The organism is Paenibacillus sp. Root444D2, assembly GCF_001426375.1.
GTDB lineage: Bacteria > Bacillota > Bacilli > Paenibacillales > NBRC-103111 > Paenibacillus_E.
Genome location: NZ_LMEO01000045.1, coordinates 57,672 through 115,342 on the forward strand (window position 1 = coordinate 57,672; position 57,671 = coordinate 115,342).

Annotated in this window: 46 protein-coding genes (1 of these 46 only partly in view); 13 read left to right on the plus strand and 33 right to left on the minus strand. The window is 44.6% G+C overall.

The window, feature by feature from the left end:
* Window positions 1–95 precede the first annotated feature (95 nt).
* The 3 genes from ASD40_RS22070 to ASD40_RS22080 form a co-directional block, all read right to left on the minus strand.
* Window positions 96–1,685 carry a response regulator gene (locus ASD40_RS22070; protein WP_057305320.1) on the minus strand — a complete coding sequence of 530 codons (1,590 nt, stop codon included), beginning with the start codon at window positions 1,683–1,685 and terminating at the stop codon, window positions 96–98.
* Between the two features lie 3 nt (window positions 1,686–1,688).
* Window positions 1,689–3,491, minus strand: coding sequence for a sensor histidine kinase (locus ASD40_RS22075; protein WP_057305321.1), 1,803 nt, complete (start codon window positions 3,489–3,491; stop codon window positions 1,689–1,691).
* Window positions 3,492–3,701: 210 nt separating this feature from the next.
* Window positions 3,702–4,034 carry a hypothetical protein gene (locus ASD40_RS22080; RefSeq protein ID WP_057305322.1) on the minus strand — a complete coding sequence of 111 codons (333 nt, stop codon included), beginning with the start codon at window positions 4,032–4,034 and terminating at the stop codon, window positions 3,702–3,704.
* A gap of 67 nt (window positions 4,035–4,101) precedes the next feature.
* Between ASD40_RS22080 and ASD40_RS22085 the strand changes: the two genes are divergently transcribed.
* Window positions 4,102–4,701, plus strand: a complete 600-nt coding sequence (locus ASD40_RS22085; RefSeq protein ID WP_156390149.1) for a GNAT family N-acetyltransferase — start codon at window positions 4,102–4,104, stop codon at window positions 4,699–4,701.
* Window positions 4,702–4,792: 91 nt separating this feature from the next.
* On the opposite strand, the gene ASD40_RS22090 is transcribed toward ASD40_RS22085, so the two are convergent.
* The 9 genes from ASD40_RS22090 to ASD40_RS37395 all read right to left on the minus strand — a co-directional run bounded on the left by ASD40_RS22090 (window position 4,793) and on the right by ASD40_RS37395 (window position 17,531).
* The gene (locus ASD40_RS22090) at window positions 4,793–5,806 is read right to left on the minus strand and encodes a LacI family DNA-binding transcriptional regulator (protein ID WP_057305324.1); all 1,014 of its coding nucleotides are present in this window, start codon (window positions 5,804–5,806) and stop codon (window positions 4,793–4,795) included.
* Window positions 5,807–5,880: 74 nt separating this feature from the next.
* On the minus strand, window positions 5,881–7,488 hold the full coding sequence (locus ASD40_RS22095; RefSeq protein WP_057305325.1) for a DUF3502 domain-containing protein: 1,608 nt from the start codon (window positions 7,486–7,488) through the stop codon (window positions 5,881–5,883).
* Window positions 7,489–7,530: 42 nt separating this feature from the next.
* Window positions 7,531–8,439, minus strand: a complete 909-nt coding sequence (locus tag ASD40_RS22100) for a carbohydrate ABC transporter permease (protein WP_057305326.1) — start codon at window positions 8,437–8,439, stop codon at window positions 7,531–7,533.
* A 48-nt stretch (window positions 8,440–8,487) separates the two neighbouring features.
* Window positions 8,488–9,357, minus strand: coding sequence for an ABC transporter permease (locus ASD40_RS22105; RefSeq protein ID WP_414858671.1), 870 nt, complete (start codon window positions 9,355–9,357; stop codon window positions 8,488–8,490).
* Window positions 9,358–9,480: 123 nt separating this feature from the next.
* Window positions 9,481–12,273, minus strand: a complete 2,793-nt coding sequence (locus ASD40_RS22110) for a beta-galactosidase (RefSeq protein ID WP_057305328.1) — start codon at window positions 12,271–12,273, stop codon at window positions 9,481–9,483.
* Window positions 12,274–12,548: 275 nt separating this feature from the next.
* Entirely contained in the window at window positions 12,549–14,087 is a 1,539-nt protein-coding gene (locus ASD40_RS22115) for a response regulator (protein ID WP_057305329.1), read from the minus strand.
* On the minus strand, window positions 14,065–15,900 hold the full coding sequence (locus ASD40_RS22120; protein WP_057305330.1) for a sensor histidine kinase: 1,836 nt from the start codon (window positions 15,898–15,900) through the stop codon (window positions 14,065–14,067). Before ASD40_RS22120 ends, ASD40_RS22115 begins: the two co-directional genes overlap by 23 nt.
* Window positions 15,901–15,918: 18 nt before the next feature.
* Window positions 15,919–17,214 carry an ABC transporter substrate-binding protein gene (locus ASD40_RS22125; protein ID WP_057305331.1) on the minus strand — a complete coding sequence of 432 codons (1,296 nt, stop codon included), beginning with the start codon at window positions 17,212–17,214 and terminating at the stop codon, window positions 15,919–15,921.
* Between the two features lie 146 nt (window positions 17,215–17,360).
* Window positions 17,361–17,531 (minus strand): hypothetical protein, encoded by a 171-nt coding sequence (locus tag ASD40_RS37395; protein ID WP_156390150.1) that lies wholly within the window; start codon window positions 17,529–17,531, stop codon window positions 17,361–17,363.
* 281 nt (window positions 17,532–17,812) lie between these two features.
* Here ASD40_RS37395 and ASD40_RS22130 point away from each other — a divergent pair, with 281 nt between their 5' ends.
* On the plus strand, window positions 17,813–18,463 hold the full coding sequence (locus ASD40_RS22130; protein ID WP_057305332.1) for a response regulator transcription factor: 651 nt from the start codon (window positions 17,813–17,815) through the stop codon (window positions 18,461–18,463).
* Between the two features lie 72 nt (window positions 18,464–18,535).
* On the opposite strand, the gene ASD40_RS22135 is transcribed toward ASD40_RS22130, so the two are convergent.
* Together ASD40_RS22135 and ASD40_RS22140 are read right to left on the minus strand one after the other, a co-directional pair.
* Complete coding sequence (locus ASD40_RS22135; RefSeq protein WP_057305333.1) at window positions 18,536–18,817, minus strand: late competence development ComFB family protein; 282 nt, start codon at window positions 18,815–18,817, stop codon at window positions 18,536–18,538.
* Window positions 18,818–19,193: 376 nt separating this feature from the next.
* Entirely contained in the window at window positions 19,194–21,869 is a 2,676-nt protein-coding gene (locus ASD40_RS22140) for a family 78 glycoside hydrolase catalytic domain (protein WP_057305334.1), read from the minus strand.
* 230 nt (window positions 21,870–22,099) lie between these two features.
* Here ASD40_RS22140 and ASD40_RS22145 point away from each other — a divergent pair, with 230 nt between their 5' ends.
* A complete protein-coding gene (locus ASD40_RS22145; protein WP_057305335.1) occupies window positions 22,100–22,624 on the plus strand; it encodes a metal-dependent hydrolase in 525 nt (174 codons plus the stop codon).
* On the opposite strand, the gene ASD40_RS22150 is transcribed toward ASD40_RS22145, so the two are convergent.
* Together ASD40_RS22150 and ASD40_RS22160 are read right to left on the minus strand one after the other, a co-directional pair.
* A complete protein-coding gene (locus ASD40_RS22150) occupies window positions 22,621–23,106 on the minus strand; it encodes a hypothetical protein (protein ID WP_057305336.1) in 486 nt (161 codons plus the stop codon). The genes ASD40_RS22145 and ASD40_RS22150 overlap by 4 nt on opposite strands.
* Window positions 23,107–23,729: 623 nt before the next feature.
* Window positions 23,730–25,475: a sensor histidine kinase gene (locus ASD40_RS22160; protein WP_057305338.1), complete on the minus strand. Its 1,746-nt coding sequence runs from the start codon at window positions 25,473–25,475 to the stop codon at window positions 23,730–23,732.
* A gap of 205 nt (window positions 25,476–25,680) precedes the next feature.
* Between ASD40_RS22160 and ASD40_RS22165 the strand changes: the two genes are divergently transcribed.
* Together ASD40_RS22165 and ASD40_RS22170 are read left to right on the plus strand one after the other, a co-directional pair.
* Window positions 25,681–26,457, plus strand: a complete 777-nt coding sequence (locus ASD40_RS22165; RefSeq protein WP_057305339.1) for an SDR family NAD(P)-dependent oxidoreductase — start codon at window positions 25,681–25,683, stop codon at window positions 26,455–26,457.
* Window positions 26,458–26,602: 145 nt separating this feature from the next.
* Window positions 26,603–29,860 (plus strand): DEAD/DEAH box helicase, encoded by a 3,258-nt coding sequence (locus ASD40_RS22170; RefSeq protein WP_057305340.1) that lies wholly within the window; start codon window positions 26,603–26,605, stop codon window positions 29,858–29,860.
* A gap of 87 nt (window positions 29,861–29,947) precedes the next feature.
* Here the strand turns inward: ASD40_RS22170 and ASD40_RS22175 are convergent, their stop codons facing one another.
* Complete coding sequence (locus tag ASD40_RS22175) at window positions 29,948–31,936, minus strand: hypothetical protein (RefSeq protein ID WP_156390151.1); 1,989 nt, start codon at window positions 31,934–31,936, stop codon at window positions 29,948–29,950.
* A gap of 205 nt (window positions 31,937–32,141) precedes the next feature.
* On the opposite strand from ASD40_RS22175, the gene greA reads away from it, so the two are divergent.
* Entirely contained in the window at window positions 32,142–32,612 is a 471-nt protein-coding gene (greA, locus tag ASD40_RS22180; protein ID WP_057305342.1) for a transcription elongation factor GreA, read from the plus strand.
* A 183-nt stretch (window positions 32,613–32,795) separates the two neighbouring features.
* Here the strand turns inward: greA and murI are convergent, their stop codons facing one another.
* The 8 genes from murI to ASD40_RS22220 all read right to left on the minus strand — a co-directional run bounded on the left by murI (window position 32,796) and on the right by ASD40_RS22220 (window position 41,603).
* Complete coding sequence (murI, locus tag ASD40_RS22185) at window positions 32,796–33,572, minus strand: glutamate racemase (RefSeq protein ID WP_057305343.1); 777 nt, start codon at window positions 33,570–33,572, stop codon at window positions 32,796–32,798.
* 30 nt (window positions 33,573–33,602) lie between these two features.
* A complete protein-coding gene (locus ASD40_RS22190; protein WP_082562473.1) occupies window positions 33,603–34,382 on the minus strand; it encodes a Cof-type HAD-IIB family hydrolase in 780 nt (259 codons plus the stop codon).
* A 117-nt stretch (window positions 34,383–34,499) separates the two neighbouring features.
* Window positions 34,500–35,030 (minus strand): ATP-dependent Clp protease proteolytic subunit, encoded by a 531-nt coding sequence (locus tag ASD40_RS22195; RefSeq protein ID WP_057305345.1) that lies wholly within the window; start codon window positions 35,028–35,030, stop codon window positions 34,500–34,502.
* A 172-nt stretch (window positions 35,031–35,202) separates the two neighbouring features.
* Window positions 35,203–37,230, minus strand: coding sequence for a methyl-accepting chemotaxis protein (locus ASD40_RS22200; protein WP_057305346.1), 2,028 nt, complete (start codon window positions 37,228–37,230; stop codon window positions 35,203–35,205).
* Between the two features lie 169 nt (window positions 37,231–37,399).
* The gene (locus tag ASD40_RS22205) at window positions 37,400–39,445 is read right to left on the minus strand and encodes an ATP-binding protein (RefSeq protein ID WP_057305347.1); all 2,046 of its coding nucleotides are present in this window, start codon (window positions 39,443–39,445) and stop codon (window positions 37,400–37,402) included.
* Between the two features lie 73 nt (window positions 39,446–39,518).
* Window positions 39,519–39,836, minus strand: a complete 318-nt coding sequence (locus tag ASD40_RS22210) for an MGMT family protein (protein ID WP_057305348.1) — start codon at window positions 39,834–39,836, stop codon at window positions 39,519–39,521.
* Window positions 39,833–40,912, minus strand: a complete 1,080-nt coding sequence (locus tag ASD40_RS22215; protein WP_235549346.1) for a lactonase family protein — start codon at window positions 40,910–40,912, stop codon at window positions 39,833–39,835. The genes ASD40_RS22210 and ASD40_RS22215 overlap by 4 nt, the downstream gene beginning before the upstream one ends.
* 79 nt (window positions 40,913–40,991) lie before the next feature.
* Window positions 40,992–41,603 (minus strand): TetR/AcrR family transcriptional regulator, encoded by a 612-nt coding sequence (locus tag ASD40_RS22220; RefSeq protein WP_057305349.1) that lies wholly within the window; start codon window positions 41,601–41,603, stop codon window positions 40,992–40,994.
* Between the two features lie 147 nt (window positions 41,604–41,750).
* Between ASD40_RS22220 and ASD40_RS22225 the strand changes: the two genes are divergently transcribed.
* The 3 genes from ASD40_RS22225 to ASD40_RS22235 all read left to right on the plus strand — a co-directional run bounded on the left by ASD40_RS22225 (window position 41,751) and on the right by ASD40_RS22235 (window position 44,290).
* Window positions 41,751–42,641, plus strand: coding sequence for an ABC transporter ATP-binding protein (locus tag ASD40_RS22225; protein ID WP_057305350.1), 891 nt, complete (start codon window positions 41,751–41,753; stop codon window positions 42,639–42,641).
* A complete protein-coding gene (locus ASD40_RS22230) occupies window positions 42,638–43,450 on the plus strand; it encodes an ABC transporter permease subunit (RefSeq protein ID WP_057305351.1) in 813 nt (270 codons plus the stop codon). The genes ASD40_RS22225 and ASD40_RS22230 overlap by 4 nt, the downstream gene beginning before the upstream one ends.
* A gap of 195 nt (window positions 43,451–43,645) precedes the next feature.
* On the plus strand, window positions 43,646–44,290 hold the full coding sequence (locus ASD40_RS22235) for a hypothetical protein (RefSeq protein WP_057305352.1): 645 nt from the start codon (window positions 43,646–43,648) through the stop codon (window positions 44,288–44,290).
* Window positions 44,291–44,716: 426 nt separating this feature from the next.
* Here ASD40_RS22235 and pruA read toward each other — a convergent pair whose 3' ends face one another.
* A complete protein-coding gene (gene pruA / locus ASD40_RS22240; protein WP_057305353.1) occupies window positions 44,717–46,285 on the minus strand; it encodes an L-glutamate gamma-semialdehyde dehydrogenase in 1,569 nt (522 codons plus the stop codon).
* 34 nt (window positions 46,286–46,319) lie between these two features.
* Window positions 46,320–47,234 (minus strand): proline dehydrogenase family protein, encoded by a 915-nt coding sequence (locus ASD40_RS22245; protein ID WP_057305354.1) that lies wholly within the window; start codon window positions 47,232–47,234, stop codon window positions 46,320–46,322.
* A gap of 228 nt (window positions 47,235–47,462) precedes the next feature.
* Between ASD40_RS22245 and ASD40_RS22250 the strand changes: the two genes are divergently transcribed.
* Both ASD40_RS22250 and chrA read left to right on the plus strand, forming a co-directional pair.
* Window positions 47,463–49,184, plus strand: a complete 1,722-nt coding sequence (locus ASD40_RS22250) for a sigma-54 interaction domain-containing protein (RefSeq protein WP_057305355.1) — start codon at window positions 47,463–47,465, stop codon at window positions 49,182–49,184.
* 173 nt (window positions 49,185–49,357) lie between these two features.
* Window positions 49,358–50,590 carry a chromate efflux transporter gene (chrA, locus tag ASD40_RS22255; RefSeq protein WP_057305356.1) on the plus strand — a complete coding sequence of 411 codons (1,233 nt, stop codon included), beginning with the start codon at window positions 49,358–49,360 and terminating at the stop codon, window positions 50,588–50,590.
* Window positions 50,591–50,599: 9 nt separating this feature from the next.
* Here chrA and ASD40_RS22260 read toward each other — a convergent pair whose 3' ends face one another.
* A complete protein-coding gene (locus ASD40_RS22260) occupies window positions 50,600–51,406 on the minus strand; it encodes an MBL fold metallo-hydrolase (protein WP_057305357.1) in 807 nt (268 codons plus the stop codon).
* Window positions 51,407–51,411: 5 nt separating this feature from the next.
* A complete protein-coding gene (locus tag ASD40_RS22265) occupies window positions 51,412–52,314 on the minus strand; it encodes an SMP-30/gluconolactonase/LRE family protein (RefSeq protein ID WP_057305358.1) in 903 nt (300 codons plus the stop codon).
* A gap of 170 nt (window positions 52,315–52,484) precedes the next feature.
* Here ASD40_RS22265 and ASD40_RS22270 point away from each other — a divergent pair, with 170 nt between their 5' ends.
* Both ASD40_RS22270 and ASD40_RS22275 read left to right on the plus strand, forming a co-directional pair.
* On the plus strand, window positions 52,485–53,636 hold the full coding sequence (locus ASD40_RS22270) for an MFS transporter (protein ID WP_057305359.1): 1,152 nt from the start codon (window positions 52,485–52,487) through the stop codon (window positions 53,634–53,636).
* Between the two features lie 48 nt (window positions 53,637–53,684).
* The gene (locus tag ASD40_RS22275) at window positions 53,685–54,464 is read left to right on the plus strand and encodes a 3'-5' exonuclease (protein ID WP_057305360.1); all 780 of its coding nucleotides are present in this window, start codon (window positions 53,685–53,687) and stop codon (window positions 54,462–54,464) included.
* 84 nt (window positions 54,465–54,548) lie between these two features.
* On the opposite strand, the gene ASD40_RS22280 is transcribed toward ASD40_RS22275, so the two are convergent.
* The 4 genes from ASD40_RS22280 to ASD40_RS22295 all read right to left on the minus strand — a co-directional run.
* Entirely contained in the window at window positions 54,549–54,920 is a 372-nt protein-coding gene (locus ASD40_RS22280) for an IDEAL domain-containing protein (RefSeq protein ID WP_063860124.1), read from the minus strand.
* Between the two features lie 453 nt (window positions 54,921–55,373).
* On the minus strand, window positions 55,374–55,571 hold the full coding sequence (locus tag ASD40_RS22285) for a hypothetical protein (RefSeq protein WP_057305361.1): 198 nt from the start codon (window positions 55,569–55,571) through the stop codon (window positions 55,374–55,376).
* A gap of 42 nt (window positions 55,572–55,613) precedes the next feature.
* Window positions 55,614–56,399 (minus strand): SDR family oxidoreductase, encoded by a 786-nt coding sequence (locus tag ASD40_RS22290; RefSeq protein WP_057306258.1) that lies wholly within the window; start codon window positions 56,397–56,399, stop codon window positions 55,614–55,616.
* 589 nt (window positions 56,400–56,988) lie between these two features.
* A protein-coding gene (locus tag ASD40_RS22295; protein WP_057305362.1) for an immunoglobulin-like domain-containing protein crosses the window boundary here: on the minus strand, window positions 56,989–57,671 show its final stretch. Its footprint extends 967 nt past the window's final position; 683 of the gene's 1,650 nt are visible here — the last part of the coding sequence; its start codon lies off the right edge, out of view; the stop codon is at window positions 56,989–56,991.

The following is a 57,671-nucleotide window of genomic DNA, read 5'->3' on the forward strand; positions in this document are numbered from 1 at the left end:
CTTTCTCTTCTTTACAACCTGAGTATAAAAGGAAAAACCCCTTATGATAATGGAATAATCGAGGGGTTCTTGTAAAATCCGCACATTCAGGAAATTCATAAGCGGTTATTCTCATACTCACTAGGGGAATATCCAAAAAATTTCTTAAAGCTTTTACTGAAGTAGCTAGGATCGTTAAAGCCGATTTTTTCGGCAATATCCGCAAGGCGTATGTTCCCTTTACCGAGTAAATCCTTCGCTTTATGCATACGAACATGCGTGACATAATCTGTGACCGTCATGCCGATTTCTTTCTTAAAAACAGCCCGGAGATAGCTGGGATTGATGTACACCTGCTGGGCAATTTGATCCAATTGCAGCTCGGGATCTCCGTGATGAAGCTCGATATATTCTTTGGCGGATTGAGCAATTTTCGACGATCGGGTCTTTCGGTGCTTCCCCGTATAAAGAATAGCTTGATTAAACAATTCCTTGATCCATACAGATGTGGCGTCAATGGATTCCAACCGTTTAATTTCACTATAGGGAAAAAAGGCTTCTCCGAAGCAATCTTCAATCGGATGTCCAGTTTCTGTAACATAAGACAAACAAACAGAAATAAGTCCCATGCTAATGACATAGGTGTAGTCTAAGGATAGCCGCTGATCACGAATCGTTTGGAAAATTTCTTCCAACTTAGCATCTACCTTATCCCCATTTTGCATGCGTAATTGTACGAGCAGCTCTTCATTCACTTCCGTGGGATAAAAGGCTTGAGTTCCTGACTCCAAAGCTTCTGATCCGTATGCGATAACACGATCATTCCCCAATACAAACTTATTTTGCAAGGCTTCAAGCGCCTCCAAATAAGAAGAACGAATCCCCTGATAGCCGGATTGACTCCGACCTACACCGACTGTGATCGTAAATTTCAAATATTTCTTGATCAGGAAACATAATTTCTCGTAACCGCCTAACGCAGGAGTTTCCAGCTCACCATTCCCTTGGTGCTCCACCAAGCAAATAATGCGCCCCTCAGGTCCATTGAAAATCAAGTGATTCTCCGTTTCCTCGAGCGCCTCGTTCAGAATGTTCGTCACCGCATATTTCCAAAGTAAACGTTCACTCACTTTGTTCCACTTGAGATCCATGTTATCAATCTCAATACACGCGACCACAAAACATAGGGACTCGAAGGATTCTCCGAACTGTTGAAGTCTTAAACTGGTCTCCTCATCGGAATGGTTGTAATCACCGCTTAACAAATGATTAAGAAAGCTCTCCTTCATCAACTGCTGATTTTCCTTCAGTGTGGACTTCTCTTCTTGAGCCCTCTGATGCTCCTTCTGAAGCTTAAGCAATGTCAGCACCAATTCATCCTTCGAAAACGGCTTAAGAATGTAATCTTCAACCCCAAGCTTAAGCGCCTTTCGAGCATAATCAAATTCGTTATGGCCCGTAATCAGCACCACGCTTGTAGCTGGATATCGCTCCTTCAATTGCTCCGTCAGCGTGAGTCCATCCATAAACGGCATGGTAATATCCACAAGGGCAATATCAGGACGATGCACGTCAACTTGTTCTAACGCCTCGACCCCATTTTTGGCTTCTGCGCATATTTCAAATCCATAAGCTTCCCAATCTAATGCCGTTCGCAAGTATTCCCGGAAAATGGATTCGTCATCCACAATTAGTATTTTCTGCATATTTTAACCTTCCTCACTTTGAAAAGGGAGCCATAATGTAACTTCTGTGCCCTGCCCTAGTTGACTTTCAATTTGTAGGCCATAATCATCGCCAAAATAAAGCTGTATACGGTCATTCACGTTCCTTAACCCATAGCCAACTGCTTGCTCTGGAGATTCCGGTTTCTTCACAAGAGCCTCAAGCCGCTCCGGCAGCATGCCAACCCCGTCATCGCTGACGATAATCTTGATTTTACCCTCCACAATTTCACCTGTTACCCTTAGAAGCCCCAGGCTGCCCTTCGTTTTAAGACCATGATAGATCGCATTCTCTACGAGCGGCTGAATGGTTAATTTCGGGATAAGACCACCGAGCACTTCACCCCGGATATCAAATTCAAAGGTAAACACATCGGAATAACGGATACGCTGGATGGATAAATAATCCTTCACATTGCGGACTTCCTCCTCGATCGTTATCGTCTCTCTTCCTTTACTCAGAGCAACGCGATAGAAATCGGCCAACGCTTTGGTTGTTCGCTGTACATCCCGTGCTCGTCCCATTTCTGACAAGGTGTAAATAACATCTAACGTGTTATACAGAAAATGCGGTTTAATTTGCGCCTGAATAAGCGCCAGCTCATATTCACGCTTCTTCTTTTGCTCAAAATTAATGTTCGTCAGCAGCTCTTGAACTCGCCTGATCATGGCATTGAAGCCCGAAGCCAATAAACCAATCTCATCCTCTGAATTCACCTGGAATTCAATGTTCAGACTGCCTTCTTTGACCTTCTTCATATGTTTGGTTAGCCCCATGATCGGTTTGGCAATCAATTGCGAAAGCATACCCGCACCAAGTAAAGCAAAAAATAAACAGATCAACCCAATACATACAATAAGGACAGTGATTTTACGCGTATCTGCGGTTAGAGATTCAAGCGGAGCCATCGAGATGAGCTTCCACCCAAAGCTAGGAACATCGGAGCTTACGACAAGCGTTTTCTCATGTTGAAAAGAGGTTAGATCCGACGTATCCTTACTGGAAGTAATCCAGTTTTTCATCGTTGGATCGGCAACTTCTTGAAGTAAATCCTCAGGGTGCTGTGATGAAATAACGACGCCTTCCTCATTCACGATAAAATAGCTGCCATCCTGGATGGAGCCGATTTTTTGATAAATCGCAGATAAGGTGCTTTCTTTGATATTCAGTACGAGCATACCGAGCTGTTGTCCCGTATAAATATTTACAATCCGCTTACCTAGCGTCATGACAATTTCTTGCGAATCAGGGGTCAAGTAATTACGCTGCTGCATGGGAAACCAAATATTTTTATTGCCAATGGAGGCGTCAACCTGTTTAAGCATTTCACTGCTCGCGATCAACTCCCGATTCCGTTCCATAAGGAGATTAGATCCAAAAACTCGACCATTCGCATCTATAAACGCAGCCGATTGGACATCGGGAAATACAAGCAGGGCAAAGCTCAACTGATTCGTAATCTGCGTGTACATCTGTAAGCTCGTTTCCGCTGTCCCCTGAGATTGCGGGTCTTCTACGATTAATTTGTTGAGATTGATCGTCAGCATATTGGCGCAGCTTTCTACATTCGTTAACATGCCTGTGATGCGCGTAATAATGAGGGACGAGTTATCCGAAACATTTTTAATCGTCTTTTTGACAATCGCATTCGTGTACACCTGATTCGAAACAAAACCTAGTACAAATAAAGGCACGAAGATTAGAGGAAAATAAATCATGATAATTTTATAGCGAATACGTTGATTACGAAACCAAGGCATGGTTATATATTTTTGTAGAAACTGCATGGTTTGCCCCCTACTTATCAAAAACTAAAAAAACCTATACAATCCACCGTCAGGCAATACCTGTCGGTTATATTGTATAGGATTCGTCTACTCATTGAAACTAGCCAAATCTATATTCATATTTACACATTAATTCGTTGAATAGATAATCGCATTTCATCCGTTAATCCGCTCAAAGCCGTTGCTGAGTCAGCTATTTCTTGGGCAATCTTAAGTTGATCCTGTGTCAGCTTGTGAATGTTCTGCGTTCCGTCGGATGAAGCTTTTGCAATATTCGCTATATCTACAACAGATGCTTTGCGTACGGTATTGGTCTAGTTCCTGCCTGATATTCCAATACAGCTCGTTCTCCTTCGGATCTTTTAAAAATTGTTCCCATCTACTTGCATCGATCCCTTGCACATAGCTCTCTGCCAATCGAATGCCATAGCTGGATATGGCTTCCATACTCGCTTTCTTGGCATTTCTGATTTCAATGAAAATATTACCTGCAGACAATGCCAAAATGACTATCATCACGGCCGCAATGATACGCACGAACATTGAACTTATTTCTTTTTAAGGTATTCTTCAGATTACTATGTTAGGTTACTAGTTAAGGTTGAACAATTTGAAGCAAAGACAGGTGACAAGATTGACAACGACCGGTTTATTCGACTCCTTCCCTCTACTTACAACAAACCGTTTATGTTTGCGTCAAATGAACACTGAGGATGCTGAGGATCTTTATCTCTTCTATTCCGACTCCAAGGTCACCCAATATCTAGACTGGAATGGCCCTGCCTCTATCCAAGATTCCATAGACTTAATTCACTCATGGAATCAATATTTTCAAGATAAACGGCTATTCCCTTGGGGGATATCTTTGAAGACCGATCCCACCTTAATTGGCACCGTCATGTTCATGCCGATTCGAGATACGTTTGAAAAGAAGCCTCTTCTTCCTCTCAACGTTGGTTTCGAATTAAACCGTCATTATTGGAATAAGGGCATCATGTCCGAAGCACTTGAAGCTGTTCTTGCCTTTAGTCGGGAACATATTGGCGCACATCGTATTCAAGCAGAAGTATTTCCTGAAAATAAAGCTTCTTTGAAGGTATTGGAGAAGCTGGGCTTTAAGCAAGAAGGACTGATGCATCAATATCTGATGCATGAAGTCACGCGGACATTTCTGGATGTGATCATGCTTGCTTTTATTAATAATACATAAAGTCCGAGGAGTCGTAACCGCTCGGACTTCTCTTCTATCCTATTGTTTAACCAACTGCCACTTCTTGCTGAGTCAGCACACTTCTTTCTCATTATGTACTCTGTCTAACAATGAGCTTAGGCTCCAGAACCGTCAGTTTCTTCACTTTTTCCTTCTGAATCAATCTCGATAATAATGCCATCGCTTGACTCCCAAGCTCTTCACTATGCTGCGAAACAGTTGTCAGTTCGGGATTCATCGCAGAAGCTAATTGGGTGTCATCAAACCCTGCAATCGCGATGTCTTCGGGAATCCGCAACCCGCGTGAAATAGCCGCTTTCATAGCACCAATGGCTACGTAATCGTTAATACAAAGAAAGGCCGTTGGACAATTTGGCAGCGTAAGGAACTGATCCATCAACTTGCGGCCGCATTCCATAGAGAAGTCTCCCAAGCGTACGATTTGTTTGCGAAAAGGGAGATCATTCGCTCCCAGCGTACTTTTGTAGGCTTGCAGCTTTTCCATCGTTGTTGTCGTTTCAGCGCTTCCCCCTAAGAAGCCGATGCTTCGATGCCCGCGATCAATAAGGTGCTGCATAATGAGCTGGGTCCCCGCATACTCGTCCGTTTTCACCCGATGACAGGGATGCCCCGGAAGACTGCCATTAATTAAGACAATTGGAATTCTCTTCTGGATATCCACGACTTCCTGTACGAGCAGTTCGGGGCATAGGCGTGAATTAATTCGTCCCCCCATGAAAATGAGTCCTTCCACCTGTCTTTCACAAAGCAGATTTAAATATTCAGATTCTCTGCTGAAGTTGCTAAATGTATTACATAGAAAGAGTGTGAATCCCAGCTTCATCGCAGCTCGCTCTGCCCCTCCGAACACCTCAGGGAAAAACATGTTACTGCTATCTGGGAATAATACGCCAATCATGCCCGTTTTCTTATTCACCAGACTGCGTGCCAACGCATTGGGCTGAAACTTATGCTTTTCAATAATCGCCATAATCCTCTGCCTAGTCGAGGTTCGAACGGGTGCGGTATCATTGAGAACACGGGAAACTGTCGCGACGGAGACGTTCGCTTCTCGGGCAATATCATAGACGGTTATAGATTCCAAGAATACACTCTCCGTTACGTCAAAATGTAAAGATCGAAGGCCTGTTCAGAGACAGACCTTCGATATCTTTATCCTTATTTGCTGCTTTCTACAGTGGTTTTGAAGGCATCCAATTGTTTTTGGACTTCAGCCATCAGCTTATCAAAACCTGCTGTTTTCAGCTTCGCGCGGAAATCATCAACTGCTTTGACTGGGTCTCCCGCTTTGCCATAAAGAATCGCAGGTCCCATTTGTCCAACAACTTGAGTAACCGCAGTCAGCTCGTTTGACACAGGTCCCTTATCGAAAACGAATCGGCCATATGGGAATGGCTTTTTGATTTTGTCATAGGATGCATAAATCGCGCCTTTTCCTGAATACTCATTGCCATCTGGAATTTCATTCTTATCGATACGTCCACCCCAGAAGTTGGAATAGAATTCGTCTCTTTGTACATCATAACCATCTGGACGGAAACGTTTGCCATCTTTGACGACGTACTGCACGCCTTCCAAGCCGTAATTCATCAAACGATACACTTCCGGGTCTTGACGAATCAGCTCGTAGACCATCAGAGCGCGCTCCGGATGCTTGCTTTTCGCACCAATGGAAGTCCCTCCGTGCGTGATCGACATGGATACGAGATTGTTGCGTGTAGCCGAGAATGGAAAGAACTGGAGATCCGATCCTGGCTGCAGCTTATCCATTTTGATACGTTCACCAAGGAAGGTTTGCGTATGATGCTGATCAACGCTTGTCTTACCAGCCTCAAGCTCTGAACGGTTATCGCCTTTATAGTTCAGCACGTCATCTCGCCAGAAGCCTTTGTCGCCCCAATCCTTCATGAGTTTGGCAAAATTCACGAAGGTATCATCAAGAATAGGACTGTAGGCTTTATACTTCTCATCATAGGATTTGCCGTAGATTAGACCGAAGAGACCTGTACTAACCGGAAGTTCAATCGCATCTGTGTAGGAATTGATGTAGCCACCAATATTACCTGCGGCGGTACCATTCGCATCCCAAGGAACAACGCCTGGCTTCTTATCCTTCACACCTTGGAAATAGGTCTCCAGCTGCTTCCAATCTGTAATCGGCGTCGTGATCCCAAACTCTTTGGCCCAATCGCCCCGATACAAGAAACCGTGATTAACCCACTGCGTATAATGATCTTCAGGAATCAGCATGATCTGATTCTTGTACTTCGTTTCAGCCCAGTTCTCTGGCGGTACTTCCTTCCAAGTTAACGGCGCATACACAGGAAGCAGCTTATCCAGCGGCTGGAAAGCACCTTTTTGGGCATTCTGCCACGTATCCAACCAATCTGTTGCAACCGTAATCAAATCAACTGGTTCTCCTGAAGCAAGCAAAAGATTATATTTGGTTTGCCAATCGGCCCATTCAACCCATTTAATTTCCAGTTTTGCATTTGCTTTTTGTTTCAAAATGGCGTTGACCTTCTCCATCACCTTTTCAAATTGACCATTCTTCGGTTTATCCCCCAACATCACGTAGGAAATCGTTTGGAACTCGGAGGTGTCAATTTTGCCGGATGGTGCTGCTGTCCCTGTTGCCGTAGCAGTCGCTGTCCCTTTATCCGTGGAGCTAGTTCCTGTACTGCTAGGTGTGGTGCACGCCGTCAAGCTTACAGCAAGCGTCGCTGCCAGAGCTACACTAAGCGCTTTCTTTTTTCTCTTGAACATACGGATTTGCCTCCCCATAATCATTTTGGTATATGCTTTGCGTTAGCCTTTAACAGCACCAACGGTAATACCTTGGATAAAATATTTCTGCACCATCGGATAAAAGAGAATGACCGGTCCCGTTGCAACTACGGCGGTAGCCATTTTCATGGACTCTAGCGGCATATCCCTTGGCTGTACATTGGAGGAAACCGATGAGTTTTTGATAAAATCGGCACTTGTTACGACGTTGTACAGGAACAATTGAAGCGGCCTATACTTCAAATCGGGCGATAGGAACAGCATCGCATTGTACCATTCATTCCAATAACCCAAAGCAATAAACAATCCAATTGTCGCCAGTGCCGGTGTTGTCATAGGCAGGATGAGCTTGGTGAAAATCTTGAAATCACCCGCCCCGTCCATTTTGGCCGATTCTGTAATCGCATGCGGAATGGATCTAACGAAGCTTTTCATCATAATAATGAGAAAAGGGCTCATCAGTCCGGGCAGCAGGACAGCCAAATAGTTATCCTTCAGATGCAGCCACTGCGTCATAATTAAGTAAAAGGGGACAACCCCGCCTTGAAACAACGTTGTAAAGTAAATGAAGAAGGAGATCCGATTGCGATAAGGAAAATCAGGACGCTGCAAGGAATAACCCGTCATGGCTACGATAAATAGTCCAATGGTTGTTCCAATCAGCGTAATGCCGAGCGTGACCCCATAAGAGCCGATGATGACGCCAGGGTTCTCGAAGACAATTTTATAAGCAAACGTACTAAACTCTCTAGGCCACAAATTATAGCCGTGTAACGTGATTGATTTCTCTGCTGTGAACGACGTCCCAAGGACGAGAAGAAAAGGTGCTAAACAGAAGATTGCAAATAGACCAATAAAGAAGTAGCCGAATAGCCGAATGGCCACCGATGAGAAATCAGTTCCCCTTTGACGTGCGATGACTTGTTCCACGTATGTCCCTCCTAACCAATCTAAATTGATGAACACTTACATGTTGAATTAGAACAGCGTGTTTTCAGGCGAAACTTTCTTAACCAGCCAGTTGGCTGTGATGACAATAAAGAAGCCAAACACGGACTGATAAAGACTGACAGCGCTTCCTAGAGAAAAGTTAAAGTTGTTCATCAAAGAGCGGAACACGAACGTTTCAATAATATCTGTCGCATCAAAAAGGGCTGTATTGTTGGCACCGACCAAGTTATAGAACAATCCAAAGTTACCACGGAGAATACCGCCTAATGAAAAAAGCAACAAAATAATGAACGTCGGCTTTAGCCAAGGAAGCACGATATAACGAATTCGCTGCAGGGCATTCGCCCCATCAATTTCTGCGGCTTCTACGATCTCTGAGTCCAATCCCATTATCGCAGCGAAATAGACGATGGAGCCGTACCCTGTCGACTGCCAAAGAAACGTAATGACGATGATAAAAGGCCAAATCGTTGGATTCGAGTAGGTCTTAAGCGGCTCCCAACCGATCGATTTGAGAATCCCATTGAGCAGTCCAAAGTCATAACTGAGAATGTTATAAGCAATAAGGCCCACAAGGACAAAGGATATGAAAAATGGCAGGAACATCAGTGATTGTGAAAGCTTTTTAAACCACTTTTTACGAAGCTCGTTCAGCAAAATGGCAATACCAATCTGCAATATATTTCCAAAAACAATAAAAGCTAAATTGTAAGCAATCGTATTAAACGTTAATTTCCAAAGTGCCCCAGAGGTCACTAGAAATTTGAAATTGTCAAACCCAACGAACTGACTGCCGAAGATTCCCGCAGAATAGTTATAATTAATGAATGCGAGATAAAGCCCTGGCATTGGAAGGTACGACATGACTAAGAAAAATAAAATCGCAGGAACACACATGAGGACTAATGTTCGATACGACCAAAATCTGCGCAGTGGGGTTATACGCTTTTTGACAGAAATAGGCGCCGCTTCTAATGAGCTTGCTGATATGGCAGTTTTCATGCGTACTCTCCTTTCAATTTAAACTGCGGCTACGGGTACGAAGCGAAGAGGCTCTAGCAAGGCATCTTCAGAGGCCGATACCGCCTCCAGTAAGATGGCTATTTCATTTCCAGATTCGCCACCCTTAAACCACGGTCCCGGTAAATAAAAGGATTCATCGCTGCCGCCACGGAATATAGGTCTGTTGGCACCGCCTTGCGTCCACAAACGGCCAACTAGGTGTCCGTTGAAGAATACGGTCAGCTTCATATTGCTGCCATTGACATAAACCCTCCAGCCTAATCCTTGGTTATCATCACGAAGGTCACCGTACAGCCATGACAGGGTACCCGGTATCAAGGAGATAGCTCCTTCTACGGGGAGAGCCTTAAGCGCCGACGCTTTGGCATGCTGCAGTAAGCCATTCTCCTGACAGGAGGATAATGTCCACTGTTTAGCAGCTGTTCCTTCGTAGAGACTTATATTTCCGCTAAGAGAACCATACGTTTTATCCAGAAATAGCGTTAATGTTGCCGTATCTCCCGCCCTTACATAAGGCGTAACATCAAGATAAGGATTGAGCGGATTCAATTGACCGAGTGCGTGCCCGTTCACGTAAGCATAGGCGTGCGAGAAATTACCAGGCGTGTGGAGAATCCACGTATCCGCTTCTTTCGACAGCTTTACTTGTTTGCGGTAGCATTGATGGGCGGGCTGTTCTGCGGAGAGCCACCCTCCAACACTCACAATCGGCCATTGTCGATCGTCATAGTCTGATGCTGCGTAATCGTCCTTGTGCTCTCCGAATTGCATAAGCTTGAATCGCCAGTTTTGGTTTATTTCCCTAACCGACGTTACTCCAGCTATGCCCGTTAGCCCTTTCAGAGCATTTAAGTGCAGACCCGGCAAATTCGTATCATGGAAATTGGTATGTCCCCATATCTCGACACGAGCAACCAGATCTGGCTCTACGCGAGAGCCGGTAGGAATCGGAAGGAACTGACTTCCTCCACCCGGTGTTGCAGTACCAAGGTACGTTTCACCGGAATAGACAGAAACGACATCACTTGCCTGCTGAACGATAATGCCTAAACAGCTTTTCTCAAGCGATAGTGATAATTGACAGGTGTACCAGGCGAAACCTCGATAAACACCATGCTTCTCCAGATAATCGGCAGTGTCACCGATCGATAAGCTTTCATCCGCAAGGGTATTCAAGGGATTCACTAAGCTTTGAGACCAGCTAAGTTCAACATCGCGGCTTTCGGAGACTCGTTCTACCCATTTGCCAACATGCAGCTCGCCTTCATCTTCCATATTTTCTAACATCAAAGCACGTGAACGACTCATCCCTATCAATTCGATAACGTGACCGCTTACTAAGTGAATCCGAGCAAATCTCTCTTGCTCGCCCGATTGAAAGGATACCGTTACCTGATCTCCTGTCGCAGCTTCGTGTAACGTCATCGTGCCAGCCTCTGTCTGCACATCCGTATTAAAGCAGAGACGAATTTCGCCTTCGCCCTCCGTATGAAATACGAACAACGTGCGCTGCTCAAGCTGCTTCACCAGCAGCAGTTCTGCAGTTGCGTAGGCCAGTGTCCCTTCAGCGATTCCCCAAGTCAGCAAAGGCACCTGCACGGGAAGGATCGGACAGCGGCTAGCTTTTGCGACGAGTGTGGTATAACGGGGTATGGCATCTTCTCCCACATGAAAGTAAGCGGTTTCATCTTGCTCATTGACTTGGCATAGGAAGAGCAGCTCGCCGCCTTGCTTTAACGCTAACCGATAAGGGGCTGAGTCACTGCTTGTGAGCTCAGGCTTAGCCTCTGCCAAGGAAGCGCCATACGTTTGAATCACACGATGCAGCATTCTTCCTTCATAAGCTTCCTCTCGTATGTGTCCTTCGGGCGTTATCATCCCATGGAAATCATAATCCGAGGTAAGAAAAGAAAGAGGATTCCCCCAATTATTGGCTGCATTGGTAAAGCCAAAATTCGTCCCTGAAGCCTGCAAGTAGGGTCCGAGCAGCTTCGCTCCTGCCGATAACAATCTGCGAAGCAAGAAGTGCGAACGATTCGTCTCTGTGACGAGTAAGGGCAGCCCCCGACGAGCCAATTCCTCTCTGTAGAAGAGCACCTTTTCTTCGAAAGCAGGGTCTTGGTCATTTGGATAGAAGTTACATGTTGGCACAACGCCTTCAGCAAAACCTGAAGCCTCATACAAGCCGCCTTGTCCGGCGCAAGCAATGAGCGGCACGGTTATCCCATGCTGCAAAGCTAGATCTCTTAGCGCCGAGATGTACCCTTTGGGATCAGAGCAAGGATAGAAATCAAGCTCGTTGTCTAATTGGACAGCAATGATGGTGCCATCTTGACCCGTTTCATACTTCTTCAGGATGGGAAGAATCTGTTCATACCACCTGGCCACATGCCGCAAGAAGGCAGGATCGCTATCCCTTAAGCGAAGATTTTCTTTGACGAAAAGATAAGCTGGAAGTGCTCCCCCATCCCATTCCGAGCAAATATACGGCCCTGGTCGTGCAATCACCCACAGTCCAACATCTGCAGCATCCTGAAGAAACTGAGCCGCATCCTTCTCTCCGGTAAAATCCCAAACTCCTTCCACTGTCTCATGATGATTCCAAGGAAAGTACACATCAATAGCGTTATATCCAAAGGCCTTAACTTTATGTAGTCTCTCTTTCCATAAACCGCGTGGTAATCGAAAATAAAATAAGGAGGCACAAAGTATAATTTCTGATTTTCCATCTATACGCAGTGCTTCTGACGATAATTGAATCACTGCTTCCTCACTTTTTGCTAAATACAATGGCTAACCCCCTTGATCTACCCTCATTCATTTATGAAACCCGTTTCATCCGCTTGGGATGCCTAGCTTGCTGTTCTTTATGAAGTTAGTATAAGCTATTTTAAAAGCGCTTACATTGAAAGAAACATCAAGTTATATAACAAAACTACGAAGATATAGCCCCACGCAAAATAAAAAAAGCTCCGAATTTTAACCAAATTCGCAGCCTCTTGCATTCTATATAACACTGATTTCTTATATAATTCACAGAATTTATCATCATTCATCTTGAACCATCAACCATTGCGCCTAAATTCCTTGACCGTTTTCCCTTCTAGCTCTTTAAATACTTTGCAAAAGTAAGAAGTTTCTTGAAATCCTGTTCTCTCAGCAACTTCATATACTTTCCATGCAGGGTCTTGAAGCAGCTGTTTCGCTTTCTGAATCCGGCATCGATTCATATATTCAACAATCCGCATCCCCGTCTCGCTTTTAAACAGATTGGATAAGTAATTCGCGCTCAAATGGAGAACTTCTGCGAGTCTTGCCACCGTGATGTCTTCAGCATAGTGCTCTTCCATATAGGCGATTGCTCCTTGGATTTCCTTCCGCATCATTGTGTGCTCAGCCTTATTCCCAGCAATTTGTTTATTTAAATTTAGAAATAACGGCTTCACTTGCTGCAGAGGCTGTAAGGCTTCTATCGTCTGGCTAACCTGTTTATGCTCATGTTCAAACTGATCAGAGGACCTGTTCCTCTCTATAGCCAATGTTTTCAGCTGTATCATTAACTCTGACAGCAGGCTGCGCAGCTCAGCTATAGGCGGCTTCCTTTGAATGAGGCCTTGAAACAAAAGCTCAGTTTGCGTTTCAATAGCAGTGAACAAACCGTTTTTCATCGCTGCAACCAGAGGCTGAATCGTGATTCCGGCCAGCGTTTCAACCTTGTCATTGATCTGAAGGGACGTGTAGGCATAGAGTTGGCCCGTTCCTTCATAAACGTATTGATTTAAGGCAGTTTCAGCTTGCTTATATAACACCGCCCAATCCTTCAATCCATAGCCGATCGAGCTAATTCCCACTGTTACAGAGCCCATCTTCTTCATCCGGGTATATAGCTGCGATGCTTGCCGGAGTGTCTCCTCCATACATTTGTGTTCACTCTTCTCCTGCGGAAAATATGTAATGACCGCAGTTCTCCGCTCCGAAATCGGTATAACCATATTTGTGTACGCTGACTGTTCTTCCTTAGAATCATCCGCAAGGACTTTAAAGCTAGCATCGATCACAACGACTGCCGTAGGACCTCCATGAATTGGAAAATGAACAGCGTTCGCTTGATCTTCGATGTCCTCCGCCCGCTTCAACTCGCCTAAGAGAAGCTTTCGCCCCAATAGACAACGCACCTCTTGAAAGCTGGCATCACGGATACTCGCTTGTTTTCTTCGTTTATGATCTTCCATAATCTTGCCGCTCATTTGTTCTAATAGCTGCTGTAAAGCGGCAGGTTCGAGGTCATGCTTTAACAAATAATCCTCTGCTCCAAGCTTGAGGGCTTCCTTCACGAATCGGAAATCATCGAAGGAGCTGAGTGCCACAATTTTGATGGATTCATCCTTTTGCTTTACTTGTTGGATCAGATCAATGCCGTTCATTTCAGGCATCGAAATGTCCGTCACAATAAGATCCACGTGCTGATGCTGCAGAATATCGAGTGCATGAACGCCATTAAGTGCTTCGCTCACAATTTGGAACCCATAATCCTCCCAACGAATGATCGTTTTAATTGCATACCGATATATCGCATTATCTTCAACGATCATGGCGTTCAACATGCTCATTCCTCCTTTGACGATGCGTTCTATGCGGAATTCGAACAATAGCTTTCGTACCTAATCCTGGTGCACTTTCGTAGCTAAGGCCATATTTCTCCCCATAATACAGCTGAATGCGCTCATTCACATTGTGAATGCCGATACTCGTCACTCCAGGAACCGATTCTTTACGTGTTGCTGTGTTCAATAGATTAAGCGCCTGTTCAGCTTCCATACCAATTCCGTTATCTTCGACAATGAGTAGGAGCTGCTTCTCTTCTATGCGCGCATAAAGTACAATACGTCCACTCCCCTTGGACATTTCGATGCCGTGAAGAATCGCATTTTCGACAAGCGGCTGGAGAATGAAATAAGGCACCTCGCTTTCCAACAACCGTTCATCCACTTCATAGTCCATGTGAAAGGCATCGCCATAACCAATTTTTTGAATATAAATATAGTTTTTTAATTGGTTAATCTCTTGCTCCAAGCTGTGAAATTCACCGACACGCCGTACTGAGGATTTCAACAATTCAATAACTGAGGTGACCATTTGCTCAATCTCGGCTTGATGGTTCATACGAGCATACCATTTCACAGTACCTAGTGTGTTATAAAGGAAATGAGGATTAATCTGACTCATAAGGACGGTAAATTCAGCCTGTTGTTTGGCAATTTGCTCTTTATACACCGTGTTTATTAACTCGTTAATCCGAGACAGCATAAAATTGAACCGTATCGATAAACTCCCAATCTCATCTCGCCCAAGCGGGATAATGCGGACATCGAAATTGCCATCTTCGACCCGGCGCATCGTTTGTTCCAAGATTTTGATATTTCGCGTCGTAGAATTTGAAAGTAATACGGCAATTCCGGTAGATATCAGAACGGCAAGCAGCGAAACGAGAGCAATCACAAAAACTAACACGCGTGTATTGGACAGAAGCTCTGACATCGGAATAAAACAAAGCACCCGCCAGCCCAGCGTTGCTGTTCGTTCTTGGACGAATAAATAACTCCCCGCCCCAGCATTATCGACATTTGCCATAGAGATATCATTTTCCTTAAGCGGATGACTTAGGCTCCTCGAGATAAGATTGTCCATACCAGGGGTCCCGCCACCCGCTAGCAGTTCATTCAAAGGATTGAGAATTGCAACATTATTTTGCTTAATAATTGAGCTATTACTCCCCAGGGATAAGAAATAATCCGAATCGATACTGATTACTATCGTGCCAAGACTTTGATCTATTTGACTCAGATCAACGAAATCTCTGATAAGGAACAATTCTTTTTGCTTTCTCAGAGAAGGCGACCAGCTGATGCTTAGGTCATGATTTTTCAAATAATCAGAAGATTTGCTCGTCATCGCGGTTACTTCTTCATGATTTAGTGTATGATCCAAGCCTTTTTTATTTTCCCACCAGTACACCTGTCCCTTTCGTGTTTGAATCATTATAGCATTCATGTATGGATTTCCATTCCCGTACTGTGCCAGCAAGAACTCCATACGGCTGCGGAAAGCTGGATAGTTGTCACCTGTAACTTGCTCACCTTGTTCAGCAGCAATTTGCCGAATATTACTGTCACTAAGGACGTATACGGAGGAAGTGAATGCTTCCTTCGCCCTAATTTCAATATTGTCGGAAACTTGATGAATGACCTGCATCGAAAGGTCTCTTGTATTCGATTCAATGAATTTCGTAGAGGCATAGATGGCAACTCCGCCAATCGCCGATGAAATGAACAAGATAAGAATCATATTAGATAGAAATATTTTCGTTCGGATGCGAAAGTCCTTGACCCGATCTAAGTTCCACGTGGTGGCTGTCATACGCAGATCTCCTTGCCGTCATTTAGTTGGTTTACGAATCCGATCGAATGCTTGATCCAACTCTTGAATACAAAGATCCACATTGTGGCTTCGATCAATAACGAATTTCGTGAGAGCATTGACAAACACCTTTTGCAGATCCTGATTCACAAAATCTGTCGGCAAACTCGACCAGTCATACGTTTTGCCTGTTTGGATATACGTTTCATCCAGCTCCACATAAGTCGGATCAAAGTCATTCGGCAAGCCTTTAATCACAGACAAAGCCTTCTTATTCGTCTGAAAAATGGTCCCCATTTCCTTCGAGGCGAACAGTTCCAGCATTTGAAGCGCCGCTTCCTTATGAGGTGATTTGGGATTGATCACAATTCCTCCTGTTGATTTTAGTCCAAACTTGGCATCTTGGGGATTATTCGAATATGGGAAAGCGAACAGTCCCAGATTACTCGCAGGATTCTTGGATTTAACACCGTCAACCGTCCACGTGCCATTAATTATCATGCCGGCTTTCCCCTCAGCAAGGAGCCCTTGGGCTTGATTCCAATCGGTTTCGAACGGCTTGATGTTCACATAACGCAAGCGTTCTCCATATCGTTTCAAAATGTCTTTGAAGTGAATTTGATCCTCAGCGAACGAAGTTCGACCTGCTTCAATCTCAGCAATCCAGTTGTGGCCGGCAGCGTACTGATTAGCCAAAAGATCCGCTGCTATGTCCCAAGTTAGGGTCCAACTATCCTTGTAGCCTGCTGCAATAGGAATAATTCCTGCCTTCTGCAGCGCCTCACACGCAGCTAAGAATTGCGGCCACGTTGTTGGTGGACTTAGAATGCCAGCGTGGGCGAAAGCTTCTTTATTGTAAATGACACCCGCTCCATTCACGTCTATCGGGAGCGCCCATATTTTCCCATCGGCTGTCTTCACACCATTCAGGAACCTATCGTCGATTTGCGATAAAAAGGGTTGACCCGTTAAGTCCATCGCATATCCTTTATGAATGAGATCCTGAGCGGATTCCATATTATCCAGCATATAGATATCAGGCATGTTATTCGAAATCACACGCGTGCGAAGCAAGCTCATATAATTGCCGCCATCCACGCCTGTCAACGTAAACGCATAAGACGGATGTTGTTTAGTAAATAGCTGTGTCCCCGCCTCCAGCCATTTCCGCGCCCCCTCCTCATCAAAGTGATGTATCCACGCAAGCGTCTGCTCCTGGGGCTGCTGTTTAGGAACGACTGTTACTGTTTGGGTTTGACAAGCGGTAAGTATCAGAGTTACAGTCATGCCTAGAGCTAACAATCGAGTCTTCATTCATCCCCCTCATTCCATGATAACGTTTACAAACAGTATAACGGACATGGCCGATTAAAAAAACAGCCTATTTCCTCTTCAGAGAAAATAGACTGTTGTATGTTGTATATACAAGCGAATCATCGCTTATTGAATTCTAGTTATTCCTATCTTTCATTCACTGAATTCCAACCATCATTGGCTTCAATGATATTCATCATTTTCTTCATCGAAAGTTGGATTTGTTCAGCGGAGGGCAAGGGTAAGTTGCAGTACGTTTGCTTCACAACATCCGTTAACACAGAATCGAACATGCCATCAATTTGCTCGTTTTTCAATATGAATTCCCTCCTTATTTACTTAATTTTGGAAGATTACCTATACTTATCATATATAGAAACGCCTTCGATAACAGCGCAATATTTTCTTTCGCAAATCCACATTTTTTTCCATAAATGCGCAGTTTTTTTTGCGTATAACGAAAAAAGACGCAAAATCAGATCAATAAAATCTAATTTGCAATCTTTTTGTGAAATTTGGTAAAATTAAGGAAAGACTTGAACAGCGACGTTGAATTCACCATTCGGATCCCCTTACCAACTCAGGAAGGAAGTATCATATGATTAAGAAATCGAAGATTCTGATCGTAGATGATCATCCCTTAATGGCGGAAGCGACATCGAATACACTGCAGCAAATCGAGGGCATACAGATTATAGGGATAGCCGGTACGGGCAAACGATGCTTGGAACTCGTAGATTTGCATGTACCGAATATTGTTTTTTTGGATTATAATCTTCCGGATCAATACGGCGATGAGGTTGCCAAAATCATTAAAGCGAAATATCCCGCCATCCACCTTGTCATTTTTTCGGGCATAGAATTATCCCATCTTTACAATTATTTGATCGGACTTGAGGTTAGTGCTGTTATATCTAAGGAATCTAGCGGTACGCTTATTAAAAGCTTAGTTACCCTTTTGTTAGAGAATTTCACGGTAATACCCGTCCCTGTTTTTCATAAAATGAGAGTGGACAGCGGCAATTTGCATCAGACCGATTCATTGGACGACGATGAAGTACATATGATGACCATGATTGTCCAAGGCCTAACCAACGAGCAAATGGCCGAGGAAGTCCATATGAGTAAGCGAACCGTTGATAATTATATACGCAAAATTTATGACAAATTAGGCGTCAAGTCAAGGGCGCAAGCCGTAGATAAATTTAATCAGTTCAAGCATATTTATGAAGTTAACCGGCGGCCATAGAAGGTTGATGCGATGAAATAATGCAAAAAAGACTGGCCTCTTCGTGATGAAGAGACAGTCTTTTTAATTGCTCTATACTTGGGATTCATCTCGATGATGTTGATGATGCTCCACAATATTCGCTGCTTCCATTAATTCTCGCATGACATCGGACTGCAGCTGTGGATTGATATAAAGACCTTTTACAAATAACTGTCCCTTTTCACTAGAGGTATATCGCGGAGGAATTTTATTTAAAACCAAAGCAAGCACGTCTTCTTTGCAAGTAGTGCAATCGCATTTCATTTCATAGTTTTTTTGAAACTCATCAAACAAATTCATCACTATCGTTTCCATTGCATTGAAGACTGCCATTGTGGGTACCCCTTCTTAATTCAACTATATCTCTATTATAACTCATATCCTCCCATTCAAAAAGTTATCAAAAAGTAGAGGGGCTTTCCCATAAATGATAAAAGGGAAAATATAAATTTGGGGCACAGAAAACAAAAAAAATGAGGTCGTAAGGCAATAGCTACCTGACCTCAGATTAGCGGAACGACGATTCGTTATAATGGGAAATATCCACTAGAAATCGATTAAGAGGAACGTGAGTGCGCTAATTGATCAAAATGAACGATCCGAAGGTAAAAACAGCGAAATAACGAATCGTCGTTCCTCTTGTGTTTGGGTGTTTTTCAACCAAATAACGCATCGATGTTCCCCCTCAACATATTCTGGTTACCATTTCTCAACAAATAATGATGTAAGTGCCTGATCCCAGTTCTAACCGCAGCTCTCCATCACTTTCCTCAGCTGATAGGACTCCTGATGCTGCCTGGGCTGCTTGACCATTAACGGTAGCCATAACTAATGCCGCTCCTTTCAAGGTTGCAATGCCTGTCGTATTCGGAGGTAGTTGGAACTCATAGACTACTTTGCCATCGGCCTCTTTCTTCCATTCACTGCGTATCTTGCCGTAGCTAGATTCGAGCGATGCTTTCGCATATTCAAGGCCGGAGTCTGGTCTTGGACGGAAATGAATCCGTTTGTATCCAGGCTGCTGATCATCGGAATCGAGACCTGCCACTACGCGGTACAGCCAATCCCCAATGGATCCATATGCATAATGGTTATAGGAGTTCATATCATCACTCCAGAACGATCCATCCGGTTTGATGCCATCCCAGTGCTCCCAGATAGTGGTTGCTCCCTTGTGAATCGAGTACAGCCATGATGGATAATCTTCCTGCTGAACCAACTTAACAGCCAGATCATGGTAGCCATTCTCAGATAATACATGGCACAGATATGGCGTACCTACGAAACCGGTCGTCAGGTGATTCTTCTGCTCTTCGACATATTCGGCTAACGTCTTTGCTAATCGATCACGCGTACTTCCTTTCACGAGTCCAAACATTAGCGGGAGCACATGTGCTGTCTGTGTATGCGCAGCCAAACGCCCGCTTGGTGTAAGGAATTCTTGTTCGAAAGCTTCAACAATGCGCTCATAAAGCTCACTATACTTAGCCGCATCCTCGCTGCGTTCCAACACTTCCGCAGCTTTCACGAAAAGTGAAGTCGAATAGGCATAGAAGCATGTCGCGATTAAGTCTCTAGGGGTCGCTCCTACGTAGCTGCCTTCTTTGGCATCAAGCCCAAGCCAATCACCAAAGTGAAAGCCTGTATTCCACAGATACTCATTCTCTCCTTGGCTTCGCATGTACGAAATCCACGCTTTCATGCTGTCATACTGCTCCTCCAGAACACGCTTATCGCCATATACTTGGTACATCGTCCAGGGGCAAATGACTGCTGCATCCCCCCATGCAGAGGAAGAGTGGTCATTCGGACCAAGTACGTCTGGAATGACGAATGGAACACCGCCATTATCATGTTGATCCGCTTTTAAATCACGCAGCCATTTGGTGAAAAATAGAGCCACATCATAATTAAAAGCTGCCGTGCGAATAAATACTTGCGCATCCCCTGTCCAACCCAGTCGCTCATCCCGCTGCGGGCAGTCGGTCGGTACATCCAGGAAGTTGCCTCTTTGTCCCCATACAATATTCTGCTGAAGTTTATTCAATAAGGGATGGGAACATTCAAAAGTGCCGCTAGCTGCCATGTCCGTATGAATGACATGACCCGTGAAACGCTCTACATCGAATGCTGCATCCTTGGGCCAGCCCACCACTTTGACATATCGAAAGCCCTGGAACGAGAAATGGGGTTCATATTGTTCCTCCCCGCCACCTTTGCATACATAAGTAACCGTCTGCTTCGCATGACGCAAATTCCCAATATAGAAGTTCCCTTCAAGATCCAGCACCTCTGCGTGCAGCAGCTGAAGACGAGTTCCAGCAGGAAGCTCCAATCGCATGTGCACTTTTCCGACCATATTTTGCCCAAAATCAAGAACGGTTTCACCAGAAGGTGTTTCAATAACGGTTATCGGCTTCAAACGCTGGGTAATGCGGGATGGCTCATTCTCTTGCATGACTAGGATGTCTTTGGAATGATCAAGAACCGTTACCGGGCACCAATTTTCGTCCTGATACGTCGACAGGCTCCACCCGCTAAGCTCCAAGTTAGCATCATAGGTTTCTCCATGGTACAGCTCAGACATCCGAACTGGTCCTAGAGAAGCACGCCAGGAATCATCACTAACGGTTATTTCCGAAGTTCCGTCTATGTATTCGATATGCAATTCGAGGAAGAGAGCTCTAACGTCCCCAAAAATATTTCGTTGATTCTTCCAAGCTAAATTACCTTTATACCAACCGTTTGCCAGCATGGCGCCAAGGGTATTTTTTTCACCTTGCTGCAGCAGGCTCGTTACCTCATACGTCTGTACCTGCAGACGGTGTCGGTAGCTGGTCCAGCCGGGTGTGAACTCCCAATCCCCGACACGAGCTCCGTTGAGTTCAAGCTCATAAATGCCTAGACTCGTTGCATAAATAGTCGCTTTACGAATTCCCTTACGTGCTGTGAATGTCTTCCTCATATAGAAAGCTTCTTCTGCGTCGGGATCCATGGAAGCTGCATCAGGTGTAATCCACTTGGCTGACCAGTCTGATGGACTTAGCTGTCCCATTTCCCAGAAAGCGATTTCACTCCATGGTGATTGCAGACCAGACTGATCCCATACTTTGACACGATAAAAGTAACGATTTCGCGCCAGCAGCTCTTGACCTTCATAAACAACAAGCACCGATTGTTCCGATTGTATGTGACCGGAATCCCAAACCAAACGACTCGGTTCGAAAGAATTTTCAACCCTACTAACCTGGATGTGATAAGCTGATTGGATGGTATGTTTGATGTCCGATTCTAGTTGCCAAGTAAAGCGAGGCTGGGTCGTATCCAACCCAATCGGGTTGACGCGGTATTCGCATGTCAAATTAACAATATTGAGTGTCGCCATTTAAAAACTCCTCCTACTTTTATCAGAAATGTCTTATGCCCTATTCATAAAGTAAGCATCAATATGTCCTATTGTAGAGCATCATATGAGGCAATATGAAGGTGGATTCAGACAATCTTATAGGTAGAATACGACACGGATTATTTATTTTTTCGGCTTCCCCTCAATTTAGGAATCGCATGCGAATAGTATACAGTTATCGTAAAATCACGTAGGGGTAGGAGCTTAAGATGTTACAAAAAACACACAGTATTGCCGGATTCATTTCCGCGGAAATCGTTCTCACTTATCAAGATATTAGTTTCTTCACATGGGATGCCGCTGGGGCTCTTTTACTTGGATGTTTGGCAGGTACACTAGCGGATGTCGATAAGCCAGGTTCTACAATGGCGAAGGTTCTTTTTCCTTTATCTGCCCTGCTGCGGCTGCTGAAGGTAAAGCATAGAACCGTCACGCATTCCTTACTTTTTCTACTACTCTTAGTTGTCATTGCAATGCCCTTATCACCTTTATATTTCTGGGTATTCATCCTCTCTTACGCGTCACACTCGTTTATCGATTTATTCAATGATAGAGGGGTTCAGCTCTTCTGGCCTATTCCCTTCAAGATTCGTCTACTCCCAAAATGGATAGCTATTGACACGGGTTCAGTGAGCGAGACTGTTTTCCGTTGGCTACTTCTGGCCATGAGTCTAATCATCCCTTTTTGGACTTATGTACTTCCTCAAATCTTGAGTCATAGCTCTATGTTTTAATTCGTTGCAACAATGTAATCCCCATTGGCATTGAGTAGAAACTGCGCATGATACGCTCCTTGAGCATCAGGCTCAGCTAAGCTCTGCACGATCTCGCCAACAGCAGGAACACCTAAGAAGTCGTTCAATCCCTTCTTCATCTTCGATTGGAAAAGGATCTCGACTTCTTTCCCCCGATTTCTCGGAGAAATAACAGGGTCGCTCAAATGAATCGGATTATTCTCATCCAATAATTCAGAGTGGTGCAGCAGATCGCTCGGAACTTCCAAATTGTCAGGAACGGAGACCAATAGAACCGTCTCCGACTCATTGGTTTTTACTTGCATGACCGTTCCTGCCACATAGGTTGGACCCGGTTGGATTTCTTCCATCGACATCAACCTTTTTTCAGGTGAAATGAAAGCACACAGCACAAACAGAGGAAATAAATGAATGAGACTTATCTTGAACTCTTCCTTGTAGCGGCATTTTGACTTCTTCATTCTTTGCTCCTCCCTTGCGATTCAATTAAATTTCACGATTCATTTCATTCGTTAGTTATCCTTACCCCGTTCATAAGGATTTGAATCGATGCGTTATTCGCGATTTTCACCTCCAAATCGTTCCCATTGATCAAATAACGATTCGACGTTCCGCTAACTTGAGTCAGCTAACTTTCCTTTGCCATCGAAAAAAAACCTAACAGTATGGAGATGTGGGACAGATCCAATTGTTTAAAAATCGTGAATATTTGAATGAAAAAGGAGCTAAGCGACTTGTATGTGCTTAGCTCCTTTGTTTTTGTCGGTTTCTTTTTGCTTTTAATAATTGAAGGCTGCCCCTCAGTCATTTATGACTTGGGACAGCCCCTTGATTGTCGCACTGAATATCTCACAGTCCTCTTCGGCGACTTTTTGCATCCATTGAATTGACGGTCCATATTGCATGTCCAGCAGAAAAGTTAAAAGACCTAGCCCTTGCAAAAAGGGTCAGTGTATACAGCTCTCAACTGGCAGAATTAATGCCCAACAACAAAAAGCCCAAGATTTACTTGGGCTTTGGCGGAATAACCATGAAGAATATGGAGCGCGGGATTCAATTATTAAAAGAAGCTTGGATACGATGATTATTGCATCGGAACCGATATTTGGAAACAGATGCAGCCGTCTGCCACAGACACTTCGATGGTTCCTTTGTAATACTCGATTCGTTCCTTCACAACCGATAGACCAAGACCCTGGTGATCACCTTCACCTTTGGTGCTGTAGCCAATCGTGAACATTTTGTTATAATCATCCAGTTGGAATTCAGGATCAACAGGGTTTGTTACGGATATGGTTAAATGGTTTGACTCCGACCATCCGTTAACCATAACTTCACGTTCGTCTGGCGGGAATTTATTGACCTCATCAAACGCATTATCAATCAAGTTCCCAATAATTTTCACTATATCAACAGATTTCACACCTAATGACAAGCCTTCTAGGCCGGTAAAATGGTAATTGAAATCGATTTTGGTTCTCATGGCAAGCGCAATCTTTGCTTGGATAAGAGCTGCAATAGCCGGATGCCCGATTCGAATGATATCGTTCACTTCATTGATTTCTTCAATTAATTCTTTCATGTATTTCATTTGGTCTTCTTTTTTTCCTTTAGACAGCAGAGCATACATGGTTTGTACATGGTTTAGAAAATCATGCCTTTGACTGCGTATCGTTGCAAACATGTGATCCACGTTTTGAATGTACATTTCTTGTGTGGACTGAACAGCTGTTTCACGGCTTTTCGTAATAAATCGGAATACCAAATAGATAAGCACACAGCTAAAAATCGTAAATAAAACAATGAGAACTGTAAGCTGAACGAGCTGCTTGTTTAAAGTACGTTGAATCGTTTGATAATCCGAGACGATGGTAATCACATAAGGAATTTCCCTTTGAACTTCGGTCAATTTCTCCTTAACAGGAACATACATGAACGTTTTCAGAATAGGCTTCCCATTCCAATTTTCCACTACGCTAACTGGTTTATTTTCTAGTATAGACGCCTTGTAATTATCCAAATCTTTCGTACTCGTTATGTTATATGTACCAAATAAAACCGGGCGGTCATAGACCGATATAAATGGAACCCCACTACTGTCTTTATACTCAATCGGCTTTGTACCAAAAGTTACCCCGTTCAGTCCCGATATTTCCATAATATCTGGATTCGAAGCGAGCGTTTTCTTCACGATCGTATCCGCGCCTACGATTTGCTTGAATTTCTGAATTTTATCCGCATTGACAAACACACATATTAAATAATTCGTGCTTCCATCATAAAAGTACCCAAACTTACTTACATTGCTCGAACCTGATGCCGGAACTTCATAGATGCCCGACCAGAAATTAGGCAGCTTTTGCCCCTCAGCAATCGTAACTTGATGATTATCCAGAAGCTGGGTAAAAGCCGTAAACCAATAACCGAATGATTTGGTACTTGTAATCTGAAGCTCCTTGGGCTCGGATGACTTAGCTATCATAATATCATCACCATTTCGCTTCATCAGCGAGAAGCCATCAACACCCGCTTGCCTGGCAAGCTCAATTAATTGTTCATTCGAAACTTTTTCAATATCCGGATCCAGCTGACTCTTGGCGAAAAGCGCGACTGAACGAAGATTCTCACCAATCAAATCTTCTACAAAAAATGAACCTTCTTCTGATTGCTCAATGGATGTACGAATTTGACTCGCAGTCGATTCCATACGTTCAGATAACGCTTGCGTTAGGAGAGATTTCGTGAACCAATAGTAAGAGGTGTTATTCGTTACAAGCAATAAAATAACAATAGCAAAGGTAACATAAATGACTTTGGTGTTGATTCTCATGAAGTTTCACACTTTCTTTTTTTATGTAAACTGAATATTACAACGTTGACATGAAATAATTTTCGACACAAATCGAGGAATTACCCTTCTTTCAGTAGTATAATTGGATACGAAAGCGTTGTCTATCTATTAATATACACACATCAAAACGTTTGGTAATATAGGGAAGAAATCAATAGAATTCAGATCATGGGGGACGCAATATATGACAAAAACGGCATTAATTACCGGAGCCTCTTCTGGCATTGGCGAAGTTTTCGCGAGGCGATTTGCCGAGAAAGGAAACCATCTCATTCTAGTCGCACGCTCCAAAAATAAATTGGATCAACTAGCTATAGAGCTTTCCACTGTGTATGCTGTTAAAGTCCAGGTTATTGCGATCGATTTGAGCGTAGAGAATGCTGCATCCGAGGTCTTTAAGCAAACTGAGCAGCTAGGCACGCACGTCGATATTTTGGTCAACAATGCCGGATTTGGCTTGAGTGGCGAGTTTTTAAATCATTCACCCGAGATCTACCGGCAGCAGATGATGCTGAATATAGCTTCGGTCGTGGAAATGACTCATTACTATTTACCGAAAATGGTGGCTAAAGGTGATGGGACGATCATTAATCTGGCATCCTTGTTATCCTTCTTCCCTTTTCCGTATTGTTCTGTTTATAGTGCAACGAAAGCTTTCGTTCTGTCTTTCACTGAGTCTCTATGGGAAGAATATCGCCATAAAGGAATTAAATTGTTGGCTCTGTGCCCTGGCCCGACGGATACCAAATTTTTCGATACAGCCAAAGATGTTGAAACCAACAATAAACGGACACCCGAACAAGTTGTAGCTACAGCTATGAAGGCACTTGGACGTAATAAAACCTACGTCATTGACGGCAGCGTAAATAAGTTCAATGCTTTTCTGGGACGCGTCCTCCCTAGGAAGACCATTGTCAAATTGTTCGGATCTGCCATTCGGAAATCCATGACAGCCAAGTAACACATGCAGTCCATTCTCCATTTGGAATTGGGCTGCTTTTTTTTGATCAGAGCTTGTTTTTCACGAGAACGAATGTTTGCTATAATGAAATCAACCAATAGCAATTCCGGAACATAACTATTTTTCAAAAGAAAGGATTCAGGTAATGAGCTTTCAGCTGACAGATGGGGTCATTAAGTTGTTGTGCGGCCGGTTTTCTTATGAAAAAGGAGAAGTCTACTACCATGAAAGACGAGTGACTTTCCTACATGAAGATCCTGAAACACCGCTCTATGAAGCCACGGTCGAAGGATATAACGGCACCTGCCAAGTGACCGTTGAAGAGGATACAAACGGGGATGTTATTGCCCATTGCACCTGTCCTGCGTATGATCCGGACGATAAATACTGCGAGCATATCGCTGCCGTGCTGCTGAATATTCATGCTATTCAGCAAGTATCTCGAGTTGGCGGTACAACAGCCCGGACTTTTGGACATTCAGAGGGAGATCGTAGATTGACGAGCCATATATTGGATTTGTTCGGGAATAAACCTCAGCGTCCAAGTCGTTCGCAACCTCTTTTCGATACAAGAGCGGTACTAGAACTGGAGTTTACCTGCAAACCCTTCCAATACGGCTATCGGAAGTTCATGTTCGGGATTGAGATGAAGGTCGGTCCTAAAAAACGTTATATCGTCCAAAGGTTAAGAGAATTTCTTGATCATATTGAGCGGAGAGAAGCCTATGTATTCTCAAAGCATTTCACATACGACCCTAAGCTCCATAGTTTTCAAAAAGAAGATGATGCGGTCATTAGGAAGCTCATCGAAATCTCTCGCAATGAGCAGATGTACCTTGAAACATCAACTACGTACTCCGTTCGTACGAATCATTTGAGCGGCGATCGGATGCTGCTGGTTCCTCCTTTCTCATGGACAACCTTGCTTCCCGCGCTTACCGAGGCTTCGTCCGTAAAACTTGAGCAGGATAACCGCACATTCGATGGAATCCGTGTATCCGATGAACCCATCCCGCTCCACTTTGAATTCGACCAAACAGAGGCCGAAGGCTTCCAATTGGATGTCCAAGGTTTGGAAAAGATTACGGTAATGGAATCGTATGGGGTTGTCCTTTCTGAAGGAAAGCTGATGCAAATGCAAGCCGAACCGTGTAGGCGTCTTTCTGAGCTTAAGCAAATGCTCGAAAACTCCAGCAAGCACCAAATTCAGATTCCGCCCGCGCAAATGGAACCTTTTATGGAAAAAGTGATTCCTGGCCTGATGAAGCTAGGCAGCGTCCATATCGCTGGGGCCATTTCCGACCGCATTATGCGAACGCCGTTAAAGGCTAAGTTATATTTGGATCGGGTGAAAGATCGACTGCTTGCCGGTCTGGAGTTTCAATACGGCGATATTGTCATTAACCCGCTAGAAGGCAATGAACAGAGGCGCGCAACCGACCGCATTCTCATGCGAGACGGAGATCAGGAGCGACGAATTCTGGAGCTTATGGAGCAAAGTACCTTCGCTAAGATGGAGGAAGGATATTTCATGGATGGCGAAGACGAGGAATACGAATTTCTATACCACGTCGTTCCGCAGTTGGAGAAGCTGGTGACTGTTTATGCCACCTCTGCCGTGAAAATAAGACTTCTAACCGGACATGCCCCGCCGATAGTCAAGGTTGATGTGGACGAACGAACGGATTGGCTGGCATTCAAGTTCGATATGGAAGGTATTCCTGAATCGGAAGTCCGCAATCTGTTGAAATCCCTTGGGGAGAAACGCAAATACCACCGGCTGCCGGATGGGGCGTTACTGCCGCTCGAAAGCGCGGAGTTTCAGGAAATTGTCCGCGTCATGAACGAAATGGGCATTACCAAGGAGGACGTGAAAGCAGCTGAGATCCGCCTCCCCTTAGTCCGCGGGCTCTATTTGATGGACGCCGAGAGACAAGGAAATACCGTTAAGCTGGGCAGAACATTCCGCCAGTTACTGGAAAACATGCGGAATCCGGATAATCTGGATTTCACGGTGCCGGCTAGTCTGGAACTTGTTCTTCGGGATTACCAGAAGTATGGATTCCAATGGCTTAAGACGCTAGCCCAGTACAATTTCGGCGGCATCTTGGCAGACGATATGGGCCTTGGTAAAACCATACAAAGCATCGCTTTTATTGTTTCTGTGCTGCCCGAGATCAGAAAGCAGGCGCTGCCGGCGATCATTGTTGCTCCCGCTTCTCTCGTCTACAATTGGCTCAACGAGCTGAAGAAATTCGCGCCAGAGATTCGGTCTGTTATCGCAGATGGGAGCAGAGAAGAGCGCAGCAAGGTTCTGAAACATGCGTCCCAAGCCGATGTTCTCATTACCTCATACCCGCTTTTGCGAAGAGATATCGACCTGTATGCGAAACAATCGTTCCATACGCTTATTTTGGATGAGGCTCAGATGTTCAAGAACCACACCACGCAGACCGCACAGGCGGTGAAGGCGATTCAGGCCCAATACCGTTTTGCCCTCACTGGAACTCCAGTGGAGAACAGGCTTGAAGAACTTTGGTCCATCTTTGACGCGGTGTTCCCTCAGTTGTTCCCCGGGAGAAAGGCATTTAATGACTTATCCCGTGAAAGTGTAGCCAAGCGGGTCCGACCGTTTCTGCTGCGCAGGTTGAAGACCGACGTTCTGAAGGAACTGCCGGAGAAGATCGAGTCGTTGCAAGCTTCCGAGCTGCTGCCGGAACAGAAGAAGCTGTATGTCGCCTATTTGGCCGAACTGCAACAGGAAACACTGAAGCATCTGAACAAAGACAGCTTTAATAAACATCGGATCAAAATATTGGCCGGCTTGACCCGACTTCGCCAGCTGTGCTGCCACCCGTCTCTGTTCGTCGATGATTATACCGGAAGCTCAGCCAAATTCGAGCAGCTTATGCAGATTATCGAAGAATGCAGAAGCGCCGGCAAGCGGGTGCTGATATTCTCGCAATTTACAGCGATGCTGGGGATGATCGGACGAGACCTAGGTTATCAAGGAGTGCCGTATTTCTACTTAGATGGTAAAACCCCTACGGCCGAACGTGTAGAGCTGTGCAATAAATTTAATGATGGCGAGCGAGACCTGTTCCTCATCTCATTAAAAGCCGGCGGTACTGGGCTAAATCTTACCGGAGCCGACACCGTTATCCTCTACGACCTATGGTGGAACCCTGCTGTGGAACAGCAAGCTGCCGACCGTGCACATCGTATCGGACAGAAGAAGGTTGTGCAAGTGATCCGACTTGTTGCGCAAGGTACCGTAGAAGATAAAATGTACGAGCTCCAACAGAAAAAGAAGAACCTGATTGATGATGTGATCCAGCCGGGACATGAAGCATTGTCCGCTTTGACGGAGCAAGAGATTCGGGAGATTTTGATGATAGGATGAAGAAAAGGCAAAAAGAAGGGCGATCCCAAGGTCATTGTAAAATGATTGTGGAAGCCCTTCTTTTTGTCAATTATGAATGTGGTAGGTTTACTTAGCTACTATTTCAACGCTCATCTTCCAAATGATTCTTTCGCCGATACGTACAACAACATTCACTTGGTGAGTTCCTGGTGTCAGCGGACGAGATGCTTTCAAGCTAAACAAAGCAACTGACGAATCACTAGCATCTGGCTTGTTAGCGATCCCTTCCGTTTTGGAAACAAGTGCTTCTCCTCCTTGATCTCCATTCTCCTCCAAGTACATCTGAAGGGGCATCTGACCGGACTTATAATCTTCCTGACTGGTCCAATCATAAACAAATGCTTGCATTTCTAAATGTCCCTTCTCCGCGCGGGTCGGGAATTCTCCTGACTTCACGTTATAATTCTTCTCAAACAAACTGTATTCTTTGCCCGCAAATACCTGAGTTAATCCAAAAAGAGCTTGAACGTCTTTCAAATTAAGATACCAGCTATCGCGGGAATGACGCGGCAGCTCTGCCAATTGAACACTTTTATCCTTAGTACCGTGCCAATAAATCAACGCATTCTTAGCCCCAGCTTTAAGCTCAAAAGAGTAGTCATCCTTGCTCAAAGTGACGGCGTCCGTGCCTTGCACCTTTTCAACTTTGTATTGAAAATGTTCAGCAAGCTGGAGGACATCCAAATAAGATTGATTATTTTCCGTATACCCAATCCGCTGACCATTGTAAAGCTGTAATCCATCTTTTGCGGCAGGGGCAATTCCTAGACTATTCGTATTTACTTTTGATATATGAGCTACCGTTTGTGTATCTTCATCCCATATTGTATCTTGCAAGCTGTCCCAGTACGGAATCCATCCGGTTCTCCCATCGACATGAGCTTTCAGCCATATGGGCCCGCTGTAGGGTGAATTCCAAACCTCGGTAACCTCCACTGTCTGATCACGCAGCAGTAATGTCGATGAGCTGAACGGAGTTTCCGGATAGCGCTGCAGCTCCTTTGGATCTTTAACCAAGACTTTCCAATGAACAGGTATGGCAGCTTCAGGCTCGCCAACATTTTTGTTTATCCATCCTGTGCCTTTGGATGAACGTACATGGTACCAAGTACTGTTGTACCAAATCGGATAAGGGCCTCTCCCTGTATAGAGTCGCTCTTCTATTTTCTCGAAAGCAGTTACCGTTTCACCTGATATAACGGCATCTTCCTTCTTCAGTCCATCCCATACATCATGAATTAGCGGCTTTTCACGCACGATATCCATGGTTTCATTCGTACTCAGGATCGAGACTCCCTTTTCGCGTGTCCATGTGGCCCCTTGATCCGTTTGAACTTCGAATGCACGATCATAGATGGTTGTGAACTCCCTTGCGATCGTGTAATCGCCTGCCTTGGAGTTTGACCAATCTAGCTTCTGCTCGCCAATCCCCATAGCCGTTCCAAGATCAGTATTGGACGGCAGCCCATAATAATGCGCTTTTCGCTGCACCTTTTGTACAGTACCTATTTGATTGACGGGTATATGCGCCCAGAGATCACCTAACCAAGTGGTGTGCACCTTCATCCATGCTTTATTGGTGGGGTCGTTCGTATAGAACCACTGTTTTTCGGCCGCAACTACCTCAACCTCTTGTTCGGATAAGGAGGCTGCAGGTCCGCCTTTGGTGCTTTGATTGCGATATAGCGGAGTTTCTTCCAAAAGTGTAATTCGCTTAGGCGGCTCCATGTCTATTTCCCATGGGTTTGGCCTGATCCACCTCGGCCCGAACATCGTTTCAATCTTCCAGGTGGATAAACCAGTCGACCACGAACTTTCTACAGTGAGCACATTTACCTCCTGAGGGGCAAAAGTACCTTCCGGCTCATCATCAGGCTGATTAGTGGCTGCATAATAGGGCGTCTCGGCCAAAAGCTCAATCGTGGCAGGGAATCTAATTCCTTCTGGCGCATAGGATCCTCCATAAATGGGTTCAGCTTCTGTCTGATGCGCCAAACTGCCCAATCCTAGTCCTACAGCGAGGATCGCGATAGTGAAGATTTTCATTTTACTCATATGGAACAATCACAACCTCACTTGAATAAATTAGGGAAAACTTACCATTTATTAGACGCCTGTCATCGTCACAAAGTTGCTTACATCCAGCCCAGCTTTTGAAAAATGCACAAGTTAGACAGTTCTCCTTGTCTTACTTACTTTACTTGCCTCAGTTACTTTAGTAGTATATCTAGTATCGAATACATGAGGAGCTGCAAAATATATGTCAAATGATGAAATTATTCTAACTCCAGAAGGATTACGCAGTTTAGAATTAGAGCTTGAAGATCTCAAAACCGTCAAACGCAAAGAACTAGCCAGCCGTATTAAGACAGCGATTAGCTATGGCGATCTCAAGGAAAACAGTGAATATCATTCCGCCAAAAATGACCAATCTTTTATGGAAACCAGAATATTGACGATTGAAAGAATGCTGAAGAAAGCTAAAGTGGTTACGAATATCGGCACATCCAAAGTTCAAGTTGGCTCTACTGTTATTCTCAATGATGTGGAATTTGCTGAGAAAATTGAGTATAAAATCGTCGGTACTCAGGAAGCCGATGTGAATGAAAATAAAATTTCCTACGAAAGTCCACTTGGCGTTTCCCTCATGGGCAAATCGGTTGGTGATGTAATTAGTGTGAATGCACCGATGGGTGTCATTAGCTATGAGCTGCTTGAAATCAGAGTGTAACTCTGACGCAATCCTTTTACCAAGGATAAACGACTCCGTCGTCCTTCTGGGACGAGCGCGTTTGTCAAGACTGATGACGCGAAGTGTAATAAAACTTATACTTTCTTATCTACTTAACAAAATAAAGGCATTGTCATGCAGCGGCGGCTGCACGGCAATGCCTTTTTGATTTGTCCACAAACCTTACTTACCAATAGCTTGAATGATTTCCAAAGCCTTTTCCATTTTCTGGATATAGGCTGTCTCATGGCTGGAACACATAAATTTGATGTTGGACTGTCCATCGCCAAGTAATTGGTCTCGGTCACTGAGCAGCTGTATCAATCGGTTCACAGTACCCGAGCTTCCATCAACAATTTGGATGTGACTTGGCAGTATCTTTCTTAGAACGCCCCTATAAAAGGGGTAATGTGTGCATCCTAGAACAACAGTCCCATACATCCTCAGGTCGAAGGGCTCCAGCTTGGTATGAAAATAATCAGTGATTTGTTGGCTTTCCACATTTAATTGTTCACAGAATTCAACCAATTCCGGCAGCGGCACCGAATCCACCATACCCAGATCATCTATACGAGAAACTAGCTCTCTATATTTCGATTGCTTGAGGGTTAGAGGCGTAGCAAAAACGAGCACTCTTTTCCCTGATGAACGATTCATTTCGAGGGCAGGCTTTACCGCGGGTTCCATCCCGATGATCGGTATCTCATAGGTTTTTCTTAGTTCTGCAATGGCTATACTGGTTGCTGTGTTGCAAGCAATGACGAGGGCTTTAACCTCTTCTTTGATGATCATGTCTACGGATTTTTTGACAAAAGCAAGAACCTCGTCCTTCGGTTTCGTCCCGTAGGGAACATGAAGGGTATCCGCAAAATATAGAAAATCTTCATGAGGCAGTTGCTTCATGGCTTCGTGTAAGACGGTAATACCGCCTATCCCTGAATCAAAAAAAGCTATTCTCATTATCTTCACCCTATATGTATTGTTTCTTAACTATAGTAATCCTGCCGTAATAAGTCCGTTTCGAATGCCATCATCATCCACATGTGTCGTTACATGATCGGCATAAGGAAGTAAGTCTTTGTGGGAATTCCCCATCGCGATACCAAATCCGACATACGAAAGCATCTCCATATCATTTAATCCGTCACCAAAAGCAACAGCATCTTCGGGCTTCAATCCAACAAGTTCCAAAAGCGCGGCAATCCCTTGGGCTTTCGAACCACCTGCTGGTAATACGTCTATCGCATGCGGGTGCCACCGAATCAGCTTAAATTCCGATTGCAGCTCCTCGTACAAATGCTCATCCGTGTCTTCAATATGCAAGAAGATTTGATAAATATCATTTGTTTTCCAGAAATCCGGGTCATACGCCGGCAAATCAACCTTCAATGAGGAAACCGATCCAACTACAAAGGGATGGTCCTCTGTATCCGTGAAGAAGTTATGCTCTCCTTCAAATACGAGGGAATGCTTATGCTTAGCTGCCAATTTGACCAGTGCTTCTATGCTGCTCTTGGCGATAATCCGTCTGTAGAGCGGTTCACCACGGTAAACCGCATAGCCCCCGTTCAAGCACACATAGGAATCAATCCCAAGCTGTTCAGCCAAGGGCTTGATGAAGTAGGGTGCTCGTCCTGTTGCAATGACCGGTTCAATCCCTTGCTGCTTTAATTGTTGAATAGCAATGATCGTACTGGCAGGAACTTGTTTTTCCTCGTTAACTAAAGTGCCGTCAATATCAAAAAATACTATTTTATACACGGTATGAATCTCCTTTTCGTTAGGGGGCAGCACGGCTGCTCCTCTTCTCTCTATCTTTCAATTAAACACCAAAAGCAGAGAAAAAACAAAGAAAAAGAGAATCCCTTCGGTTTCTCTCCGCCATGTTTATACAATTTCATCAATAATCCCAAAAGATAAGGCCTCATCAGGACTCAGATACCAATTACGTTGATTCTCCTGAACACGATGCAGCTCGTCTGAATGCAGCTTCGTTTTCGATAAGATATATTCATCATAAATGTTTTGCAGCCTTTGTGTTTCATCCACACGATTCTTTAAGTGTTCCAAATGACCGTCGATATGCGTTGATACAGAGTGATACATGAATGTACTAAGTCGGCCTGCATATCTCTTGTGACCGCTAACGGCGATTAGTAAGCTCATGCTAGCAGCAAGTCCATACACGTATGTATGCACCGGCGTCTTACTGTTTTCAATCACATTGATCAATCCTAGACCATCATAGACACTTCCCCCATTACTATTAATAATGAAGTCGATGGGCATACGCTTGAAGTCTTTTTCTTTCTTATCTTTGTCATCATCATATTGATTAATTCTCATGATTTGCTCGACTATGGTTTTCACAGAGCTTTTATTAATGCCATCGAATAGATATAAGGTCCTGTCACTCATAGCATGCCTCCTGTCCTTATGGCCTACTGATACGTTAGTCTATTCTCATTTTATAGACTTTGTAACTCTTTTCTCTTTCTTTTCATAATTTTTGGGCAAAATAAAAAGGCCAACCAGTTTCTGGTTGACCTCTAAATCCCCTTTGACATGCTTGTATATCATGTTTGAAATATTAACGAGTTTTGAATTTAGCAAGTGATTCTTGCAGTTCCTGCGCCATATTGCTTAAATCTTCTGCTGAGGCAGATATTTCCTCCATAGTCGCGTGCTGCTTCTTCGACCCTTCAGAAATGCCTTGTCCGTGGTCATAAGACGCTTTGGTCATGTGGACAATTTCGCTCATGGACGCCGTTACTTCCTCGGTTCCTGCCGACATTTCCTGAGAGGCTGCTGATACTTCTTGAATTTGGTCAGATATTTCTTGGAACGTCGAGGTAACACGGTTAAAGACCTGCCCTGCCGCATCTATAAGCTCAGAACCTTTCTCAACGTCCAGTACACCTTTATTCATTGCTTGTACAGCTCTTGATGTCGACGACTGCACTTCCCGAATCAAACTCGAAATATCTGCTGCAGAGGATGACGACTGTTCCGCCAGCTTCTTGACTTCGTTCGCCACCACAGCAAACCCGCGTCCTTGTTCGCCAGCGCGTGCAGCCTCAATCGAAGCATTGAGGGATAGCAGCTGAGTTTGGCTTGTAATTTCTGTAATGACCGACACAATTTCACCGATTTTTTGTGAGTACGATTCAAGTGCTCTTATATCATCCGCCGATTTCCCGACGGATTCATTAATGAACTTCATCTGTTCGACAGCCTGATTGATCGCAATGCGGCCTTGCTGAACTTCCTGAAGTGAAGCATGTGATGCTTCTGTCACGACCGACGAAGATTCTGCAATTCTTTGTACGCCAATAGCCATTTCCCCCATCGCGGTCGATGTCTGCTCCGCTCCTTGTAACTGGCCTTTACTCGCATTGAACACTTCTTGAATCGATTGGGCGATCGTAGTGGCAATATCGACCGATTCCGCAGAGCAAGCCGTAAGCTCCTCCGACGAAGCGCCTAACTGTTCCGCGGTATATCTAGCTTTTCCAACAATGTCTGAGAAAGAATCGAGCATTTGATTCATGTTATCGGCAAGCTGTCCGAGCTCGTCACTTCGCTTGATAGCAAGACGTGGTGTTAAGTCCCCTTCAGCCATCTTCTTCACGGCTTCCGTAATAGCAATAACTGGTTTCGTTGTTTTCGTCGAGACAATCAGTGCGAAAGCCGCTACTACGATTGTCGTAATCACTGTCAGCCAGATCGATACTTGATTGGCTGTTTTTACCGAGCTGTATACTTCTGCATTCACTAAATTCGTAACCAAGCGCCAGCCTGTTGACGGGATTGTATCAAAGCTAATTTCAGAAGCGACCCCATCCTCACCGGTAAATTGAAACGTTCCTTTCTCTTCTTTCAAAACAGTCTCTTTAAACTTAGCTGCTTCCGAAGGCGTGAATACATCCTCCATTTTTTTGCCCACTTTACCTGCGTCAGGATGGGTTAAGAGCAATCCGGAAGGAGACATTAAATATCCGTAGCCTGTCTGGCCAATTTTTATCGTCTTCGTGTAGATGGTTAGATTATCCGTTGTTAATGGACAGAATAATCCACCGATATAGTTTTGCTTATCATCAAGCAGCGGGACAAAGACAATGATAACATTTTTACCCGAAGCTTTACTGACGAGCAGATCACTACTCACAGGCAGCTTCGTCTGCTTGGCTTGCTTAACGTAATCGCGTTCGCCAATAGGAATCTTTTGACCTGCTGAAGTAAGCGCAATATCGTCTTTATTTGCATAAACATACTGTTCAACTTCTTTGTTGGCTTGTTCAAATTTCTTAAGCGTCTTCATAATTTCTTGTTCATTGCCACTCTTGATCTCGTCAAACTTTTGCATTTCTTTCAAAATCGCTATGTGCCGCTGGATAGAATAATCAATGGCTGTTACATTGGCTTTAACGACACTCTCTTCCTTGGAGTGAACTTCACCAGTCACCACATTCTTCAAATAGTATGAAGAAAAAATAATACTAAAAAGCATCGGTACTAACGCGATAACAAGAAACATGGCCGTCATTCTTGCTTTAAACGACTTCAATGAAACCTTTCTTACCCATCCTTTTACATTCGTTGTTCTCTGTGGCTTCATTCCTTCTGACTCCTCCATTTGATCGTTCATCTTTCATGTGAATTCGTTATATTTTGACAAATTCCTCTAAATTTCGACATAAGATAAAAGCAGCAAGTACTACTAAAACGAAAAAAAGCATGTCAATCCGCGAGGTTTTCACGGTTTGAACATGCTCTTTCATACCCGACTAATCTGCATCTATTTCAACTAACTGCACAATAAAGATTGAGCCTTTGCCGAGCTCCGTATCAACAACCACTTTCCCATGATGGGCTTCAATGATCTCCTTGACAATAGATAACCCTAGACCCGTTCCTCCGATTTTCCTGCGATCCGAATTATCGACACGGTAAAACCTCGTAAACAGTTTGTCCAAAGCATCGGCTGGAATGCCAAGGCCATAATCTTGGATCTTAATTAACACTTTACCGTTATCGGTTTCCACATATATATCAATTTTCGTCGCACCCGGCGAATACTTAATCGCATTGGAGATCAAATTATGGAACACTTGCTTTAAACGGTCTTCGTCCCCTTGGACAAAAATACGCTCGGTTGCCGCATGCAGCTCAGTATCATGATTATCTTTTCCCTGCCACTGCTCAACAATTTCACGGAGTAATAGAACTGCATCCAAGGATTGGAAATGAAACTCTTGCCGACCCGAATCCAACCGCTGCAAATCAAGAAAATCGTTAATCAAATTCGATAGCCGTAAGGATTCCTTATGAATCGTCTCGATATATTTGGCCCGCTTCTCTTCCGTCACTGCACGTGTTGCCAGGATTTCGATAAAACCTACAATCGAGGATAGCGGTGTCCGAATCTCATGAGAAATTATGCTGACAAACTCATTTTTCAACTCATCGATTCGCTCTTCTTCCGTACGATCTCTAAATCCGACTAGATGTCCCCTGAGCGTACCTTCCATTTCACCTGAAATAGGATTAACATAACATTCATAGTGCCTTGTTTCGCCTTTCAGCGTCAATCTAGATATTCGCTTTCGAAAAGGCGGGATGGATTGTTCGAAATAAGCGTCGATGACCTCGTCAAAAGCAGCGTCTGAGGTTTTCATTCCTAAGCAATAGCTAGACATTAGTTCTCCGCTTTCGAGTGGACGTTCAAAGAAATGTTCCACGCGGCGATTTGTAAAGATGACCCGTCCTTCTCTATCACACATGATAATGGCCTCATGGCTGGATTCAAGCATCCGCTCAATAATATCGTTTTGTTCTGAAATCTTTCTCTCAGCCTGTTGGCTTTCACCAAGCAGCACCTTATATTTTTCTTTACTATCCTTCACCTGCTGGAAGAGCTCTGTCATTCTCAGATACATTTTGGTAAACTCATAAATCATTCCCGCAAGTACAATATTTGCACATACAAAGGTGTTCCACCTAGCCACATACCATCCCACACTAAAGCGCCCGCCGCCACAAAGAATAATCGCCACATCCAGCATTGAAGCCAGTACGGCTACACATAGCCAGGTCGAAGTAACTGTACTCGCTTTCGTTCTTTTGTAGAAGACAATTAATGTAATCAAAGTAATGAGGACAATAGGCAGCCCAAGACCATATATAAATAAGGGTGTTAGCTTACCTTGAGACAGCACAATTGGCAGTTGATTTTTGAAATGCGTGGTAATAAAAGTAAAGCCTGTGATTAGTAAAACGACACCCAGCAGTGTGTAAAGGCCTAATTTCTTAGCCTTACGGGCACTATAACGAACATTCGCATATTTCGATTCAATTATCATATAGAGGGCAATCGCTAGAGGAAAACCTGCGTGCAAGATCACGTATAGCCAAGCCGAAGTTTGTGTTCCTGCATGGAATAAGCCATTTTCAGCGAAAACACGAGGGAACGTGAGGATATAGACCAAACTCATACCACCGGAGAATAGATACAATGCAAACAGGACGAGTACCGCCGGTGATCGATTGATTTTGAATTGACTATAAATCACGTAAGCAGTAATGAATTCGAAACAAATAACCGTGGAAAAAATGGCTGGCTGATAGGCCTGCAGCTCTACCAACTGTATCCTTACAAACGGGACAGAAAGCAGCGAAATCATAGCCACGATAGCCCCAATAATAAAAGCAAACCGCCGCTGCGAAGGATTGGACTCCAACGTTATTAAATTATATATCATTGCTGGTGATGCTTGCTCTTGAGTCATAACAACCTCCGCGAATTGATCATCCATTTTCACAAGATTCGACAAAGTTTGGTTCACTTCCTTCTTGCAAAAAGCCTCACTTCTTCCAGTTGCAAGAAGTGAGGCTGCCTATGTAAACTCATGCTTCTTCTTTCATTTGATACTGATAGTGCTCAAGGGAGACATACCGTTTATCCGTGACTATGACACCTTCAGCTTGCAGCAGAAAACTTTGCATATGAGATCCTTCATCATCCATGATGGCAATCTCTCCCTTTGCGTTAATGACTCTATGCCAAGGAAGGCGATGCTTCTTGCTCATGGTATGCAAAATTCGTACGACTTGCCGAGCCGCCCTTGGGCTTCCAGCAAGCCCGGCGATCTGACCGTAGGTCATGACTTTGCCCTCGGGGATTGACCGAATGATGTGAATAACCCGCTCCGTAAAAGGTGTCATTCTACACTAGCGAACTTGATGCATACCGGTTTAGACACATTTAGCACCTTTCCGTTTGGAACGAGCTTCCCAGATTGAGAGTCACGTGTGAACGATACAATATGATCCGAATCTTTGTTAGCTACCAGCAGAAATTGTCCATCCGGCGATATCGCAAAATTACGTGGATGCTTCCCTAACGTAGGCGCGTACTCCACCACCGTTAACTTACCCGTAATTGCATCAACGGCATACACGACAATACTATCATGCCCGCGGTTAGATCCATATAGGAACTTTCCATCTGGTGAAACATGAATGTCAGCGCAGGCATTTTCCCCATCATAAGACTCTGGGAGTGTGGAAATCGTTTGGATTTCGGTCAGTTCTCCTCGTTCTTCATCATAACTGAAGGCCGTGACAGTGGAGCCAAGTTCGTTAATCACATAGCCAAAAGCATAGGACGTATGGAAAGCAAAATGCCGCGGACCTGAACCGGGGGCTATATGCACTTCATTATGAGGAATAAGCCGTTTGGCAGGGATATTGAGCTTGTACATGATAATCTTATCCAAGCCTAGATCACAGACTCCCGCATAACGGTTTGCCCGATCCAAGAAAACAGAATGAGCACGCGGTCTATCCTGCACCGATAGGACGCTTGCTCCATGGTGCTGCTGGATATCAGCCGTTTTGCCTAAACGTCCATCCGCTAACACAGGAGATAAGCCTACCATACCCCCGTGATAACTGGATACCATCACCACTTGGTTCGTATGGTCTAATGTAATGTGGCACGTTGTTGCAGGCAGTGTGATCTCGTTGTTCAGAAACGTTAATTCACCTGTAGCTGAATGAATATCATAAGAAGATGCCGCCCCGCAGCGCTGTTGATTCTCGTCAACACCTTCTGATAAAGCATATAGTTTCCAATTCCTCGCGTCCACAGTCAAGAACGTCGGGTTTTGCAAACCATTTACTTGATGGGTGACTTCAAAGCTCCCATTCACTTCATCGTATTGGCAGGAGTATACCCCAGGATTATTCGAATCCGCATACGAACCTATAAAAGCTAACATTTTTTTCTTCTTTTCCAAAAATGCCACACTCCCATTCTTCTGTTATTGATATCAGCATTATCTCAAATCCACTTCTAAGGAGCAACAAAACTTAAACTTATGTATGAATGATCGGTTGAGGCGTGCTGCCGATCCCATAGAAAAACAAATGCACCATTTCCTCGATCAACGTGTCCATATTCCCATGTATACCGGCATATTCCAGCATAGTGTCCGCCTGGCTCGTCAACATTTGCATATACATCATGATAGTGGATGTAGAAAGCGCCCCGGTGATTTCCCCATTTTTCTTGCCGTCTTCAATCAGCTGAATGACAAGTGGAACACCCTTGGCCATATATTCTTCTTTGAGAAAATTCCCCATTTCCGGATCGTCGTGCCATATCTGCTTCATGACCTCAAGACTGAACGTTCTGGACGATTTCTTCTTCTGGAAAACGATGTACTCGATCTTCTCCTTCAGAGTGTGATCGCCAGAGAGAAACTCCCCAAATTCTTTCAATGCCGTCCTTGCATAATCTTTGAACACTTCCCGAACCAAGGCTTCCTTGCTGCCGAAGTAATTATAGATGGTTACCTGCGATACGCCAGCCGCTTCGGCGATATCGGCGATCCGCAGTTTTCTGGGATCGGACGTATTCAGCATATTCAAGGTTGCGTACATGATTTTTTCTTTTTTTTGCTGGGCTCTTTTTTCATAGCCGTTCATTCGGATCACCCGTTTTTTTGGAATAATGAAATTATAGCATATATATATTTCAAAAGTATTGACGGCACTAACATTCAGGAGTAACATAAGTTTTGAAATTATTCATAAATAATATTTCATAACTTTCATATTTGGAGGTGGCCGCGCATGTTGACTGTTCAGCAGCTGACCAAAACATTCCCGAACGGAAAAGGGATTTTTGACGTATCGTTTTCGGTCAAAAAAGGCGAGGTGTTCGGATTTCTAGGTCCGAACGGGGCCGGCAAATCCACGACGATCCGGCATATCATGGGATTCATGAAACCGGATAAAGGCTCAGTGAAGGTTGGCGGACTGGATACCTGGGCTAAGCAGGGAACCGTCCAGCGGTATATTGGTTATTTGCCAGGAGAGATCGCGTTTATCGAGGGCATGACCGGGCGAACATTTTTGGATTTTATGGCGGAAATGCAAGGATCGAAGCATTCGGCGCGGCGGGAGGAGCTGATCGACCGCTTCCAATTCGACGTCCGGACCCCCATCCGCAAAATGTCCAAAGGAATGAAGCAGAAGGTTGGCATCGTCGCCGCTTTCATGCATCAGCCGGAGGTGATCATCCTGGATGAACCGACATCGGGGCTGGACCCGCTTATGCAGAAGGTGTTTATCGACCTCGTACTGGAGGAGAAAGCCCGGGGCACAACGTTCTTGATGTCGTCGCACAGCTTCCCGGAGATTGAGCGGACATGCGACCGTGCAGCCATTATTAAGGACGGTGTCATCCTTACCGTCAAAGATATCCACGAGCTGCAGTCGATGCAGCGGAAATTGTTCGAATTGACGTTCGAACGTACAGAGGATGCGGAAGTATTCGGGCGGACTTCCGGCATAACTGTCGAATCGCGTGAAGGCAATCGCGTGCGGGTGGCTGTACAAGGAGAATATGCTCAATTCCTCTTAGAGACGTCTAAGTACCCTATCCGAAACCTGGACGTATTCACGCAAAGCCTCGAAGACGTGTTCATGAACTATTACGATCGGAAGGGGACATTACAATGAATTCCGCTCTCTATAAACACATGATGAAGATTCACATAAAAGGGATGATGAACTATGCGTTCGGATCAGCTTTCTATATCCTGCTCATGTTCTGGCTGTTCCCTAGCTTCGCAGGAAATAATGCAGCCCTAGACGAGTTGATAAAGTCCTTGCCGCCCGGCATGACCAATGCGTTCAACTTGGGCAGTGGTTTCGGCACAGTGGAGGGTTTCATCTCAGGCGAATATTACGGACTGCTGCTCGTACTGATCGTTTCTATTTTTTGCATTATGTTCAGCACGCAGCTGATGGCGAAGCTGGTTGACCAGGGATCGATGGCGTATTTGTTGGCTACGCCAACCACCCGCGGGAAAGTGGCGATGACGCAGGCAGCCGTTTTTATGACTGGGCTTTTGTCCATCATGGCGGTTACGACATTATGCGGGTTTGCTGGATATTCCCTGTTTATAGGGGACTTGAGCGATTTTCACGGAGCGGCATACTTGCGTATGAACCTGGCAGCGTTATTGCTGTTCTTCGCGGTCGGCGGAATCGCCTTTCTCGTCTCTTCATTAGCCAACGACGAAAAGAACGCGCTCGGGATCTCAGCCGTGCTTACCTTCGGGTTTTTCAGTCTAGATTTTATCGGCAAACTGAGCGAAAAGATCAATTGGCTGCGCAACCTGACATACTTCTCATTGTATGATCCGAGCGGCATTATCGGCGGTCAGACGGAAACCGCGCTTGCATGGTCGGTATTGATTGTGATTGGTCTTGTGACCTTTGCGGCGGGAATCGCGCTGTTCCGCAAACGTGATTTGCCTTTGTAAGGCTGCTGTTGATCAGCTTATAAACATGGGGTGGCACAACATGTTCATTCTCCGCTATACTAGAGTTATTTATTAAAGCTGGTCGTGAAGCACACGCCGCTTTCATCTATGTTCGTAAGGAGTCAGCTCCTCGTGAATATAGATGAGAGCGGCGTTTTGTTTTAGCCAAAAATCGCTGAGAAAGTAGGAATTACAATGAAATTTGAGCAAGCTTTCGAAACTTTCATGACTTCACAGATTGCAGCAGAGACGAACGGACGCAGACGGGAACGGTTAGAGCAGGGGCTCGGACATGGAGAAATGGAATTTCTGCGCTGTGTGTGGTATCCGGCAGTAGGACAGTTCGACCATCTCTACCCAGAATGGGAAGTGCGTGACTTCACGAACGGCTACCGCTATTTGGACTTCGCTTATAGGCCGGGAGATGCTAAGGGAGTGATTGAAATCCAAGGCTACAGCTCCCATGCCCGCGATCTTGATCTTTGGAGATTCAAAGACCTCTGTCTCCGGCATTGCCATCTTACTTTGGATGGATGGCTGGTTATGCCTATCGCCTACCCATCCATTGTTGAGTCCCCGAAGCAGTGTCAGCAGCTTATTCTTTCATTGGTAGGCAAGTTCATCTCATCCAATGTACCAGAGTCACTCTCTTGGCTGGAAAGCGAAACAGTCCGGTTCGCGCGAAGACTATTGCGCCCATTCTCCCCTTCGGACCTTTCCGCTCATCTCCAAGTAAGCACGAGACACGCCAGAACTGTCTTGCACCACTTATGCGAAAAGCAGCTATTAGTCGTATCGCGCGGACAAGAGCGGGCTCGCATGTACCGTCTTAATCTGTAAAGAATACGAAAACTGGATCGTGTTGACGTTTTCTGAGGAAATCCTCTTCAGCATTAGGTACGCAATTCAATCGGAAGGCTGAAATCACCTTGCATGTCGGAACGAGTACGTCATCGATCCTACTGAAAGGGAACGTGGGTGCGCTATTTGTGCTAAATTAGCCTGTTTACCTGCTTTAGCGGAACTACAATCTCTTATTTTCCCTTTTTGAACAATATTTCAGCAAAAATGGCAAAATAGCGGATCGACGTTCCCTCTACTCTCTAAACAGTCAGCTATTTTGATAAATAGCGGATCGTAGTTCCCTTTCACTGCTCGGCGACGGATCCTTGAGGCGAACTTAGTCCCCTAGCGTTTCCGCACCTCGGCTGCCGATCCTATAAAAAAAGAAGGCCAGACTCATCGTCTGCCCTCTTCTTCTATGCATTATACTTTACGTGAAGTCAACTTCGCTTGTGTGAGGAGCATGAGGTAGTCGTAACCGCCTGCTTTGGAATCTGTACCCGACATATTGAAGCCTCCGAAAGGATGCACACCCACCAATGCGCCTGTGCATTTGCGATTAATGTACAAGTTGCCGCAGTGAACAGTGTCTAATGCCTCAGAAATCCGCTCCTCATTCGTGGAGTAGTAGGAACCTGTCAAACCAAATTCCGTATCATTGTACATCGCGATGGCTTCTTTCCAATCCTTCGCTTTAGCAATGGCCAAGACAGGTCCGAAAATCTCCTCCTGCATAACGCGCGCTTTGCCGCTTACATCGCCGAACACAGTTGGCTGAATGTAATAGCCGTTTCCTTCAGCCTTATCACCACCAGCAAGCAGCGTTCCTTCGGTTTTCCCAATTTCAATGTAATCTAAAATTTTATCATAGGAAGCTTTATCAATGACTGGACCCGCTGCGAAATTGTGTTCAGGCAAGCCGCTTTGCAGCTGGTTCGTCAGAGCAACTACTTTGTCTACAACTACGTCGTAAACAGATTCTACAATGATTGCACGTGAACCTGCCGAGCATTTCTGCCCTTGGAAGCCGAAAGCAGAAGCCACGATCGCAGCGGCAGCCGCATTGAGATCTGCTGTTTCGTCCACGACAATACCGTCTTTGCCGCCCATTTCAGCAATCACACGCTTAATCCAAATTTGACCAGGCGCCACGTCCGCGGCCAACTTGTTGATGCGCATACCGATCTCCTTGGAGCCGGTAAAGCTAATGAATCGAGTCTTCGGGTGTGTCGTTAAGTAGTCTCCCACTTCCGCACCGCTTCCTGGGATGAAGTTAATTACCCCAGCAGGCAGACCAACTTCCTCCATAAGAGCCACGAATTTGTGAGCAATAACAGGCGTGGTTGAAGCTGGCTTCAGCAAAACGGTGTTACCAGAAACAACCGCCGCAATGGTCATACCCACACAAATCGCTAGCGGGAAATTCCATGGCGGGATAATAACGCCAACGCCTAATGGGATATAACTAATTCGGTTGTTTTCACCAGGAATTTTGGCTAATGGCTGCGTCTCGTTGATTTGGCTCAAACGAATCATTTCACGCGCGTAGAACTCGATGAAATCGATCGCTTCTGCAGTATCTACATCCGCTTCAACGTAGTTTTTGCCTGACTCCAGAATCATCAACGCTGAGAACTCATGCTTGCGATCACGCATCAGCGCAGCAGCTTTAAATAAATACTCCGCACGCTCTCTAGCGGGAACCTTTTTCCAAGTTTCGAATGTTTCGAGGGCAACGTTCATCGCTTTTTCAGCAAGTTTCTGATCCGCTTTGCTTACATATCCAATGATTTCGTCTACATTCCCCGGGTTAATCGAAGTGATCTTAGCCTCAGTTACAATTTTCTCAGTACCGATATAAAGCGGGTATTCGCGCCCTAGCTCACTTTTCACTTTGGCAATGGCAGCTTGCATCGCATTCACATTTTCCTCTAGACCGAAATTAGTAAATGGCTCATTTGCATACGGACTAACCTTCATAAATGTATTCATATTATTGCTCCTCTCCGAATGGGAAACTTGGGTGTTATTTAAACATATTTTTTAGAACAAACCAGACATTCGCTGGGCGCTCTGCTAACCTTCTCATGAAATATCCGAACCAATCTACACCGTAAGGGACATAGACACGAACCCGATATCCTTCTTTCACTAATTGCTTTTGCAAATCTTCACAAATCCCATAAAGCATCTGGAATTCAAACTGTTCGATAGAGATAAGATTTGACCTTACAAATTCTTTCGTAAAATGAATGATCGCCTCGTCGTGGCTCGCAATAGCTGTATAATGACCGTTCAAAAGATGCTTTTGAATGATTTTTTTATAATTTTCATCAACCGCGCTTTTTTCTGGAAAAGCAACTTCCGGAGATTCCTTATAAGCACCTTTCACAAGTCGCAGATTGGCTCCGAGTGCATGTAAATCATCGATATCCTGCATGGTGCGGAACAAATAAGCTTGAATGACGATGCCAACGTTGTCATATTCTTGTCGAAGCTCTCTGTAGATATCGAGGGAGATTTGACAATGCGCATAATCCTCCATATCAATTCGCACGAAATTTCCATGCTGACGAGCACAATCAAGAATTCTTTTCATGTTGTTTACACAGAGCTCTCTACTGATATCTAGCCCAAGAGAAGTCATTTTAAGCGAAAGATTGGATTTGACGCCTGAACTAGCAATCGCCTCTAGCGTTTGAATACACATGGCCGCTGATTCCAACGCTTCTTCTTCACTAAAAACGAACTCTCCCAAATGGTCCAGGGTCGCTATACGACCATCTTGATTAAGCCCGCGAACAACTTCGATGGATTGCTGGATGGTCTCTCCTGCTACAAAACGCGCTGCACCAAAGCGTAAACCATACTTTTTGGCTAATCGATTGGCAGTTCTGCTTTTGCCTAAAGATTGAAACATATTTTTCATGATCGTTTCCATCTGTTATTCCCCCAAAAGGAATTATACAATAGTGTTAAATTTATAATTTTATTATACACTCTAATCTAAAATTTGAACACTATTTGTTTATGTGAAAATATTTCTTGGATATTGAACAGGTTTTGTTTCTTTACCTTTATCATACTCACCTTCTCGGCTTCTTGTGTTGAATCTCCCTTGCTTTCATGGTAAATTTAAACCAAATAAATGGTACAAATGAGGTCAATTATGTTCATTAATGAACACTTTCCGTTGAACAACCCTATGATCACACTCCCTGTTGAAACAACGCTTGAAGAGCTTTCTTCCTATTTAAACAATGGGACGGCAGTTATTGCCCATTCGCATGACGAAATATGTTTATTTGCACCGGAAGATGCTGGCCTTATGACGGCCTTTTCCGCTAGAAACATCGAAGAATTGGTAGAAAGCAGCAACTACTTTGTATCTGCGATTATTACTGTGGACGATAATACCCCTTTGCCGCTTGTACCTCAACGAACAAATCGGCCGGTACTTTTCAAAGATAAGGATGGAACCATCAAGGGATACTCCGATTTATCCACGTATCTCAATTTCGTCCATTCCGAGTTGCAAAAGTGGTCTGCCTATTTCACCGCACTAGCAGATACCGTCACCGATGCTGTCACGGTCGTTGATCGAGCCGGCGCTGTGATTTGCTGGAATTCCGTCGCTGAGGATCTTTATCATCTTCCGGCAGTAGATATTTTGGGCAAACGCATTGGCGAACACTTTGATATCGAAACACTGATGGTCCTGAAAATTTTGGACGAAGGCCGGATGATTCGTAATACCTACCACCGTCCTCGGCCGGACACTCACGTCCTTATTAATGCGTCACCGATCAGAGATGCTCAGGGTCATATCATTGGAGGCATTGCAACCGAGCAGGATATCACGCAATTGGTACGATTGAACGAACAATTAACAACAGTCGATTCCTTCGGACTACCACATAAAGATCAGGCAGAAGATCTCTTTACCTTAATTAAAGGAAAAGGACCTGCTATCGGCAAAGTCATCCAATGGGCCAAAAAGGTGGCAGCAACAGAAACACCAGTCCTCCTGATTGGAGAATCGGGTGTTGGCAAAGAACAGCTTGCTCATATTATCCATCAGTCGAGTTCAAGATCCGAGCAGCCTTTCTTGACAATTAATTGCGGCATCGTTCCCGCAGGTTTATTGGAAGCCGAATTATTTGGCTATCAAGGGGGCGCCTTTACGGGAAGTGAAAGTGGACAAGCCGGCAAATTGGAGCTAGCCAAAGACGGCACGTTGTTTATTAATGAAATCGAGAAGCTTCCATTAGAGCTTCAAGCTAAGCTTTATCATTACATTACACAGCAAACGATCGTTCGCTCTGGAGGAAGTCAACCTATCAGTGTGCGTACGCGAATCATTATCGCAACTACACAAGATTTAGCTAGCAAGCTGGTCAATCAAGAATTCCGCTCGGATTTGTACTATGCGCTCAATGTGATTTCCATTCGGATTCCGCCTCTAAGGGATAGAACCGAAGACATTCCTGCCATGGTCCAAATGTATCTCAAGCAGTTTTCACCGCAATACCAGAAGCCTGTTCCAACACTTTCGCCAGAGGTCATCTTGGCTTTCACCAACTATTCATGGCCAGGAAACATCCAAGAATTGAAAAATGTCATCGAGCGATGCATCATTCTTAATGATGAAGACCTGATCACCTTGGAACATTTGCCAGTCACTTTACAGGAGCAGCAACCAAGTCTTACTTCTTCAGAAGGAGATTCTGCGACGACTTCATTAAAAGCGAAGGTGTCTGATGTGGAAGAAATCCATCTGATTGAAGAAGCACTAGCCAAAACGGCAGGCAATAAAAGCGCAGCAGCCAAACTACTAGGCATCTCCCGCGGCACCCTTTACAACAAGATGAAGGAATATCAGCTGGAGTAATAGGATGAACACCCGCGTATTTTGCGGACGCTGAAAAAGGACCATGAATTCTACCCAGTAGATTTCATGATCCTTTTTATGTGTAGGGAGTAATCGGATGGTCCTCATTGTTGTATTATTTGTGCTAAATGGTAGAATCGCGATGCAATTTCCGATACACTACAATTACTTAGATGTTCATCAATCGTCATTGGGGAGGAAATAGGTTGGACACCGCTGCAAAACCACAGCAAAGCAAACGAAGAGCATTGCTTGAAGTATTTCTCGTATCAACAAAATTAGGATTGACGTCATTCGGTGGACCCATTGCCCATCTGGGCTACTTTCACAACGAATATATTCAGAAACGTAAATGGATGGATGAGAAAAGTTATGCCGATCTCGTTGCTTTATGCCAGTTTCTCCCTGGACCAGCCAGCAGTCAAGTAGGTGTTGGAATCGGTACCATTCGGGCTGGATTGTTGGGAGGCGCAGCTGCTTGGCTTGGGTTTACTTTACCTTCTATTATTCTCCTACTACTCTTTTCCCTGCTGATGAAAGCCATGGATGTTAGCAGCACTGGCTGGATTCACGGTCTCAAAATCGTCGCCGTTGCCATCGTCGCACAAGCTGTTCTCAGCATGGGAAAAAAGTTAGCATCAGATAAAAGCACGGCCTCCATAGCTATCGCGGCAGCTTCAGTAACCTTGTTATGGCAGACGGTCTATAGCCAAGTTGTTATTATTTTACTCGCCGGACTCATCGGACTATTTGCCTTTAAAACCGTTTCGAACCAAGATAACAGTACCATTCAAGTGCGCGTTCATCGCTCTGTTGCGATCCTTTGCTTGATCATGTATGCGCTGCTGCTGCTGCTTCTACCAATTTTCAGCAGTCTATGGCATTCACAGCTCTTATCCCTTTTCGATTCATTTTATCGGGTCGGTTCCTTGGTCTTCGGCGGCGGCCATGTCATTCTCCCCCTTTTGGAACGCGAAGTTGTCCCGCAAGGTTGGGTTAGTAAAGAAGTCTTCCTGGCTGGATATGGGGCTACGCAGGCAGTTCCGGGTCCGCTTTTTACATTTGGCACGTATTTGGGCGCCATGTTTGACGGATTCAGAGGGGCTATCGTGGGAACCTTGGCCATTTTCCTGCCTGCCTATCTCTTGATAATAGGGGCTTTGCCTTTTTGGAATTCATTACGAACAAATGTCAAAATTCAAAGTGCTTTCGTAGGCATTAATGCGGCCGTTGTCGGTATCCTGCTGGCGGCACTTTATAACCCGCTTTGGACAACCGCCATTATTCGTCCTTATGATTTCGCACTGGTTATCGTATTGTTTGGCCTTTTGGTATTTTGGAAATTACCGCCTTGGTGCATCGTCCTCTTAGGAGCTATTACGGGTCAAGCTTTGTATTATTTATAAAATGAATCACTACTTCGCATATACCAGTGTCTCACCCGGTTGGAAAATATGAAATTTCTGCCCCGGATGCTTCTGATACAAACGGTCAACGAAGGATGCGATCCCTTCACTATTGTTTGCATACATATCGAAGTGCACAGGCACAACGATATCGAACTTCTGGTGAGCTGCTAAGTCAGCCGCTTCCAGAGCGTTCATGTTGCCGACGACACCGAGGCGGTTGCGGAAAATGTCCCTTCCGTTAATCGGCAGAAAACCTACATCAATAGCGAAGCCGGTCAGCGCCTCGACTAACCCCTCTGTCAGAAGCGTATCCCCTGCATGATAAATGCACAGTCCGTCCCATTGTAAGACGTAGCCTAAGTAGTGATCCCAGCCTTCACCATCTCGCACACGTTCCTCGTGCCAAGCCGGAATGGGGTGAATGATCAGATCAGCGCCGTATTGAAATGCCTCATGGGTCCCAAGCGCATGCAGCCGCTCTGCTGAAATGCCGATCGCCTCCAGAGCAGGCAAACACGACTTCGGAGCACCAAACTGACATTGGGGAGATGCCACCGCGATTGCTCGCAGCGTATCTGGATCCATGTGGTCCATATGCTCATGCGTACAAAGCACAAGATCCAAATCCGTTAGTGTCTCCGGCTTCACAGGAGGAACATATCTCCGCTGCCAAAAACCCTCCGGAAAACCAGGAAGATCATCAACAGAATCCGTCAAATACGGGTCGATCGCTATAGCGAGATCTTTTTTACGCAGAATAACACCGACCTGGCCGATATATTGAATCTTTAAATGTCTATTCTCATTTGTCATAGAACCTACCCTTTCCGTTCCTCATGCTGTACTCCGAATGAATGCGTCTTCGTACCTCTCACACCTGGCTTTACCGCAAAAATCCCTCCAGCATGTGGTTGATCCCCCGCCTGATCCTCCTGAAGACCCTTTCGGGCGGTCGTAATGTACAAGGTGTCTAGCTCGTCTCCACCGAAAATACAGGAGGTTACTTTAGCTGCAGGAATGGCAATGCTGTCTATCTTTTGAGCTGTTTTTGGATTCCAACGGGACACCTGCCAACCATCCCAATGGGCGATCCACAGCATCCCTTCTTCATCGATCGTCATCCCGTCAGGGAACCCTTTTTCACTCCGAAAATCGATCCGTATTCTCGGATTGCTAATTTCACCTTTATCCGGCTCATACTCAAATGCGAGCACTAGCTTTTTCATAGAATCGATATAGTACATTTCTTTCTCATCTAAGCTCCAAGCGATCCCGTTGGAAACGCCCACTCCCTCGTAAACCTTGCGATAACTGTGATCCGTTTCTAGCACATAGAGTGCACCTGTAGCGTCTTTTTCAATAATCTCCATGGTGCCCGCCCAGAATCGCCCGTTAGCATCACATTTCCCGTCGTTAAACCGATTTTCCGGTAAATGTGATTCTGGATCAACAAGAGGCGTAAGCTTTCGCTGCTGCATCTGGTACTTTTGGAATCCAGATTGTGTCGCTAACACAACCTCATTTTGGCCGGCACAGACAACCGCGCCGACATATTCTCCAATGAGAAAGTCTTCGTTTAACCCTGTTTCAGGATCAAACCTTCCAAATTTTTTTCCTATAATATCAACCCAATAGAGCAAACGCTGTTCCGTATTCCAGCACGGACCTTCAGCTAATGTGGCTTTGGCATCAAGTACCAGTCGCACGATTGGTGTTCCCATTATGCATCAACTCCTCTCACTAATTGTAAACCGTCCTCATAGAGATTGGAAGATGCAGGGATACGTCTCTGAAAGAATCGCTTAATTTACTTTGGATTCTTACCATGACATGTTAGAATGTAGTTTTACAACAGCATTGTGCTAATTTATCTAGGAAGGTTAAGGTCATCATGAATTCTTCAAATTTATTGCGTTCGTTTAACTTTTTGTATTTTGCACTACTGGCTATGTTTGTTTCATTTCTTCCCGTCTATTTAGATGCGCAAGGACTTCCAGCAACGAAGATTGGTCTCATTATAGGAACGGGAGGCTTCATTGCCATCTTCTCGCAACCATTATGGGGCATGATCAGTGATCGAACGAAGACCATTAAGAAGGTTATGTTACTCCTATTAGGGTGTTCAACCATTGTGGGGTACTTCTTATACGCCTCATCCAGCTTTATTGTGCTTCTTCTTTTTACAATGCTTATGTATTTTTTCTTAATGCCTCTCGATCCCCTGACAGAAAGTCTAAATTTCCAAACAGCGGAGGCTAACGGGGTAAGCTACGGTTCGATTCGAACCTTCGGAGCTGTCGGTTATGCGGTCATGTCCTTGGCCGTTGGTTATACCACACAATTTTTTGGAATCAATAGTTTGGCGTTCTTGTTCGCAGGAATAGGCATCATTAGCATTCTAATCTGCTTGCCCTTGCCTGATGCGCCTGTAACTGGGAAACCGATTTCACTAAAAAGTCTACGCAAATTCTTAGGAAATAAAGAAACCATTTGGTTTATGTTACTTATCTTTATTGTTGCCGTGCCACAGCGGATCAACGATACTTTTCTTGGTGTCTATATTCGAAAATTAGGCGGCACCCCCGACATGGTCGGTTTGGCCTGGTTTCTAGCAGCTGGAAGCGAAATTCTTGTATTCGCTCTAAGCTTTTGGTGGCTTCGCAAAGGGAAAGAGTTAGCGATTATTTCTTTCGCTGCTGTGTTTTATTTCATTCGCTTTTTTCTATCCGCGTGGGTAACAGATCCTCATATTCTCGTGTATCTTCAGCTGCTGCAGACCTTTACATTTCCGATATTTTATTCAGCTGCTATCCAATATTTATATCGTATTGTTCCTGAAGAATGGCGTGCAACGGGACAGACTGTGCTTGCGATCCTTTTCTTTGGCGTATCGGGTATCGTCGCCTCCTATTTGGGTGGCTGGTTCTACGAAAGCTTTGGAGGGAAACAATTATATCTATGGATTTCAGGAATGTCCTTTGCAGGTCTACTGTTTAGTTTCGTTCTAAATGCGGTCTATGGAAAACGTAAGCTGGTATCCTAGGCATTTTCTGATAGAATGGAAGCACAGAGAAAGAACGGGGGCTACATCATGGACTACATTATTTTGGACATTGAATTCAACGGTCGCAAGTTTGCGAGCGATTTACCTATGGAAGTTATTGAAATTGGAGCAGTTCGCTTAGACTCTTCCTTACAGGCTATTGATGAGTTTTCATCTTTAGTCAAACCGGTATATTTCTCCAAATTGAATGGGTTTATCAAGAAAAAAACGGGCATCCCCCAAGAAGATATCGATCAAGCCGATGGCTTTCGTAAAGTCATTATGGATTTCATGGACTGGCTAAATAAAAGTGAAGCTTTCCTGCTAGTCACCTGGGGTGGCGAAGATTTGAAACGCATCGTGTTTGATACGCGGATGCATAAGTTGGATGATGCATACTGGATGGCCGCCAGCTATTTTGATCTACTGAAAGGGTTTATCCGTTATAAAAATGTGACGAATGATGTCAGTGTCGAGGCTGCTTTGCTCGATCTTAACATTGCTGCTGAAGGCTCCGCTCACAGAGCATTGGACGACGCGCGTATGACAGCTGAGGTATTTCGAGCTATTTTTACGGAGTTAGATTTCGAGCGCAAACAGCAATACATCGACGTGTACGCTAATGCCAAGGAACGAAGGCTGGTTAAGACCGCTATTCGAGCCATGACGGCTCAAAAGGTAACTCCTACATGGGAGCTGCTGGTTGAACACTATTTCACCGACAAAGTGACACTTACCGACCCCAGAAAAATCACAGAACTTCAGACTCTTTTTGCCGCGGAAGTCACGAAAGAGAAACAAGTCTCAACCAAGGCACCTATACAGTAAGCGGGAAAATATAACTAAAAAGCCAATCCATTAGACGACATGCAAGACATGTCTCTTGGATTGGCTTTTCTTTGATTCGCCCCATTAAAACTGATCAACACCTAAGCGGTTATGATAGTAGGACGGAAATATATCACGCTCGCCGCGTTTCGTGCCATTTTGTTGAATAGCGAATAATTTCGCTGACAATTCATTGAACCATTGCTCGTCTCTCGTTGTTAGCGCCACATCAATCAAGCTCTTTACTTGATCTTCTATATCAAACTCGCTTATCGGTAATTTCTTTACGTCTTGACTGCTTACTTCCATTATTTTTCCGATGGCAGTTTCACGATCAGATGCAATAACGTGCACCCGAGCAACGCCTAACAGCACATCAATAGACTCAATATAACCATGCAGCAATTCATCTTCATTTGTAGTTGCCACAACCCAATCACTGATTACAAAGTTCATGATTATCACCGCCATTAACTTATTTTTTGTAAGGACTCGATACTGTAATTATAAATATTACAGTATGGTTTGTCAAGACCTACAAATTCCTCTTTGAATAATCAATGGCAGTGATGGCTAAAGCGAATACGGCCCCGTCAATTATGTATGCCAACGAATAAATCGTCTATAAACGAAGCATATTACCCTATACCATTGAAAGGGTGAGAAGCATAGATTACTTAACCAATAACAGAGACACAAACTTTGAATCTACGGTTGATGCTGAAGGTAACTCGGATGATTCCAACGAAAACGGGCCTGATGATACGGTTATCAGAAGCTCCGAGCACACTAGTCCTGAAACATGTCGAGCAGGTTTTGACGATTAGTTGTTAGAGAAATTAAATAAGCGTATGTTGGTTACGGGATAGTCCCGTGAGTCAACATACGCTTTTCAATTTTTATAAGTGACTATTCATCATTTTTCTTGTTATCTTTCTCTACATCTTCAATTGTATATTTCATGCCTCCAGTACGAGCATGATCCAAGACGACATTGACCTCCTTGGATTGTCCGCTTTTCGGATCGTATGAAGTGACAGTTTCTTTTTGCTCATCCATGGTTTCTTTCACCTCCGAATATAGACTGCTCATTCCTTGGAAATTCATCCGTATCCCTCACCCACCAACAAGTGGGCTTGCAGGCTATCGTTAAAGCAGCGATTCAGCGCCGTCAATAAACAGCTCCGTGCCGGTAATGTGGCTCGAAGCTTCCGAGGCTAGGAAGGCTACCAGATTAGCTACTTGCTCCGGCTGACCCGGTGCGTGTTCCAACGGCTGGCTTCCTTGCGGATATTTGACTGGAATTTTGATTTTCTCGAGCTCCGGCGTCGGCTGCGTATTTTCGCCAATGTTGGTCTTGATTGACCCTGGACAGATGGCATTGACGCGTATTTTGTAGCGGGCCAGTTCTAATGCGGCCATTTTGGCGAATGCCACTTGTCCCGCCTTTGAAGTGCTATAGGCTGTCATCCCAAATCCAGAGAAGGCACGGCTGCCGTTAATGGAGCTTGTGATGACTATGCTGCCGCCGTTCTCTTTCATATGTGGAATTGCATGTTTGACGCATAGGAATGTCCCTTTCAAATTGACAGAAAGTGTGCGATCCCAATCCTCAGATTTCATATCTTCGATCGGCGCCAAAACCCCGTTGATGCCAGCATTAGCAAAGACGACGTCTAGCCGTCCCCAGGTTTTTACCGTTTGCTCGAACGCTTGGGCAACACGGTCCGGATCAGAGACATCGACATCAACGGTGATCGCATGACCGCCTGCAGCCACAATATCCTGTTTCGTCTGCTCTACTCGGTCATCTTTCAAATCCACTAGACATACTTTCATCCCTTGCTGTGCAAGCATCTCAGCGGCAGCCTGACCAATTCCTGATCCCGCTCCCGTGATCAATGCAACCTTATCCTTCAAATCCGGCAGTCCCATGCGCGGTTTTTGTATCGTTTGCACGCTAATGATCTATTCACCCCTAACCCAAATAAGTAGTGGATTGAAAAAGAATCCATACTTGGTTTGCCCGATAGGGATGAAAAATATGTGATTAGTCTTAAAGGAGTCACCTCCAATAGGGAGACTTTAAAGAAATGTTGCACATCGTACAACAATCGGAAAGCTTTCCAGCGATTTCCCTGCGATTGTTGTAAAAAATACAACACTTTCTCCCAAAAAGAGTCCAATTGGGTAAAATAAGGCTAAATTGTTGTACAACATACAACATCTTCAGCTTGATGAGAAAAAACTCCTATTTTTGTTGTACGTAGTACAACATTCCCACAATACTCTTTCATCGGTTAACATTATGTTACTTTAAAAACCAGTCCGGGTGGTCATCCTTCGTTAGGACGGCATCCAATGGAAATATCATGTCGATAAACTCACCTGTATATGCATTAATATCAATGCCAACACCATCAATTCAAGTCAACAAAATGTCGCTCATATAAAAGAATCCCCACCTTAGAAAGATGGGGACTCATTGTGACTGTATTTTCTTTTATGAGTTTAAAAAATAGTATTAGGGAAGCTGCTTCACCGTCAAAACAAATGCTTTTGTTTCGGCATATCCGCCGCTCGTAATAACAGCCGTCATGATAACAGCCGTATCTCCGCTGGCAGCTGTTGGTCGAGTAACGACACCGCTATTAGAGATAACTGCCGTATTGCTCGAAACCCAAATGACATTGGAACCATTCGGCCCACTTACAGGCAGGCCAATATTGTTCTTTACGCTGGATGCAGAATCGGAAGTTCCGAAAGTGATGGCCAGTGCCGCTTTATCTACAGTTACGCGCTGCGCGTCCGTCAATTGCTGTTTTACCGTTACTGTAAAGACCTTAGTGTCGGAATAGCCCCCGGCTGAAATGATTGCACTAACAACTACCGTTATATCCCCTTGTCCGGCAGCTGGACGATTTACCGTTTTGCCGTCGTTCGAAATAACGTATGGATTGCCCGAATACCAGATGACGGATGATCCGTTGGCGCCCACAGTGGGCAGTGTTAACGCTTGAGTGACACTGGATAACGTATCTGTCCCTCCATAAACGATGGCCAAGGCCGCTTTATCTGCAGCAACTCGCTGCACGTCCGTCAATTGCTGTTTTACCGTCAACGTAAAGGTTTTGACATCCGATGAGCTGCCCTTCGTTATGATCGCCGTTAGTACCACCGATGCGTCACCACTGCCAGCGGTAGGTC

What these genes read in the sequence shown, in the direction of transcription:
- ASD40_RS22070 (WP_057305320.1), bottom strand. Translation starts at nt 1,685, where the DNA reads ATGCAGAAAATACTAATTGTGGATGACGAATCCATTTTCCGGGAATAC.
- ASD40_RS22075 (WP_057305321.1), bottom strand. Translation starts at nt 3,491, where the DNA reads ATGCAGTTTCTACAAAAATATATAACCATGCCTTGGTTTCGTAATCAA.
- ASD40_RS22080 (WP_057305322.1), bottom strand. Translation starts at nt 4,034, where the DNA reads ATGTTCGTGCGTATCATTGCGGCCGTGATGATAGTCATTTTGGCATTG.
- ASD40_RS22095 (WP_057305325.1), bottom strand. Translation starts at nt 7,488, where the DNA reads ATGTTCAAGAGAAAAAAGAAAGCGCTTAGTGTAGCTCTGGCAGCGACG.
- ASD40_RS22105 (WP_414858671.1), bottom strand. Translation starts at nt 9,357, where the DNA reads ATGTGTGTTCCTGCGATTTTATTTTTCTTAGTCATGTCGTACCTTCCA.
- ASD40_RS22115 (WP_057305329.1), bottom strand. Translation starts at nt 14,087, where the DNA reads ATGTTGAACGCCATGATCGTTGAAGATAATGCGATATATCGGTATGCA.
- ASD40_RS22120 (WP_057305330.1), bottom strand. Translation starts at nt 15,900, where the DNA reads ATGACAGCCACCACGTGGAACTTAGATCGGGTCAAGGACTTTCGCATC.
- ASD40_RS22125 (WP_057305331.1), bottom strand. Translation starts at nt 17,214, where the DNA reads ATGAAGACTCGATTGTTAGCTCTAGGCATGACTGTAACTCTGATACTT.
- ASD40_RS22130 (WP_057305332.1), top strand. Translation starts at nt 17,813, where the DNA reads ATGATTAAGAAATCGAAGATTCTGATCGTAGATGATCATCCCTTAATG.
- ASD40_RS22135 (WP_057305333.1), bottom strand. Translation starts at nt 18,817, where the DNA reads ATGGCAGTCTTCAATGCAATGGAAACGATAGTGATGAATTTGTTTGAT.
- ASD40_RS22140 (WP_057305334.1), bottom strand. Translation starts at nt 21,869, where the DNA reads ATGGCGACACTCAATATTGTTAATTTGACATGCGAATACCGCGTCAAC.
- ASD40_RS22145 (WP_057305335.1), top strand. Translation starts at nt 22,100, where the DNA reads ATGTTACAAAAAACACACAGTATTGCCGGATTCATTTCCGCGGAAATC.
- ASD40_RS22150 (WP_057305336.1), bottom strand. Translation starts at nt 23,106, where the DNA reads ATGAAGAAGTCAAAATGCCGCTACAAGGAAGAGTTCAAGATAAGTCTC.
- ASD40_RS22160 (WP_057305338.1), bottom strand. Translation starts at nt 25,475, where the DNA reads ATGAGAATCAACACCAAAGTCATTTATGTTACCTTTGCTATTGTTATT.
- ASD40_RS22165 (WP_057305339.1), top strand. Translation starts at nt 25,681, where the DNA reads ATGACAAAAACGGCATTAATTACCGGAGCCTCTTCTGGCATTGGCGAA.
- ASD40_RS22170 (WP_057305340.1), top strand. Translation starts at nt 26,603, where the DNA reads ATGAGCTTTCAGCTGACAGATGGGGTCATTAAGTTGTTGTGCGGCCGG.
- ASD40_RS22175 (WP_156390151.1), bottom strand. Translation starts at nt 31,936, where the DNA reads ATGAGTAAAATGAAAATCTTCACTATCGCGATCCTCGCTGTAGGACTA.
- greA (WP_057305342.1), top strand. Translation starts at nt 32,142, where the DNA reads ATGTCAAATGATGAAATTATTCTAACTCCAGAAGGATTACGCAGTTTA.
- murI (WP_057305343.1), bottom strand. Translation starts at nt 33,572, where the DNA reads ATGAGAATAGCTTTTTTTGATTCAGGGATAGGCGGTATTACCGTCTTA.
- ASD40_RS22195 (WP_057305345.1), bottom strand. Translation starts at nt 35,030, where the DNA reads ATGAGTGACAGGACCTTATATCTATTCGATGGCATTAATAAAAGCTCT.
- ASD40_RS22200 (WP_057305346.1), bottom strand. Translation starts at nt 37,230, where the DNA reads ATGAAGCCACAGAGAACAACGAATGTAAAAGGATGGGTAAGAAAGGTT.
- ASD40_RS22210 (WP_057305348.1), bottom strand. Translation starts at nt 39,836, where the DNA reads ATGACACCTTTTACGGAGCGGGTTATTCACATCATTCGGTCAATCCCC.
- ASD40_RS22220 (WP_057305349.1), bottom strand. Translation starts at nt 41,603, where the DNA reads ATGAACGGCTATGAAAAAAGAGCCCAGCAAAAAAAAGAAAAAATCATG.
- ASD40_RS22225 (WP_057305350.1), top strand. Translation starts at nt 41,751, where the DNA reads ATGTTGACTGTTCAGCAGCTGACCAAAACATTCCCGAACGGAAAAGGG.
- ASD40_RS22230 (WP_057305351.1), top strand. Translation starts at nt 42,638, where the DNA reads ATGAATTCCGCTCTCTATAAACACATGATGAAGATTCACATAAAAGGG.
- ASD40_RS22235 (WP_057305352.1), top strand. Translation starts at nt 43,646, where the DNA reads ATGAAATTTGAGCAAGCTTTCGAAACTTTCATGACTTCACAGATTGCA.
- pruA (WP_057305353.1), bottom strand. Translation starts at nt 46,285, where the DNA reads ATGAATACATTTATGAAGGTTAGTCCGTATGCAAATGAGCCATTTACT.
- ASD40_RS22245 (WP_057305354.1), bottom strand. Translation starts at nt 47,234, where the DNA reads ATGGAAACGATCATGAAAAATATGTTTCAATCTTTAGGCAAAAGCAGA.
- ASD40_RS22250 (WP_057305355.1), top strand. Translation starts at nt 47,463, where the DNA reads ATGTTCATTAATGAACACTTTCCGTTGAACAACCCTATGATCACACTC.
- chrA (WP_057305356.1), top strand. Translation starts at nt 49,358, where the DNA reads ATGTTCATCAATCGTCATTGGGGAGGAAATAGGTTGGACACCGCTGCA.
- ASD40_RS22260 (WP_057305357.1), bottom strand. Translation starts at nt 51,406, where the DNA reads ATGACAAATGAGAATAGACATTTAAAGATTCAATATATCGGCCAGGTC.
- ASD40_RS22265 (WP_057305358.1), bottom strand. Translation starts at nt 52,314, where the DNA reads ATGGGAACACCAATCGTGCGACTGGTACTTGATGCCAAAGCCACATTA.
- ASD40_RS22270 (WP_057305359.1), top strand. Translation starts at nt 52,485, where the DNA reads ATGAATTCTTCAAATTTATTGCGTTCGTTTAACTTTTTGTATTTTGCA.
- ASD40_RS22275 (WP_057305360.1), top strand. Translation starts at nt 53,685, where the DNA reads ATGGACTACATTATTTTGGACATTGAATTCAACGGTCGCAAGTTTGCG.
- ASD40_RS22280 (WP_063860124.1), bottom strand. Translation starts at nt 54,920, where the DNA reads ATGAACTTTGTAATCAGTGATTGGGTTGTGGCAACTACAAATGAAGAT.
- ASD40_RS22285 (WP_057305361.1), bottom strand. Translation starts at nt 55,571, where the DNA reads ATGAATTTCCAAGGAATGAGCAGTCTATATTCGGAGGTGAAAGAAACC.
- ASD40_RS22290 (WP_057306258.1), bottom strand. Translation starts at nt 56,399, where the DNA reads ATGGGACTGCCGGATTTGAAGGATAAGGTTGCATTGATCACGGGAGCG.